Here is a 47,211-nt window from a genome sequence, read left to right on the forward strand (position 1 = left end):
CGGTGCTGTTGAGTCTGGTCTTGACCCGCAAGGAGGATCAAATGCGCTCCCTGTAGGAGCCGCCGCAGTCTGCGATTTTTTATCGATAACGAAGATCAAGATCAAAAGATCGCAGCCTTCGGCAGCTCCTACAGATTGCCCACGATCCCTTGCCTGTCTTATCTTCCGGTGTTGCGGTGGTATCGGCCTGCCCTCAACTGGTAGCCTGTACGTCCCTGCCTGCATGTCTCTGATGGATCATCGGCGCGCGAAGACGCCTTGATGATCACTGCCCCCTTTTTAATCAGACAACGGTGACTCTTTTGACCAGCAGCACCCCCGCATTTGCCCGCGATATCGACGGCAAAGCCATTTCTGCCCAGGTTCTCGACGAGGTCCGGGAAGAGGTTCTGGCCCTGGCCGGCCAGCAGATCTATCCCGCCCTGGCGGTCCTGTTGGTCGGTGACGACCCGGCCAGCCACGTTTATGTGCGCAACAAACTGCTGCGGGCCAAGGAAGTCGGCATCCGCTCCCTTGAATACCGCCTGCCGGAAACCGCCAGCCAGGCCCAGGTGCTGGAACTGATTGCGCAACTCAACGCCGATGCCTCGGTGACCGGCATCCTGGTGCAACTGCCCTTGCCGGACTCTATCGATGAGCAGGCAGTGATTCATGCCATCGACCCGATCAAGGACGTCGACGGTTTTCATCGGGAAAACGTCGGTGGGCTGGTGCAAGGCATGGAGGTCCTGACCCCGTGCACGCCCAGTGGCTGCATGCGCCTGCTGCACGAGACCTGCGGTGATGACTTGAGCGGCTTGCACGCGGTGGTCATCGGCCGTTCGAACATTGTCGGCAAACCGATGGCGACCTTGCTGTTGCAGGCCAACTGTTCGGTCAGCGTGGTGCATTCGCGTAGCGTCGATGCCCCGGCGTTGTGCCGGCTGGCGGATATCGTGGTCGCGGCGGTGGGTCGGCCTGAGTTGATCGACGCCAGTTGGCTCAAACCCGGCGCGGTGGTGATCGACGTCGGCATCAACCGCATCGCCAGCGAATCCGGCGATCGTCTGGTGGGCGATGTCGACTATGCCAGCGCCCGCACCGTCGCCCGTGCGATCACCCCGGTGCCCGGTGGCGTCGGGCCGATGACCATTGCCTATCTGCTGAAAAACACCCTGATCGCCAGCCAGTTGCAACGCGCCGCCCAGGCCCGCGGGCAGCAACCTGTGGACGACCTTGCGTTGAACTGAGCACAACGCACGGAAAAACCTGTGGGAACGGGCTTGCCCGCGATGAGGGCGAGTCAGTCGATATCAATGTTGACTGATACACCGCTATCGCGGGCAAGCCCGCTCCCACAGGGATTGTGCTTGGCCGTTACTTCCCGGCGTGCAGCACCTGCGCTTGCGGCATCGCCGAAGAGTGATGGTTGAGAATCTTCCACTGCCCGCCAACCTGCTCATAAACGAAGGTGTAGCGGGCCTGCACCTGACGGATTTTGCCATCGGCTTCAGTCAGGAAAAAAGTGTAGACGCCACTGTCCATTGCCACATTCGCGCCCAATGGACGGATCTCACGGAAGTTGATCTGGCCCACCGGTTTGAGCGCCATGAAGTGATCGAAGTAGTCCTTGATCTGTGCCGGCGTGGTGCGCACCTTGTTGGAAACCGTCGGCTGCAGCACGGCGTTCGGCGCGTACAGGTCGACCACGCTCTGAACATTGCCGCTCTTCAATGCGCTATTCCATTGATCAAACAGCGCGGCGATTTCACGATCCTTCACGTTACCGGGCTGTTCGGCCACGCTGCTGTAGACGTAAGGCACTGCCTCCAACGCCTGGGCCAACGGGGTGGTCAGGGCGAACAACAGGGCGATGGTTGAGGTCTTGAATTTCATTGCGCGATTCCAATGGTGGTCGATGGCCACACTGTGCCGCTCGGAACGTCGCCCGCCATCGGCCAACCGGAGTCATTTGCCTATGCCATTCGGCAGATAGCGCCCTGCCCCGTCAACAAGGTTTAATGACGCCCCAGCCCGAACGGGCGTGCCTGCGCCGGAATATGCCCATGCCAAACCCTGATCATGACCCCGGTAGCGCCTTGGCCATTCGGACCCAGTATCGGCAATCGCAAAGTCGCGCCGCGCGACTGCGGTTGCTGGTGGATACCGGCCAGGAACTGACGCAACTGGCCCCCGCAGCCATGCGTCAACGGGTGCTGCAACGGGCCTGTGCCTTCCTCGCGATGGACCACGCGTTACTGCTGGAATGGGACGTGGATGCGCAGGTCAGGACCACCGCCAGTCACGGCAGCCGTGATCGTTTATGCAGCCTCGAACACCTCGCCGATACCGCGATGCGCACCCCGCAATGGCAGGAACAGCCGAGCGCGGTTCTGCCCAATGTGCTGCGGGTGCCTCTGCGCGGCGGCGATGGCGCGGCCTTCGGTGCGTTGGTACTGGCCAACAGCGTCAGCATCAGTGCACCGGACACCGAGGACCTCGAATCCCTGCAATTGCTCGCCACCCTGCTGGCCGCGCACCTGGAAAACCAGCGGTTGCTGGATGCACTGGTGGCCCGCGAGCGCACCATGTCCGATCTGGTCCACAGGCTGTTCAGGGCACAGGAAGACGAACGCAAACGCATGGCTTACGACCTGCACGACGGCCTGGCGCAAACCCTCGCCGGGCTGCATCAGCGCCTGCAAGGTTTTGCCGGCCGCTGCCCGCCACTGCCCGACGAACTCAGCGCAGACTTACAGACGATTCTTGCACTGGCCCAGCACTGTGTCGGTGAAGGCCGGCAACTGATCAGCGGCCTGCGCCCGACGGTACTCGACGACTTTGGCTTGCTGAAGGCGGTCGACAAAGAAGCGGATCGCCTGCGTGACGCCGGGATCAAAGTGAACTGGAGCATGCGTTGCGAAGCACGTTTGCCCAGCCAGGTGGAGATCGCCCTGTTCCGGATCGCCCAGGAAGGCATCAACAATATTCTCAAACATGCGCAGGCCAGCCACGTCATCCTGGCGCTGGAACTGCACGAAGGACTGGCCTCGCTACGGCTGGACGACAACGGCAAAGGCTTTGCCATGGAGCAACGACTCGACACCTGCGGCGCCCGGCACTTGGGGCTCGCGGCGATGAAGGAACGCGCAAGCCTGCTGGGCGGCGATTTCACTTGCGTCAGCCATGTGCATGGCGGGACGCAACTGCGCGCCACCGTACCTTCCGACCTCAATGGAACAGCTCAATGACTGAAGTTTTACGTCTGGTTCTGGCGGACGACCATGAGGTCACCCGAACCGGTTTCGTCGCGCTGCTGGCCGGCCATCCGCAATTCGAAGTGGTCGGCCAGGCCCGCGATGGCCAGGAAGCGGTGGACGCGTGCGAACGGCTGTTGCCCGACATCGTCATCCTCGACATTCGCATGCCCGTGCTCAATGGGTTGGGCGCGGCGCGAATTCTTCAGCAGCGCCTGCCGGCCCTGAAAGTGGTGATCTTCACCATGGACGACAGCCCGGATCACCTGGAAGCGGCGATGAATGCCGGTGCCGTGGGTTACCTGCTCAAAGACGCCAGCCGCAATGAAGTGATTGACGCCCTGCAACGCGTCGCCGCGGGCGAGGAAGCCCTCAATAGCGCGGTCAGCGCCCGCCTGCTGCGGCGCATGACCGAACGCAATGCCAGTGGCGCCGCGCCTGCCGAAACTTTGACCGCCCGCGAACGCCAGGTCCTCGGGTTGGTAGCCAGCGGCTTCAGCAATCGTGAAATCGGCGAAGAACTCGGTATCACCACGGGAACGGCCAAAGCCCACGTGGAACGGGTCATCGGCAAACTCGGCGCCGCCGACCGAACCCAGGCGGCCGTTCGTGGCATGGCCCTGGGGCTGGTGACCCAGTCATGAAGGTTTCAAATGCTCGACGCTGGGCCGATCTGCCGTTACGTGGCAAAGCCCTCGTGGTGATTTCCCTTCCATTGGTAATCCTGTTGCTCTCGCTGGTGCTGATTTACATCACCGAGCGTCAGACCGCACGCGCGGAAGAGGATGTACGTCGCGTGCTGCTGGTGCAAGGCGACATTCAGGCCGTGCACACCCTGCTCGCCGAGGCCGCCGCCAGCGTGCGCGGCTATCTGCTGACCCGCCGCGAGGATTTCCTGCCGGGTTATCGGCAAGCCAAGCCCTTGATCGAATCAGCCCTGCGACGGCTCGACAGCAATGTTCGCGATGAGCGGGTGCGCAAACATCTGGAGGCGATCACCCCGCTGATCGAGACCAAGGTCGAGGGTCTGGTTGAACTGCTTGACGATCGCAGCGCCACACCCGAGTCGATTACCACCATCCTGATCAACAACAAGCACATCCTCGACGAATTGCGTGAACGCATCAGCGCCATGCGCACCCTCGAGGATACGTTGCTGGCTGAGCGCACCGCGGCCGCGGCCTCCACTCGACAACGTTTGTTGTTCTCCACCCTGCTGGCCGCGGCCTGCGGGTTGTTTGGCGCCATTGTCGCGGTGCTGTTCCTGTCCAAGGGCATCGTCGCCCGGGTCAAACAGGTCCAGGGCAACGCACAACGACTGGCACTCGGTCAGCCGTTACTGCCGCAACCGCCGGAGAACGATGAGATTGGTCAATTGGGCACGCGCCTGGTCGAAGCCGGGCTGTTGCTGGCCGAACGTGAACGGGCGTTGCGCGACAACGAAGAGCGCCTGCGGCTGATCATCGACGGCGTGAAGGACTACGGTATTTTTGCCCTCGACACACAGGGCTTCGTCACCAGTTGGAATGCCGGCGCCGAACGGATCAAGGGCTACACCGAACAGGAAATCGTCGGCCAGCATTTTTCGGTGTTTTATCTGTCGCAAGAATGCCCGCAGCATCCCGACATGGCGCTGCGCGAGGCCACTCGCGACGGTCATTACATGGAAGAGGCCTGGCGTTGCCGCAAGGATGGCAGCCGCTTCTGGGCCAGCGTGGTGATTACCGCGCAATACGACAGCAGTGGCGCCTTGCGCGGATTTTCCAAGATCACCCGCGACATCACCGATCGCCGTGTGGCCGAGATAGCCCTGAGCACCGCACGAGAAGAAGCCGAACGCGCCAGCCGCGCCAAAAGCGAGTTCCTGTCGCGCATGAGCCACGAACTGCGTACTCCGCTCAACTCCATTCTCGGCTTCGCACAACTGTTGGACATGGATTCGCCCAAGGGCCAGCGAGCGCAAATTGGTCACATCCTGCGGGCCGGACAACACCTGCTGACCCTGATCAACGAGGTGCTGGACATCGCCAAGATCGAAGCCGGGCGCCTGCCGCTGAATGTTGAAGCCGTGCCCTTGGCGGTGGTGCTGCAAGAAGCCCTGACGCTGGTTTCCCCCATGGCTTGCGACGCCGGCATCCAATTGGTCGATTTGCCGATGCTGGCCGCCGACAGCGGGATCGTCGCCGATCGGCAACGCCTGGTTCAGGTGCTGCTCAACCTGCTGTCCAACGCGATCAAATACAACCGGCCCCAAGGCCAGGTGCACATCGAAGTCAGGGTTATTCAACAGCGAATTGCCGTGTCAGTCTGCGATACCGGCAAGGGCATTGCGGCCGATCGACTGGAGCAACTGTTCAAGCCATTCGAGCGTCTGGAGACCGATCCGAACGTGGAAGGCACCGGCCTGGGCCTGGCTTTGAGCAAGAGTCTGCTGGAAATGATGAACGGCAGCCTGACCGTCAAAAGCCAATCTGGCGAAGGTGCAAGTTTCACCCTGGAACTGCCCTTCGTACGCTTGCAGCCAGTCACCGAACCACCGGTTGCACGAGTCAGTCACCCAACGGTCACAGCCGCCCTCGCCGCTCCCGATTACCAGGGCAAAGTCCTGTGCATCGAAGACAATCTCTCAAGCCTGGCCCTGATCGAAACCCTGCTGCAACGACGGCCGCACATCCAGTTGCTCTCAAGCATGCAGGGGCAAATGGGTCTGGACCTGGCCCGTCAACATGCGCCGCAGCTGATTTTGCTCGACGTGGCGCTGCCGGATCTGGATGGTTTCAATGTGCTGCAACGCTTGCGTCAGTCATCCGTCACCCGTGCCATTCCCGTGCTGATGATCACCGCCGATGCCAGCGACCTCACGCATCTGGCCTTGCTGGAAGCGGGAGCGACGGCGGTGCTGACCAAGCCGATTCACATCCCTTCATTCCTCGCCCATCTTGACCAGCATTTACCGGAGCCCGTGTGAACACCGACCTGCGCATTCTGATCATCGACGACCAGCGGCCCAACCTCGACTTGATGGAGCAGTTGCTTGTCCGCGAAGGGCTGACCAATGTACTGAGCAGCACCCAGCCGCTGCGAACCCTGGACCTGTTCAACAGCTTCGAGCCGGACCTGGTAATTCTCGACCTGCACATGCCGGAGTTCGACGGCTTTGCCGTACTGGAACAACTCAACCGGCGCATCCCGACCGGCGAATACCTGCCAATCCTCGTGCTCACCGCCGACGCCACCCGCGATACCCGCCTGCGCGCGCTGGCCCTGGGCGCCAAAGACTTCATCAGCAAGCCACTGGACGCCCTGGAAACCATGCTGCGTGTCTGGAACCTGCTTGAAACCCGCGCGCTGTATAAAGCCTTGCGTACTTTGGTCCCGGCGGATCAGATCGAGTTGCTGCGTCAGTTAAAGCCGCACCCAGTTAGCTGATTGAAGGGGCGGAATCACTGACGCTTTGCTACTGAACGTCAGGTCTCGGGGCTGGCTCGGTATTTTGGCGACCGGCTGCAGAAAGCCCAGCAAGGCCTGCTGGGTGTCAGTCCAGGCCGTCGGGTGTTCCATATCGAGGAAGTGCCCGGCGTTCTTGATGGTCTGAAATTGAGCCTGAGGGCTATGCGCCGCAAAAAGACGGGCGTCTTCCACCGAGGTGTACTCATCCCGTTCGCCGTTGATAAACAGCAGTGGAACTTCGATGGCATCGGCACAGGAGACGTAGCAATGAGTGTCCTGAGTCAGCACCTCGTTGACGTGAAAGTGCATCTGCCGGTATTCGTGTTCGTCCAGGCTGCTGACATGGCGTTCGTTGAAACGTTTGAACAGCGACGGCAGATGCTTGCCGATCGTGCTGTTGATCAAGCGCGCGACATTGCGCCGATCACAGGCCTGGAGGAAGTGCCGGCCACTCTCCAGATAGTCGCGCATCGGCGTATTGATTCGCGCCGCGAATGAACTGATCACCGCTTTTTCGATTCGTCGTGGGTGCTGAGCCAGCGCCAGCAAAGTCGCCGCGCCGCCCCAGGAAAATGACAGCACATGCTGCGCCCGAAAGTGCTCGATCAACTCCAGCAATATTTCGGCTTCGGCTTCCTTGCGGATCGGCTGGTCATGCAGGTTGTGTTGTTTCGATTGACCGGCGTAGGGCTGATCGTAGAGGACTACATTGAAGCGTGGCCGCAGGTAGCGCACGGTCTGGGCAAAAGAGGCGGTCGTTGCCAGCGAGCCGTTGACCAGAATAATGGTCTTGTCGGCGGTGGCGTTGAGGTAATGCTCGGTGTAAACCCTGTACTTCTTACCAATCTGGACGATCGCAGTTTTCAACGTCATTTCATTCTATTCCTTGAACAAATTGGATCAGGCACACAGCTTGATTGACCGTCCGGCTTCCTCCGGGCAAGCCTGACAGCACAAACCAGCGACAACGGTACAAGGGCGCTGAGATGAACGCCATGACCAACAAGTCACAAACCGACCAGTGGCTCAGTCAAGCAGGGATTCTTCCGTTTGCAAGTATGCATATTCGAAATTGACTGCCCTGACGCACTGCTGAGATCCGCCTATGATTGTTCATTGCCCCGTCTTTTCATATCAGGGCCTTGCGCTTCCCGCCCCTCCCATCCAACGAGGAGTTGAAAGATGTCGCTGACGCTTTATTACCATCCCCTGGCGTCGTTCTGTCACAAAGTACTCATCGCGCTCTACGAAAACGGCACCGAATTCGAGAGAAGAATCATCGATCTCGGTGACCCTGCCGACAGCGCAGAACTTCAGGCATTGTGGCCAATCGGAAAGTTCCCAATAATTTTTGACGCTGTTCACCGGCGAAATCTGCCGGAGTCCAGCATCATCATCGAGTACGTGGATAGACGATTTCCAGGCACGCACCATCTGGTTCCAGACGATTGGGAGACCGCGCTGGAAGTCCGATTATGGGATCGCTTTTTCGACCATTATGTACAAGTGCCGATGCAACAGATTGTCAGTGATCGGCTACACGCGACCAACGGCGATGTGACCAAAGAGCGATCCATGCTGAAAACGGCCTACGACATGCTTGAACGCCGGATGGCATCCAGAATCTGGGTGGCCAGCCCGGCCTTCAGCATGGCCGATTGCGCCGCTGCCCCGGCACTTTTCTATGCTAGGACGCTCGTGCCATTCCCCGATGACTACGACCACTTGCGTGCCTATTTCGAGAGGTTGGTACAGAGACCATCATTTCAGCGCGTGATCGATGAAGCCCGGCCCTGGTTTTCGTTCTACCCGTTTGCGGAGGCCCTCGAACAACGGTTTCGCCAGGCGACGCATGATCCGCGTCCATAGGCCTCGCGCCTGATACCAGTCGGTACGGAGCGCGAAGGACAGTCACCGATTTGTTCGGGAATGCGCGATCAAAAACGCGGTTTGATCGTCTTCCACTCCGGCTTGTAACGCTGCATCTGTTTCACGTCATCGCGCTGACGAATGCCGCAGCTCAGGTATTGATCATGCAGCTTGCCCAGTTGATCGTGATCCAGCTCAAGACCCAACCCAGGCGCACGGGTGATTTTCACGCAGCCATCGACGATGGATAGCTTGCCGCCCTTGATCACCTCTTCGTCCGGTTCCTGCCAGGGGTAATGAGTGTCGCAGGCGTAATCGAGATTGGGCACTGAAGCGGCGACATGTGCCATGGCCATCAGGCTGATGCCCAGGTGCGAATTGGAGTGCATAGACACGCCAAGGCCGAAGGTGTCGCACATTTTCGCCAACGCCTGGGTGTCCCGCAGACCACCCCAGTAATGATGGTCGGCGAGCACGATCTGCACGCTGTTCAGGGCCACACTGCGGCGAAACTCATCAAAATCCGTGACCACCATATTGGTCGCCAGCGGCAGACCGGTACGTTTGTGCAATTCGGCCATGCCGTCGAGGCCCGGTGTCGGGTCTTCGTAATATTGCAGGTCATCACCCAGCAGCTCTGCCATGCGGATCGAAGTTTCCAGCGACCAGTTGCCGTTCGGATCGATGCGCAACGGGTAACCGGGGAAGGCCTTTTTCAGCGCCTTGATGCACGACACTTCGTGCTCCGGCGGCAGTGCCCCAGCCTTGAGTTTGATGCTCTTGAAACCGTAGGCCTCGATCATGCGGCGGGCCTGGGCGACGATCTGCTCTTCGTTCAGCGCCTCGCCCCAGCTGTCCGGTTTGTACGGTGAATCGATGTGTTGCGCGTACTTGAAGAACAGATAGGCGCTAAACGGCACCTCATCACGAATCGCCCCGCCCAGCAGGTCCACCAACGGCACGTTCAGGGAATGCGCCTGTAGATCGAGAAACGCCACTTCGAACGCCGAATACGCGTTGCTTACCGCTTTGCTGGCGTGAGAGCCAGGCGCCAGTTCCGCACCGGCGATGCCCTGGGTTTTGTTTGCCGCCACGGTGGCCTGCACGATGGCGCGCAACTGGTTGAGGTTGAACGGGTCGAGACCGATCAGCTGACTTTGCAATTGCTGTTGAATCGCCAGCGCCGGGGCGTCGCCGTAGCTTTCGCCCAAACCGATGTAGCCATTGTCGCTCTCGATCTCGATGATCGAGCGCAGCGCGAAGGGTTCGTGAATACCGCTGGCATTGAGCAGCGGCGGATCGCGAAAGGCGATGGGGGTGACGGTAACGCGTTTGATTTTCAAGAGGCAGCTCCCTTTGGCTCGGTATTCAAGGCTTGATGACTGACAGAATTTTTTGCGGCGGTGGCGTCGACCGTTTTACCGGTGAGCGAGCTGCGCGTGTCGCCACGCGGTGCAGTGCGGGCAAAAAAGATCACCACGGCCGCCACCAGAGAAGTGGCCGCCAGGCCGTACAAACCGCCTTCGATGGAACCGGTGGTCTGCTCCAGGAAACCGAACGCGGTCGGCGCGACGAAACCGCCGAGATTACCGATGGAGTTGATCAGCGCGATCACCGCCGCGGCAATGCGCGCATCCAGATAGCCTTGGGGAATTGGCCAGAACAAAGCCGAAGCCGCCTTGAAACCAATGGCCGCAAAACAGATGGCGACGAAGGCAAAGATCGGCCCGCCGGTGGTTGACATGAACATGCCGAACGCGGCAATCACCAATGTCACGGCCACCCAGGCCTGTTGGTATTTCCATTTACTGGCCATGGCGGCGAAGCCATACATCGCCAGAATGGAGATGATCCACGGGATTGAGTTGAACAGGCCGACCTGGAAGTCGCCGAGGTTGCCCATCTTCTTGATCATGCTGGGCAGCCAGAACGTGGCGCCATAAATCGTCAGGGCGATGGAAAAATAGATAAAGCAGAACAGCGCGACCTGCCGATCGGCGAGCAATTTGAACATCGACGGTTTAACTGTCTGCACGGCTTCGCGAGCCTGCTGTTCCAGATCAATGGCGCTCACCAGTGCATCCCTTTCTTCGGCGCTCAGCCATTTCGCCTCGCGTGGATGGGATTGCAGCCAGAACCAGACAAACCCACAGAGCACGATGGAAGCAAAGCCTTCAATCAGGAACATCCACTGCCAGCCATGCAGGCTGAGACCGCTGACGTGCAGCAGCGCGCCGGATAGCGGCCCGGAAATCACCGAGGCAATGGCTGAACCGCTGAGAAAGATCGCCATGGCTTTGCCCCGCTCGGTCGACGGTAGCCATTGGGTGAAGTAATAAATGATGCCTGGGAAAAAACCCGCTTCGGCGGCGCCGAGAATGAAGCGCAGCACATAAAAGCTGGTTTCGCCGCGCACGAAGGCCATGGCCATCGCCGCCGCGCCCCAGGTGAACATGATACGCGTCAGCCAGGCGCGGGCACCGTAGCGTTGCAGCAGCATATTGGAAGGCACTTCGAAGATCGCGTAACCGATGAAAAACAGCCCGGCACCCAAGCCATAGGCCGCGGCGCCAATGCCCAGGTCGGTTTCAAGGTGGCTGCGCACGAAGCCGATGTTGACCCGGTCGATGTAGTTGACGATGAACATCACCACGAACAGCGGCAGTACGTGACGCTTGACCTTGGCCGCTGCTCGGGCGAGGACGGTCGGGTCCGGCGGACTCTTATGGGTATTCAAGGGGCGACTCCCGTTCATTGTTTTTTTAAGGGAGAACCGATCATGGACGTGCCTATTGATCCCGTCTAATCTAACTTGGCACTCGATTGATACCTGGATTAGATCAATGTTCGAACTGACGCAACTGCGCTGTTTCACCACCGTGGCCACCGAACTGAACTTCCGCCGGGCGGCCGAACGGTTGAACATGACCCAACCACCTTTGAGTCGCCAGATTCAACTGTTGGAACATCACCTGGGCGTCGAGTTGTTCACCCGCAGCACGCGCAGCGTCGCCTTGACCGCCGCCGGCCGCGCCTTTTTTATCGAGGCACAGAACCTGCTGGAGCGCGCTCAGCAAGCCGCCGTAACCGCTCGGCGCTTCGCCGAAGGGGACATCGGTACGGTCAATATCAGCTTCGTCGGTAGCGCGGTTTACGAGTTCCTGCCCAAGGTCATCGCGGAAGCGCGGCTCAAACAGCCTCAAGTCAAAATCGATCTGTCGGAGATGAACACCTACCAGCAACACGAAGCCCTTCGCGCCCGCCGTATCGATCTGGGCATCGTTCGCGCACCGTTGCTTGAGCCAGGCTATGCCACCGAATGCCTGGTGCGTGAACCTTTCGTATTGGCCGTCCCCCACAACCATCGGCTGGCCAGCGCCAACACCGTGTCCGTCAAAGATCTGGACGCTCAACCCTTCCTGATGTATTCCCATGCGGCGTACCCGCCGTTCAACGAACTGCTGACCGGCATGCTCCGCTCGGCCCGCGTCGCCCCGGAATATGTGCAGTGGCTCGGCTCGTCCCTGACCATCCTGGCCCTGGTCAACGCCGGAATGGGCCTGGCCCTGGTACCTCGCTGCGCCACCAGTGTTGTGTTCAAGAACGTGGTGTTTCGCGATATCGATCTGGGCGAAGGCGTACAGAGTGAACTGCATTTGATCTGGCGTGAGAACAACGACAACCCGGCGTTTGCGATGTTGCTGGAGGGAATTCGTAAGGCTGTGAGGGATGGCTGGGGGTTGTGAGGAACCCCGGAGCTGCCGCAGTTACCCGGCGCTCGTCGCGATGACACTTTCATTTCATGATCGCTCCTCTTGTATGATGCCCCGCTTTCAAGCGTGAGCCACAGGCCAAGACTCGCCAAACCCGGGCCCGCAGTCGTCGAGGATTTTTCATGAATAGGCTTTACCGGACCTCCCGCCAGGGAGTGGCCGCCCCGCGGTTCGCGCTCAATCCCCTGAACCTGGGCCTGGGCCTGCTGCTGAGCAGCGCCGTGCCTTCGGCCTGGGCTGCCGCGACCGAACTGCCGGCGGTGACCGTCACCGGCGACGATACTTCCGGTTATCAGGCCGACAGCGCGTCGGTCGGTGGTTTCGAGGCGGCATCGTTGCTCGATACGCCAGCCTCTATTTCGGTGGTCAACGAGGCGATGATCAAGGATCAGCAGGCCCGCCTGCTCAGCGAAGTACTGCGCAACGACGCCTCGGTGGGTGAAAGCTACGCGCCGGTCGGCTACTACGAAAACTTCGTTGTGCGTGGCTTCTCCCTCAACTCCGCCAGCAGCTACAAGATCAACGGCCGCACCATCACTGGCGAGCAGAATGTCGGGCTGGAGAACAAACAGCAGGTGGAGTTGCTCAAGGGCCTTTCCGGTCTGCAAAGCGGTGTCAGCGAGCCCGGCGGATTGGTCAACTACGTGACCAAGCGGCCTGGCGACGTGCGTTCGGTCACCGTCTCCACCGACGATCGCGGCAGTGGTTACCTGGCGACCGACGTCGGTGGATGGTTCGGCAGCGAGCAGCAGTTCGGCCTGCGCGCCAACCTGGCCCACGAAGACCTGCATTCCTACGTCGAACACACCAATGGCCAGCGCGATTTCGCCTCGCTGGCCTTCGACTGGAACATCAGCCCCAATGCGCTGCTGCAACTGGACGCCGAGTACCAGACCAAGGAACAGCGCTCGGCACCGGGTTATCAATTGCTCGGTGGTTCCAGCCTGCCGCACCACGCCTCGCCGAAGAAGCTGCTGGCTCACCAGAGCGGTTCGAAGCCGGTCACCACCGATGCGCTGAACCTCAACGGCAATTTCGAATACCGCTTCAGCGACCAGTGGAAAGGCAGCCTTAGCGCCTCGCGCAGCCGGGTGGTGATCGATGACTACAGTTCGTTCGCCTGGGGCTGCTACGGCTCCGCCAGTTGCGCCAGCGCGGCAGTGCCGAACTACTTCAGCCCCGAGGGCGACTACGACATTTACGATTTCCGCAGTCCCGACGATACCCGCCGCAACGATGAAGTGCAGGCAGCCCTCAGCGGCCACTTCGAAACCGGAGGCCTGGGCCACGAACTCAGCGTCGGGACTAGCGCGTTCCGCCGCGTGGTGGACAAACGCGATGCCATCAATCAGATGATAGGCAGCGCCAACATCAACAGCGAACCGGCTGATTTTGCCCCTTACGATGGCCCGCTCAACGATTCCTACCGACGCCTGGACAGCCGCCAGTACGGGCTGTTCTTCAATGACCGGATCAGTTTCAACGAGCAATGGCAGGCGGTGCTTGGCGGGCGCGAAGTGCGCCTGGATGAAGAGACCTTCGACAGCCAGGGCGAGACTACCCGGCATACCCAACGCTATGAATTCCTGCCCCAGGCCGCGCTGATCTACAAGCCGGTGCAAAACCTGTCGCTGTACACCCGCTATAGCAAGGGCCTGTCCCTGGGCGGCGAAGCAGCGTGGTTTACCACCAATGCCTATGAAATCCTCGCGCCCACCGTATCGCGACAAATCGAGGCAGGGATCAAATACGACTGGCAGCGCATCAGCCTGGCCGCGGCGCTGTTCCAGATCCGCCAGGCTTATCAGTACTCGCGACCGAATGACGACGGTACGTTCACGTTCACCCAACAGGGCGAACAGAAAAACACCGGGCTTGAGCTCTCGGCCAATGGCTGGGCCAGCCAGCGCCTGCAGATTTCTGCCAGTGTCGCGGCGATCCGCGCGCGGGTCACCGACAGCGGCACGCCAGCTTATGAAGGTCACCAGGCAATCAACGTTCCGACCCTGCGCGCCAATCTCTACGGCGACTATGCTCTGCCCTGGTTTGACGGCCTGGCGCTGCTCGGCGGAGTGCAGTACAGCGCCAGCAAGTACGCCAACCGCCAGGGTGAAGTGCAGACCGGTGCCTATGCCATTTTCAACATCGGCAGCCGCTACAGCACTCGCATCGACGGATACGACACTGTTTTCCGCCTGACCGTGGACAACCTGTTCGACAAACGCTACTGGCGCGACGCCGGTGAATACATGGGCGATGGCTACCTGTTCCAGGGCGCCCCACTCACCGCCCGGCTGAGCGCCTCGATCAACTTCTAGCGTCGGGCCAACTCATGCCGGATGCATTGCTCGTAATACGTTTGCTTGATAGCAGCAGGCTTGAGACGCGAGGGACTGTTATAGGTTTGTTCGGTAATCCCCATGGCCGTCATGCGCATCCACGGCCGGGGGAATTTTCGCGATTGCAGTTTCTTGCGTGCCCCGTAAAGCGTGAAACCGGAAAGCTTCGCCGCTTGCGCGTCTGCGGCGATGTCCGAGCCCCAGCTGCAGACGAAACGACTGTTCTTGCTCAGGTCCTTTGCCTGAGCCTCAAGCGAAAGCATCAGGGCAAACGTCACAGCCATCCATACCAAAGTCCGCATATCGCCAATGCCTAACCTTCTGAAAAGAAAGCAAGTTTGACAACGAAACGGAAATCGGTGGGCCAGCAGTTCGCCTCATTCTCATCTGTTTTTTGGTCTCGATCGGCATAGCAGAATCTCCTTGACGGTGTCCGAAACTTTTTTGAGCTTTAACTGAGCCTTGCAGTCTCTAGTTTGAGAGCGTCGTGGTTATCGACAGGTCATTTGCGGCGAGCGCGCGGTCAGCCGGTGGAGGCTATCGATGTCAGATCTTGAGCATGTCATTCAGCCCTTTGATGCCAGGTTGGTGATGATCGGTTCTGGCTGTATCGGAAAAGGCGTACTCCCGTTGCTGTTGCGCCATCTTGAACTTGAACCGCAGCGACTGTTGATCCTCAGTCCCGATGAAGATGGACGTTTACTCGCACAGGAATTTGGCGTCGCTCACCAAGCCGAGCAACTGGATCAGAACAATTACGAAGCGGTGCTGGACCCTCTGTTGAGCGCTGGCGATTTCCTGCTCAACCTCTCGGTGGGGGTTTCGAGCCTGTCGCTGATCCAGTTCGCCCAGCGTAAAGGCGTGCTGTATCTGGACACCTGTATCGAGCCGTGGGAAGGCGGTTATACCGACCCTGACAAATCCCTGTCCGAAAGATCCAACTATGCATTGAGGGAAGCGGCACTTCGGCTTCGGGGCGAAAGTGCGCAGGGTCTGTCCACCGCCATGTTGACCCACGGTGCCAATCCGGGGCTGGCGTCCCACCTGGTCAAACAGGCACTGGTTAACCTCGCTGAGGATTTGGGTGACACAACGCCCCTGCCCGCTACTCGCGAAGAATGGGCGCAACTGGCCAGCCGACTGAATATCCGCTGCATCCACATTGCCGAACGCGATTCGCAGTATTCATCGCAACACAAAATTGCCGATGAGTTCGTCAACACCTGGTCCGTGGACGGTTTCATCAGTGAAGGCAGCCAACCGGCGGAGCTGGGTTGGGGCAGCCATGAGAAAGCGCTGCCCGAGGATGGCTATTACCACGCCTTCGGGTGCCAGGCCGGGATCTATCTGCAACGCCCCGGCGCCTCCACGCCGGTTCGAACCTGGACGCCCTCGACGGGGCCAACCCATGGGCTGCTCGTGACTCACAACGAAGCCCTGTCGATTGCCGACTACCTGACCCTTGGCCAGGGAAGGCAGCCGACTTACCGGCCGACCGTCCACTACGCTTATCGACCCTGTGACGATGCCTTGCTCTCGGTGCATGAACTCGCCGAGCGCAACTGGAAACCCCAGAGCGACCAGCGTCTGCTCGATGACGAAATCATCGACGGTAGTGACGAACTCGGCGTGCTGCTGATGGGGCATGCCAGAAACAGTTATTGGTATGGCTCGCGCTTATCGATCCAGCAAGCCCGGACACTCTGCCCCCATAACAGCGCCACCAGCCTGCAAGTGACGGCGGGAGTGCTGGCCGGCGTGATCTGGGCCATTCGCAATCCTCAACGTGGCATTGTCGAACCGGATGAATTGCCCTTCAGGGAAATTCTGCAGATCTGCATGCCGTACCTGGGTAAGGTAGAAGGCATTTATTCCGACTGGACGCCGCTTACCGGACGTCACTCACTGATGCCCGAGCAGACCGATGAATCCGATCCGTGGCAATTCGTGAACGTCAGGATCACCTGAAAGCCTGACGTGGTTTGCTCCACACCAGGCAACGGCTCAAATACCGGAACCGTTCTGAAATGAGTCGCCCGAACCGGACTCTCGTTGCCAGGCCCGGTGCAGAAGATCGATGACCTCTTCGTCAGATGTCTGCGAAAAATCCGTGTACCAATGCCCGATCGAGATCATCCAGTCGGGGATGAGCGGGCAAATCAGTTCGTCCACTTCATCACGCAGCGCCTCTGCCGTCTCAAGCGGTGCCACCGGCACGGCAACGACGATGCGCGATGGCGCCTGCAGGCGCACGGCCTGTATCGCGGCCATCATCGTGGCACCTGTCGCCAGGCCGTCATCAATCAGAATCACCACCTGATCCTTGAGCGCCACAGGTGCACGTGATGCCCGGTATAGCTGTTCGCGACGCAACAACTCCTGCGTTTCCTTTGCAACCACGGCATCGAGCGTGCGTTGATCAATACCGTTAGCCCGCAGCGCATCTTCGTTGACGATTTGTATTCCGCCACTGGCAATTGCGCCCATGGCGAACTCCTGGTGGGACGGTACTCCCAGCTTGCGCACCAGCATCAGCTCCAGACGAACCTCCAGGGCCGTGGCGACTTCATAGGCCACCGGAACGCCGCCACGGGGTAAGGCGAGAACGATGACATCGGCTCTTTTAGCGTATTTGAGCAACGGCTCCACCAGGCCTCGGCCGGCATCAACCCGGTCATGCAAGATGGTTTGCAATGAAGGACTAGTCATTTGAAAACCTCCCTGGGGCGGGATCCCCAAAAACGGGCGTTCGTTTGACGGCGGCCATCATTCCGATCGGGGCGCCCGCCCCTAGACCGCCAGAATGCTGCAAGGCACCTGGTACAGGATATGTTCCGTCGTGCTGCCAAGCAGCCGCTCCAGGCCACGGTATTGAGCCCTGCCCATCACGATCACATCCACTTGATGCACGTGGGTGAATTCGCTCAGTACCGAGACAGGGTGCCCCATGATGAAATGTCGACACTCAGGGGGGACACCGAACCGTGCGGCCAGCTTGAGAAAAGTTTTTTCCAGGTCGTTGCGCAACTCCCTGGTCAGCTCCGAGAGCGTCAGATCGCCGCCCAGATCCGCCAGAAAAGCTGCCGAAATGTCACACGCGTACAGCAGATGCAACTCGGCATTGCACTGCAGCGCCAAGCCGCAAGCCTGCAAGATGATCCGGTCATTGAGTTCACTGTTCGAAGGCTCGGTGTCTGACACGTCAACCGCGGCCACCACCTTCTGCGGCAAGGCATGGCATTCACCCCCCACCAGATAAACCGGGACCGGACAATGGCGCAACAAACGCCAATCCAGCGGCGTGAAGAACGCGCGCTTGAGCACCGGCTCATGCTGCACTTGCTTGATCAACAGATCGGGCTGCACTTGCGTGACATGGTCAAGAATGTCCTGACGCATGTTGTCGGCCCAGGCGACTTCGGTTGTCACCTCGATCCCCCGGCCTCGCATCTTTTCCGCTTGTTCATCGAGCCAGTCGCGGTGCTCCTGCAGGTAGGTCGCCCGAGCCATTTTGCGGTCGCCTTCTTCGAGCAGCGACAAAATATCCAATGAGGGGATCAGGCCGGCAATGTGCAAGCTCGCCCCGCTGGCCTTGGCCAGGGCAGCGCCATGGTTTATCGCAGGAGAATGGCGCAGCAGCGGGTTGATGATCAGTAATAACCGTTGATACTGGCTCATGGGCAGACTCCAGACAGGTTGATCCTCGACGCCGGCTCGAGAATCCAGCATCAGGCCCAGACTCCTCCCTTAAAGCCTCTTAAGCGTTGATTTATATCAACTCCCTTGAATGAGGCATTGAAAGGGCCACTTGAGAAGAATAGTTCACAACGCTGCTGTGCATCTCATGCCAGACTCATCCGCGATGGCCGTTCGCCTGAAAGTCGGCAATCTGCTGCCACATCGCGATCGGGTTGGAATACATGGGGAAATGCCCGCACTGCGCAATCGGCGCCAGCCGCACGCCTTGGGCCTGGATATGCGGCAGATAGGACAATGAAGCGTTCTGCTCGCCGTACATGAACATGCGCGGGCATGGCAGGCCGAGGAACTTGCCCATCAAGTCGGCGTTGTCGGAAAGATCGACCATCGACTCGAAGATCCCGCGTACCGCTCCGGCACGAACCTTGTGCCGCAAGCTTGCGGAATAAAGCGCACTGGCATAAGCCGGCGCGTGCCGGGCGCGTTCGATGAAGGCGGCGAAAAACACCTCGGGATCGTCCGCCGGGTAATCGACGATCTGCCGGCTGAGGAAACAGTCCTCCGGGGCGATGTTGCCCTCGATGTCGACGAAGCTGAGTACCCGGTCCGGGCATTGATGAGCCAGCACCAGTGCGGTCAGTCCGCCCATGGAATGGCCGACCAGATGAAAACGTTCGATACCGAAATGCCCCAGCACCTGCAACGCGGTCTTCAGCAGGAAGGGGATGGAAATCCGCGAAAGATCGCCGCACTGGCTTTCCCCGCAACCCGGTGCGTCATAAGCGACGAAAGGATGACCGGCGAAGGCGGCCTGCTGCACGATGTCGGCGTAGTCTTCCTTGGTCGAGCCAAACCCATGCAGGAACACAATCGGCGCCAGGACACCGTCGCGGTGAAGGGTGGCTATGTTCAGCCGGACGCCCTCCACCGTCAGAGGAATGTGCGCTTGAGTGAAGGTTTCAGGTTTGGACACGTGATGGATTCCTTGAGCGAAAAGGTGACCGGGCCGCGAATGCTGTTCACTGTGGCGAGCGAGCTTGCTCGTGCCGGGCTGCGTAGCGGCCCCAAAAATCAGACAACCATTGCCGATTATTGTGAGTGCTGCGCACTCAAGCGGGAGCAAGCTCCCTCGCCACAGGTTTTGCACCGGCAGGCCGTCAATCTCGCGGGGATCGGGCCTTCTGTAAATTCCTCATTCGGGAATACCGTCATAGGTCAAACCTATCAAACCCGCTTGGTGAGCCGAGCAAGCACCTCCTCCACCAGCGGATTGGGCCGATCAGCATTCCAGGCCACCGCAGTGGTCACCACATTGAGCGGTTGGCTCAGCGGTCGCAACACCACATTATCGGGGGCCAGTTTCTTCAGCGAAGCCGGCACCAAAGCGATGCCTTGCCCACAACTGACGAACGCGATTTGCGACGCGACGGAGCGCACTTCATGCAGCACGCGCGGGGAAAAACCGCTGGCGCGGCAGGTTGCGATCAGATTATCGAAGTACACCGGGCTGACCTGTCGGGAAAACATCACCAGGGGCTCGGTGGCCAGGCTCGACAGGCTGATGCGCTTGCGCGAAGCCAATGGGTGATCGCTGGGCAGGGCCACGACCAGGCGATCCTCAGTCAGCGGCAGCGACTTGATCGAGGCCCCCAGATCACCGTCCAGACGGGCGAAGGCCAGGTCGATGTCCCCGGCTTCCAGCGCAGGCACGGCTTCGACGCTGTCGATCTCCCGCACGGACACGGTAAGGTGCGGATAATCGACCTTCATCTGCTCGATCAACCCGGGCAACACATCGAACATCGCCGTGGATATCGCGCCGACGGTCAACATCCCCGACTGCCCCGCCACTGCCTCCTCCACGGCCAGTTCCAGGCGCTCCAGTTGCTCGGCGAACTTGCGCACCGCCGGCAGGATCGCGGCGCCTACCGGGGTCAGTTTCGCTCCCCGCCGCGAGCGGTCGAACAGCTTGACCTTGAGCGCCTGCTCCAGCACCTGAATCTGCTCGCTTAACGGTGGCTGGGACATTCCCAGGCGTTTGGCGGCGCGGCCGAAATTCTGTTCTTCGGCAACGGCCAGGAACAACCAGAGGTGACGAATCAAGCGGAAATTGATCATGGTTAATCCATAGGTTTAACGTATGTAATGCTTCTGTGATTAGTAATATACCTATCAAATAGCCTCGCCGACACTGGGCGCCTCCGTCACCACTGGGGCTTTCCCATGATCAATAAAAGTTTGCTGGATCGCTTGGCGGCGCTGGATACCAACACGGTCTCCGATGCGCTCGACTTCCTCGGCCTGCCGGGCGCCACCGTGGGGCTACGCCCGCTGTGGAACTGCCCGAAGATCGTCGGCCGCGCCAGTACCGTCTTGCTGGCGCCCAAATCCGACACCCTACCGACCGTGCACCTGATTACCCCGGTGGTTGAACAGATCAACAGCGACGATCGCGTGCTGGTGATCGCCGGCGGTATCGAAGGGATTTCCTGCTGGGGCGACATCCTCGCCAACGCGGCGGCCGGCAAGCACGTACGCGGCACGGTGATCGACGGTTTCAGCCGCGACATCGACGGCAGCGAAGCGATTGGTTACCCGGTTTATGGCCGTGGGGTCACCATGATCAGTGCGCGCAACCGGGTGGTGCAGATCGATGCCGCGGTGACGATCAAGGTCGCTGGTGTCGACGTCAGCGAGGATGACTATGTCATTGCCGATACCTGCGGAACCGTATTCGTCCCCCAAACCCATATCGAAAAGGTCATCGATCTCGGCGAGCGCATTGCACGCCGTCAGGATGGCATGGTCGAGGCCGTGCGCAGCGGCCGCTCGGTGGCCGAGGTGATGCACGACACCCAGTTCGAAGCGATTCGCGTGGAGCACGCCTGATGAATCTTGAAGATCAAACCCTGGTCGCCTTGTTTGAAGGCCTCGACACTCCTGGCGTCTCCGATGCCCTGGATAAGCTCGGCCTGCCCGGACAATGCCTCGGCGTGGCGCCGCTGGACAATTACCGCAAGGTCATCGTCGGGCCGGCGTTCACCGTGCAGTACGTCTCGGCCAGCGTCCCGCCGGGCACGGTGGGTGATTTCATCGAAGACGTCGCGCCCGGCGACGTGGTGGTGATCGACAACGGCGGCCGTACCGACTGCACCGTTTGGGGCGACATCATGACCCAGTACGCCGGCACTCGACAGATCGCCGCCACGGTCATCGACGGGGTGTGCCGTGATGTGAACAAGGCGCTGGGTGATGGCTACCCGATCTTCAGCAAAGGCCGCTTCATGCGCACCGGCAAAGACCGCGTGCAAGTGCAGTCGGTCAACCAGCCGGTGTCCATCGGCACGGCACGGGTCTGCTCCCGTGACATCGTGGTCGCCGATGCCAACGGCGTGGTGATCGTGCCTCGCGCCCGTGCCGCTGAAGTAGCGGCATGTGCCCGCCAGATCGAATCGGTCGAAGCCGACATTCGCGCCCTGATCACTCAAGGCAAAACCCTTAAAGAAGCCAGGGCCGCCCTGGGTTACCACAACCTGCAGAGGAAAGTCTGATGACCACGCTCCCCTTCCCCCCGGATTTTCGCGCGCGGGCAAAAGTACTGGGCACCTCGACGCTGTATGAAGCGTCCCATCTGCCCTGCGCGGTCGACAGTGCGATCCGCCCGGTCTGGGACGGCGCCTTTATCGCCGCCCCCGCCTACCCGCTGGAATGTTCGCCGGGCGATAACCTGGCGCTGCATCTGGCGATGGAACGCGTGCCCCGTGGCAGCGTACTGGTCGTGGGTACGGGTGGCTTCATCGCCGGTTACTGGGGCGAGGTGCTCACCGTGGCGGCCGAAGCGGCGGGCGTGGTCGGTTTGGTAATCGATGGCGGCGTACGCGATATCGCCGCCTTGAAGAAACGCCAGTTCCCGGTATTTGCCCGTGGCATCTCGGTCAAAGGCACGGTCAAGGCCAGCGCCCCCTCAGTGGGACAACCGTTCAATTTCAATGGTGCTTTCGTGGCACAGGGCGACCTGGTGGTGGCTGACGACGACGGCGTGATCATCATTCCCAAGGCCGATGCCGCACGTACCCTCGCCGAAGGCGAAGCGCGCGCGAACAAGGAAGCGCAGATGATGCAGGCGCTGACCGAAGGCCGCTCGACCCTGGAACTGATGAACCTGACTGAATGGAGAACCCGGGCATGAGCATCGACATTCAGCGCCTCAACCAGCGCCTGGCCAGCGCACAGCCCTCGGCGACTTATCGGATCATGGATCGCGTGGCGGAACGCCGGGCACAAGGGGCGAAGATCATTTCGCTGTGTGCCGGCGAACCGGATTTCGATACCCCCAAACATGTGCGTGAAGCGGCCATTCACGCCATCGAGCATGGCCACACCCGCTACACCCAGGTGGCCGGTGTGCGCTCGTTGCGTGAAGCGGTGGCCGCCAAGTTCCGACGCGAAAATGGTCTGGACGTGAGCTGGCAAGACACGCTGGTTTGCAACGGTGGCAAACAGGTGATCTACAACGCCCTGGCCGCGACCCTCAACGAGGGCGACCAGGTCATCGTGCCGGCGCCGTACTGGGTCAGTTACCCGGAAATGGTGCAACTGTGCGGCGGTGAAGCGCGGATCGTCACCTGCGACGCCGATACCGGTTTCAAGCTGACGCCTGCGGCACTGGCCGCCGCGATCACCCCGCAGACCCGATGGTTGATTCTCAACTCGCCGTCCAACCCGACCGGCGCGGTGTACAGCGAGACGGAACTTCGTGCCCTGGCGGCGGTGTTGCTGGATCATCCCCACGTGCTGATTCTGGCCGATGACATCTATGAACACCTGATCTTCGACGATCAAGCGTTCTACACCCTGGCCCAGGTGGAGCCACGACTGGCGCCGCGAACCCTGACCATGAACGGTGTCTCCAAGGCCTACGCCATGACCGGCTGGCGCATCGGTTTTGCCACCGGGCCGCGCTGGTTGCTGGAGGCTATGGAAAAACTGCAGGGCCAGCAGACCTCGGGCGCGAGCTCGGTTTCGCAGCAAGCCGCACTCGCCGCGCTGGAGGGGCCGAAAGACTTCATCCGCGAAAGCCGCGCCGCTTTCCAGGCTCGTCGCGATTTAATGGTGACGCTGCTGAACGACACGCCGGGACTGGAATGCGTGAGCCCGGCGGGTGCGTTCTATGCGTTCGCCTCTTGTGCGAGGCTGATCGGCCGCACCTCACCCGCCGGTCGAGTGCTGCACACCGACGAAGATGTCGCCCATGCGCTGCTCGACGAAGCGGACGTGGCGGTGGTGCATGGCAGTGCGTTCGGCCTTGGCCCCTACATTCGTATTGCCTATGCGCTGGACGACGCGTCATTGCGCCAGGCCTGCGAGGCGATTCGGGCGTTCTGTACAGCGTTGCGTTAAGGATTACGTGAGCCAGGTCAGTTAAACGCAATCCCTGTGGGAGCGGGCTTGCCCGCGATGAGGGAGTGTCAGTCGACATTAATGTTGCCTGATACTCCGCCTTCGCGGGCAAGCCCGCTCCCACAGGTACTGCGTTTAACTGACGGGCGTTGGTCGATCGCCGGTTTTGTTTGTGACTCAGGAATGGGGCACCCAGTCCCAAGAACAAACAACTCCAACATGGCCCAAACAGCATGCATCCGCAAAGACTGATCCTGCACAACGAGTTGCACGCGCGCCCGTCTCTGTATTTCGATGAGCCCGCCCATGTGTTTCATCTGGCGTTTCTGGCGAATGACGGGCAGTGCGACACCCTGCTGAGTCGCTGCTGCCCCGGCCCGGTCGACCCGGAAGCGGCTCAGGGCATCACCGAGTTGGAGGGCCATGCCTTGAAGTGGGAACGGCACGCCGAGTTCCTGACGCTGACGCTGGTGGTGCCCTCCTCCAGTCAGGAGCCATGCTGGAGCCCGCCACCCAGGGCCTTGATGGACCGGGTCGAGCCTTTCATGCAGCACGTGATCAACGCTGTGCAGATTGTGGTGCGCACCGATACGTCTTTTTCCGGCGATCTGTCCGTTTATGGATTCAAGGATCCCAGCGGCTCTTGCATCGGCGGTGGCGATGCGACGGTCTGGAGCGATTTTCGCCTGAGCGAGGATGGCACCAACCGTTTTCTGTTCGTGAACAAACGCCTGAATGCCTATCGCCTGGGACGGATGATCCGCCGTCTGCTGGAAATCGAAACCTACCGAATGATGGCTTCGCTTTCACTCATCACCGCGAAAGCCTTGAGCACTCAGCTCAACGTCTTCGACAAGACCCTGGTCAACCTTTCGGAACGTAACGCCGGCCCCGATACCGGAAATGCGAAAGCGTTGCTGACCGATATTGCCAACCTGTCGGCGCAAGTGGTCAGCAGCAGCGCAAAAACCCGACACCGCTTCAGCGCCACCCAAGCCTATGCACAGCTGGTTTTCGAACGCCTGGGCGAACTGCGCGAAAGTCATGTGGGTGATTGCCAGCGACTGGGTATCTTCATCGAAAGACGCTTTAAACCCACGGTCAGATACTGCGCCGTCACCGAACAACGCCTGGAGCAACTGGCCGAAAGCGTGGCCAACCTCGGGGACTTGTTGCAGGCCCGTGTGCAGGTCGAAATGGAAGAGCAGAACTCGGAAATCCTGAAGAGCCTGAACGCCCGCGCCGATACTCAAATCAAAATCCAGCGCGCCGTCGAAGGCTTGTCGATTATCGCCATCACCTATTACTTGTTGAGCCTGTTCAAGCTGTTCTACTCGGGGCTGCACGTCATGGGAGCGGACATTTCCGCGAGAGACGCCCTGCTGGCCATGACTCCGCTCGCGCTCTGCGTCCTGCTGTTTATTTTGATCAGGATCAGGAAGGCCAAAGAGCACTGATACTGCGCAACAACTCGTCCGCTAGCCGTAGATTCGCTACTATGTTTGCCCCGCTTTCCTTGTCTGCGGATATCTCATTCTGGAGCCCGAATGCCTAGTCAAAAGGACATCGCCGCCGAAAGCGGCGCACCGATGATCCCTGAACAGCGCCGTGAATTGATGCTGCGCCAGTTGCGCAAGCATCAGGTGCTGAGCGTTCATCAGTTGATGGAAATGTTCGACTGTTCGCACATGACCATCCGCCGCGATATCGCGCTGCTGGAACAGGAAGGCCGTGCTTACTCGGTAACCGGTGGCGTGCGAATCGCCAGCCAGCTCCATAGCGAGCCCAGCCATCAGTTCAAAGCGGTGGTCGAGTTGCCGCAGAAGCAGGCGATGGCCAAGCTGGCCGCGCGGCTGCTGCATGCCGATATGACGATTTATCTGGATGCGGGGACGAGCACGCTGGAGATCGTCCCGTATATCAAGGCGCTGTCGGGCATGACTGTGGTAACCAACGATTTCGGGATTGTCCAGGCGCTGATCGATGCGCCCCATGTCACGGTGATTCACACCGGCGGGCAACTGGATCACTCCAATCAATCGTGCGTGGGCGGTCTGGCGGTGGCCACGTTGCGGCAGATCGTCACCGATATCGCGTTCATCTCCACCAGTTCCTGGGATTTGCGTCGCGGCCTCACCACGCCTTCGGCGCTGAAGGTGGAGGTCAAGCAGGTCGCGATGCAATCGGCCTCGCAAGTGGTGCTGGTGGCCAGCAGTTCGAAGTACGGCACGTTCAGCATGTACAGGATCGCCGGGCTCGAGCAGTTCGACATCATCCTCAGCGACGACGCGCTGACCCCTGCCGCGGCCGATAGCATCCGCAAGCAGGGTGTGGAACTGCTGTTGCCCGGCGATAACAACGTGTAAGGCGTTAGCGCGCCTTCCAGTCCCGCAGCCATTGCAAGCCGGCCGATGTGTTACCACGCGGCCGGTACTCGCACCCTACCCAGCCGTCATAACCCAACTGGTCGATCAGCTCGAACAGGTAGGGATAGTTGACTTCGCCCAGGTCCGGCTCATGTCGATCCGGCACACCGGCGATCTGGATATGGCCGATGCCGTCGAAATCCCGACGCAGTTTAGTGGCCAGGTCCCCTTCGACGATCTGGCAGTGGTAGCAGTCGAACTGAACCTTCAGGTTAGTGGCGCCCACTTCCTTGCAGATGGCCTGGGCCTGATCCTGGCGGTTGAGAAAAAAGCCCGGCATGTCCCGCGTATTGATCGGTTCCAGCAACACCGTGATGTCAGCCTTGGCGGCCTGCGCGGTGGCGTAAGCCAGGTTCTCCAGATACACGCCGTGATGCCGTGGGCGATCTGTTTCCGACGGCAGCAAGCCAGCCATCACATGGATGCGTGAGTTGCCCAGCACCGCGGCGTACTCCAGCGCGCGATCGAAACCGCTACGAAATTCACTCTCCCGCCCGGGCAACGACACCGTGCCGCGCTCGCCCGCCGCCCAATCGCCGGGCGGTGCGTTGAACAGGGCCTGCACCAGGCCGTTATCGTTCAAACGCTGTTTGAGGTCCTGGGCGCTGTAGTCGTAGGGAAACAGGTATTCCACGGCTTCGAAACCATCGGCGGCAGCGGCGGCGAAGCGGTCCAGAAACTCATGTTCCGGATAGAGCATGCTGAGGTTGGCGGCAAAACGAGGCATGGTAGCTCCTATCTATGTTTTTGTAGGAGCCAGGCTTGCCGGCGAAGGCGATCTCAAGGACGCTTTCGCCGGCAAGCCGTGCTCCTACAGGTGTCGATCGCGTCGACAATTTTCGTTAGACAAACGGCCAGATCAACAAGGTAATACCGAAACCCAACGTACCGAGCAAGGTGGTCAACACCGTCCAGGTGCGCAAGCCATCGGCCACGTTCAGCCCGGACAGTTTGGTGAAGATCCAGTAACCGGCATCATTGATGTGGGACATGGCCAACCCGCCACCGCCCATGGCCAGGCACAACAGGGCCATGTGGTTCGCCGTGAGATCGAGGGTCACGATCAGCGGGCTGATAATGCCGGCGGTGGTCACCAGCGCCACCGTGGTCGACCCCTGAACCGCACGCAACAGCATGGTCAGCAGAAAGCCCAGCGCGAGTACCGGCAGACCGGTGGTGCGCAGCATATCGGAGACCACCGCGCCGATTCCGGTATCGACCAACACCTTGCCGAACACACCGCCAGCACCGGCAATCAGGATCACCATGGCCACGCCAGGCAAGGCCGAACCGATCACGTCGGACACCTGAGTACGACTCCAGCCCCGACGCGAACCCAGCAACCAGGCACACAGCAAGGTATCGATCAGCAGCGCCACCAGCGGCGCGCCTAGCACAGTCATGATGCCGCGCAGAACCGAGTCGGCAGGCAGCAACGAGGTCGACAGCGTCCCCAGCAGAATCAGAATGATCGGCAACACAATCAGGCTGACGATCAGGCCAAAACCCGGTGGCGGTGCCGGCGGCAACTTGGAGACGATGCTGCTGGTAGCCTCTTCCAGGCCCATGTGCGACGCGGCCACAGCTGCTCGTTCAGGGCTCTTGTCGTTGCCATTGGACCAGGCAGCCAGATCCTCGTTGGTGACATGGGGGCCATAGACCTCGGCACGAATATCGTCAGTCATCGGGTACACCCGACGGGTCATGCGCCCGGCCACGCGGTAGCCGACATAGCAAAGGAATGCCGTGATTGGCAGACCAAACATCAGCACGCGGCCGAGGTCGGCACCCAACTGGCTGGCAGCCGCCACCGCACCCGGATGGGGTGGCAGGAAGGCGTGTACGGTCAGCAACGCAGCGCACATCGGCAGCGCGAACACCAACAGCGGCTTACGCGCACTGCGAGCGACACCATAGGCCAGCGGCATCAGGATGATCACGCCAACCTCGAAGAACACCGGCACCCCGACCATGAACCCGGCAATCGTCAGCGCCAGCGGCGTGCGACGGTTGCCGAACCGGGTAATCAACGTTTTGGCCAGCGCCTCGGCACCGCCGGAGAGTTCAATGATTCGCCCGATCATCGCGCCCAGGGCAATGATGATCGCGATATGGCCCAGGGTCTTGCCCATGCCGCCTTCAATGGTGGCGACCAGATCAGCCGGTTTCACCCCGGCCACCAGCGCCACCAGAATGCTCACCAGCATCAAGGCCACGAAGGGCTGAAACTTGTACTTGAGCACCAGAAACAACAACAGAGCGATCCCTAGCCCCGCGGTAACCATCAAGATTAACGGGCTCATTTCACAAGCCCTCCACATCGGCTGAACGAATGGGTTGTTCTGAAAATGTCGCAGTGAAGGTGAGTCATGCCTGGATGTCCTCTTGTTATTGTATTTTTCAGGCAAGCCGGGGTCGTTGGGAGTCGCTGTGCGTCTCCCGATCAGGGCCTGCCTTATCGATCTATCGTGTTAAAAAATTGGGGCTCTACCAGTGCGCGCCGAAGGTTACTCGCAGCTCGTCCAGTGCTGCCTGATCGAGCGGCTCGGGCTTGGGATTGCTCATCAGCCATAGCCGCGCGGTTTCCTCGAGTTCTTCCAGGGCGTAGCTGGCCCTGGACACTGAACTTTCCCAAACTACCGGCCCCAGCCGTTCGAGCATCACGCCGCGAACGCTGTTGGCCAATTGTGCGACCTGTTCGGCTACCTTCGGCGAGCCGGGCCGCTGGTAACCAATCAACGGGATATGCCCGACTTTCATCACCTGATACGGCGTCAGTGGCGGCAGAATGTCGTTCGGCTGCCAGACACCTGCCAGCGTCAATGCCACAAGATGGGTGGAATGGGTATGCACCACGCCACCGACACTCGGGTTGCGGTCGTAGACCTGGCGATGCAACGCCAATGTCTTTGAGGGCTTGTCACCGGAGACCCATTCACCGGCCAGATTGACCTTGGCGATAGTCGCCGGGTCGAGCCGGCCGAGGCAGACATCGGTCGGTGTGATCAACCAGCCGTCGTCCAGACGCGCGCTGATGTTGCCAGCGCTACCGACGGTGTAACCGCGCTCATAAAGGCTGCGGCCAACCTGACAGATTTCTTCGCGCAGGGCGTTTTCGTCGCTCATTGAGCACCCCCGGCCAGTTGCTTCAAGGCTTTGTTGAAGAAATCCCGACCACCGAAGTTGCCCGATTTGAGCGCCAGGGCCAGAGGCTCATCGGTGCTGCTGACCGTCGCCGGCACACCCGGATCGATCTGCGCGCCGATCTGCAGCAGCTGCACACCCAGCGCCTGAACCACAGCGCCCGAGGTTTCACCGCCAGCGATCACGAAGCGTCGTACGCCGCTCTGGCGCAGGCCCTGAGCGATCTCACCCAACGCATTCTCCACCAAGGTACCGGCCCGTTCGACGCCGAGTTGCTGTTGCACCGCCTTCACTTCGTCCGGGGTGCTGGTGGCGTAGATCAATACGGTCTGTTCGTTATCACGGGCGAAGGCCAAAGCCTGGGCAACCACCGGCTCTCCGGCAGCCAGGGCCAACGGATCAATCCGCAGCGCCGGCCGACCGGCTTCGAGCCAGGCCGCCACTTGCCCATTGGTCGCGATCGAAGCGCTGCCGGCCAACACCACTTCACCGCCCGATACTGCCAGGAGTTTCGAGGCATCGAGGTCACGCAGTTTGCCGGCGCGACGGAAGTTTTCCGGCAAGCCCAACGCAAGCCCCGAACCGCCGGTCAGCAACGGCAAGTCGGCGCAGGCGGTGCCGAGGGTGTACAGATCGCTATCCGACAAGGCATCGGCAATCGCCATGCCGACACCTTGAGCCCGCAGTTCTGCGATGCGCTCACGCACCTGCTCGGCCCCTTGAGCAATGGTGTCGTAGCGCAACAAGCCGACGTTCAGACCGGTCTGCGATTGCAACACCCGAACCAGGTTGGCATCGGTCATCGGCGTCAGTGGGTGGTGCTGCATGCCCGACTCGTTGAGCAGTTGATCCTGCACAAACAGGTGGCCGCGAAAGATCGTCCGGCCATTTTCCGGAAACGCCGGGCACGCCAAGGTGAAATCGCTACCCAACGCCGCCAGCAGCGCTTCGCTGACCTGGCCGATGTTCCCGGCAGCGGTGGAGTCGAACGTCGAGCAATATTTGAAAAAGATCTGTTCGCAGCCTTGCTCGCGCAGCCAGGCCAGCGCCGCGAGGGACTGTTCGACCGCTTCGGCGACGGGAATGGTGCGCGACTTCAGGGCGATGACAATCGCATCGGCATCAAGCCCGGCAGCCACTTCGCTGCTCGGAATGCCGATGCTTTGCACGGTGCGCATACCGCCGCGTACCAGCATGTTGGCAAGGTCCGTGGCGCCGGTGAAATCGTCGGCGATGCAACCCAGCAAAGGGCGTGCGGTGGTGGTGTTCATTGGGCGTTCCTCAAACCGGCTCAGTCTTGGCAGTCGGCAACTCGATGCCGGGGAAAATCTTGATCACCGCCGAGTCATCCTCACGACCGAAACCGGCACTGGAAGCCTGCATGAACATCTGGTGGGCGGTGGCCGACAACGGCAGCGGGAATTTGCTGGCTCGCGCGGTATCCAGCACCAGGCCCAGGTCCTTGACGAAAATATCCACCGCGGACAACGGTGTGTAATCGGCCTTGAGAATGTGCGGCACGCGGTTTTCGAACATCCAGGAATTACCGGCACTGTGGGTGATCACTTCGTACAGCGCATCGGCATCGACCCCTTCACGCAGGCCCAATGCCATGGCTTCGGCAGAGGCCGCGATGTGCACCCCGGCGAGCAACTGGTTGATGATCTTGACCTTCGAGCCCAGGCCATGAGTGTCACCCAGGCGATAGACCTTGCCGGCCATGCCCGCGAGGACCGCTTCGGCCTTGGCATAAGCATCGGCCGGGCCAGAGGTCATCATGGTCATTTCACCGGCAGCCGCCTTGGCCGCGCCACCGGAAATCGGCGCATCCAGGTACAGCAAACCTTGCGCGGTCAGGCGCTGGCCCAGATCGACAGCGTAGGTCGGCGCTACAGTGGCGCAACCGATCACCAGGCTGCCAGGGCGCAACGCAGCAACAGCACCACCTTCGCCAAACAACACGGTTTCGGTCTGCTCGGCATTCACCACCACGGTAATGATCACGTCGCATTCTGCAGCCATGTGCGCGGGCGAAGAACACGCCACACCGCCCTCGCCAGCAAACTGTTCAGTCACCGCCGCACGCACATCACAGGCATGCACATTGAAGCCGCTGCGCAACAGTGAGCGGGCAATGCCCAGGCCCATCGCGCCCAGACCGACAACACCGACATTCTTGTTATTCATGGGGTACTCCTTAGTGACCGGCTTATGAGGGAAAACAGCGGCCTATTCCACGCCGGCAAGGCGCAGACGGCGGGCCGCGTTGTAGATATGGGCACGGGCGGCATGCCCGGCGGCGAGCGGATCGCGCAGCCGAATGGCCGCCACGATCGCCTGGTGTTCTTCATGCACCTGACGGGAGAAATCCGCCCTGCCCGCCTCGTTGGTGCGGGTGATGCGGGTAGCGGCCTCCAGGTACTGACTGACGAATTCCAGAGTCTTGAGAAAGTAGGGATTGCCCGTGGCTTGAGCGATGGCACGGTGAAAAGCCACGTCGGCGCGCACACCGTCCTGCCCTTCATCCACCTCTTCATCGATGCGTGCCAGCGCCTCGTCAATCTGCACCAGATCGGCCTCGCTGCGATTGAGCGCCGCCTCGCTGGCGATTTCCGCCTCAATGGCACGTCGCAGCGCCAACAGGTGAAAGACACTGCCGGGCAGATTGGCTTCGGCGTAATCGATACGCAGCGGGCGGATGTTGGCGTTGGCGGTGACGAAGATGCCGCGCCCTTGTTGAGGCTGCAGCACGCCTTCGTTCTTGAGACGGGAAATGGCTTCACGGACCACGGTGCGACTGACACCGAAGGCTTCCGAGAGCATGGCTTCACTGGGCAGTTTGCTGCCGGTGGCGAACACACCGCTGTCAATCTTGTCCAGCAGCTGCTGAGCGACGCTGTCACTCAGCACGTGAGTCGGGACCTTGTCGAACATCGGAGCCATCCTGTTTTTGTCTTGTTATCAGGTTGTCATACAGGTTGAGCAGATAATCCCCCAATGAACGGATTATGTGAAGTCTTTTTTTAAAATAACATTTTTTAACATGCGAACTAAAGGAAGGGGTAACCACTGCTCAGTGGGATCCAACTGGCAGGAGTGTTTGTTATCGAGGAATGAGTCGGTGGGCGTTTTGAGTAATGCCCTGTGGCGAGGGGGCTTGCCCCCGTTGGGCTGCGAAGCAGTCCTGAAAATCGCTGGTGTAGCAAAGATTTTGTGAGCGCTACGCACTCAAACGGGGGCAAGCCCCCTCGCCACAGTTCATCCCCAATCGATCGTCATTGACCGAGGGCTGCGAGTGCAGGCGGGGTGAGCCAACGTCGCTGGAAAGGCGAATGATCAGGGCCACCCTTTCTCGAAGTTGAAGGCGAACGTTCATGACGTCGCCTCCGACTGGTGCAGGTTGTTCGTGTGGTGCTCTATAAAAGTGTGCCCTGAAGCGCTCTCTACAAGGTGTATGAAAATCCTGCCTGCAGGGTTCTCGGCGCGCCCGGATAGGCGTAAACGTTGCCAAAGGCGCCTTCATCGTAGTGGCTGTCGAACACATTCTTCAGGTCAAGGTTAAGCCGCAGGTGCTCGTTGACTTTGTAAAAGCTGAGCAGGTCGAACACCTTGTAGCTATCCATGGAGAAGGCATTGGCCGCGGTCTGGCCGGCGCGCTCGTCGACATACTTGGCGCCCAGTCCCAGGCCCAGTCCTTTGAGGCCACCGTCCTGAAACTCGTAGACGTTCAGCAAGCTGAAACTGTTGCGCGGAATGTTCACCAAACGGGTGCCCGACTTCAGCACGTTGTCCTGGGTGACTTCGGCATCCACGTAGGCGTAGCCACCGATCATGCGCCATTCCGGGGTGAGGTTGCCGGCCACGTTCAGATCAAAGCCACGGCTACGCACTTCACCCGCCGCAACACTGAAGGTCGAGTCCACCGGGTCTGTCGTCAGGACGTTGCGTTTTTCGATCTGATACACCGCGGCATCCACGCTTAGCTGACGATCAAGGGCCTGCCATTTAACGCCCACCTCGTAGGATTTGCCTTCTTCAGGTTTGAAGCCGCCGCCCGTTCGACTGGCACCGTTGTTGGGCTTGAAGGAGCGCGCCGTGTCGGCATAGATCGCCACGGTCGGGGTCAGATCGTAGATCAGCCCCAGGCGCGGAGTGACGGCGTTGTCGCTGTTGGTCCAGCTCGTGCCGTTGACAAGGTAACTGTCGTAATCCTGTTCGAAACGTTCGAAACGCACGCCAGCCAAAGCTTTCAACCCCTCGGCCAGGGTCACCTGGTCTTGCACGAAAGCCGCATAAGTCTTGAGGTTTTCCTGATCGTGGGTGGTGGTGCGAGTCAACGCCGGACGCGGCTGGCCGTAGACCGGTTTGAAAATATCGATGGGGTAGGCACTCACCGCGCCACTGGAGCGACGGATGATCGACTTGTAATCGTAATCCTCATACTCGATGCCCGTGAGCAACGTGTGATCGAATCCACCGGTGGAAAAATGCCCGGTCAGGTTCAACTGCACATCAAGGTCACGCCACTCCAGCTTGCGGTAGTTGAAATTGCGCCCCAGCGTTCGGCCGTCGGCAGCGACACCGTTGGCTTCGATGGCATTGCCCTGCAGGCTGCCGTCGAGAAATTGCGTGCCGCCGCCCAACGTCCAGTTGTCGTTCAGGAAATGCTCGAAACGCAGTTGCGCCATGTTGTTGTCGTTGTGCAGCTTGCCGATATCCTTTTCACCAAAGAAAGTATCCCGCGACGCGACACCGATCTGATTGCGATAGCGGGTCACGCCCCGATCGAGCGGCGCGTTATTGCGCATGAAATCGCCTTCGAAGGTGATACGGGTAGTGTCGTTGACCTGCCAGCCGAGGACCGGCGCCACACCGTATCGCTCGTTTTCGACGTGGTCACGGAAGGTATCGCCACCCTCGCCTATCACGTTCAGCCGGTAGGCCAGTCGCCCTTCATCGTCCAGCGGCCCTGAGGCATCCATCGTTGCGCGACGCATGCCCTGATCATTGAGCTGACTGCCCAGGGTGATAGTGGGCTCGGCCAGAGGTTGTTTGGACACCACATTGAAGGTGCCGCCCGGATCGCCACGGCCATAGAGCGTGGTGGCTGGCCCGCGCAGGACCTCCAGACGCTCGATGGTATTGGCATCGGGCATGTTCGGATAACCGCGGTTGATCGGGAAACCATTGCGGTAGAACTCACCGGTGGTAAAGCCACGCACGGTGAAAGTGGTCAGGCCCTGGCCACCGAAATTGTTCGCACGGCCCACGCCACCAGCGTAATCGAGAGCGTCTTGCAGGCGGGTGGCGCCGAGGTCTTCCACGACATCCCGGGTGACCACGCTGATCGATTGGGGGGTTTCATGAATCGGAGTGTCGGTACGCGTCGCACTGGCCGAACGAGTCGCCCGATACCCTTGAACCGGGCCCTGGGCCTGCTCTTCGAATGTGCCGTTGATATCGATCGCTTGTAACTCTATTGACGCAGGATCAGTCGGTGCCTGGTCAGCCCAGGTGGTCTGGGAAATGGCTTGGATCACACACAGAGAAACGAGAGTTCGACGCATCGACATACAACCTGAGTAAGATGCCGGGCACATCAGGAACCCGGCGAAGAAAGAGTGAGGCGTCCCCCCCGCTCCGACCGGTACAAAACCAGCGAAACGGGGGCGTCTCAATGCAAAAGGATCAGAACGTCACACTGGCGCTCAGGCGTGCCGTGCGCGGCTCGCCGACATTGACCGCCAGTTGGGTGCCGGTAGAGGACGGGTAGTACTGTTTGTCGAACAGGTTGTCGACGTTGAATTGCAGCGAAGTCTTGTAGCCGAACATCGGCGCTTCCCAACGCACGAAGGCATCGGCCACGGTGTAACTGCTCAGCCAGAAATCGTTGGCGTTGTTGGCCGCGCGCTCGCCGACGTAACGTGCGCCAGCGCCGGTATGCCAGGCCCCGAATTCCGTGGGAACGTTCAGGTGATGGGTGAGGTACAGGCTCGCGGTGTGCTTGGGCGCATCGGCAAGGCGATGACCTTCGTCATCCGGATCGTCGAGGATTTCCGTGTGGGTGTAGGCGTAGGTGCCTATCAGGTCCCAGCGCTCGGCCACACGCCCGGTGATGTCCAGTTCCAGGCCCTGTGAACCGACCTTGCCCGCCGCCTCCGAAAGGCTGACGCCACCGATCGACTGGCTCGTCACGACGTTTTTCTTGACGATGTCGAACAGCGCAAGGTTGATGTTCAGCCCCGGCAGCGGGTCGTACTTCGCACCGACCTCGTAGCTGCGGCCCTCCTCCGGATCGAAGGTGTGGCCGGCATCGTCGACTTCGGTATTGGGCTTGAACGAACGGCTGTAGTTGCCATACAGCGACAAGGTATCGGTGGCTTTGTAGACCAGGCCCAAAAATGGCACGAAGGCGTCGCCATTATCGTCGCGGTTGACGGTGTAGCTGCTGCCTCGGCCCTGATCGCTGTACTGATCGTAATGCTGCTGACGACCGCCGAGGACCAGGATCCAGCGGTCATCGAGGTGCCAGTTATCCTTGAAGTACACGGAGCTTGAGGTCAGCTGATTGCTCAAATCGCTGTCTTTCGCGCTGACAAGGCTCGGCTCGGCCAGACGACCATAAACCGGCGACGTGATGTTGAAGCCCGATTGCACAGTATTGCGATAGGTTTTGCCACGGAATTGGTCGGACGCTTCAGTATCCGCGCCGATCAGCAGGTCATGGCGTTGGCCGAACAGCTCCTGCTGGCCGATGAAATCCCAACTGGCGTAGCGGGTTTCATCGTCGTAATGAGCACCGTTGGCTGCACGTCGCAGATTGTTGCCGGTCAACGAATTCGGCTGGGCAATCGAGAGGCTGTAGCGGTCGTTGTTCCAGCCGTAGGTGACGCGGGTTTTCCAATCGTCACTGAGCTGATACTCGAAACGCGCGGTGGCCACTTCACGGATACCGACGCTTTTCGCCCAGCGTTCATCGAGACGCTTGTCGTAGTCGATGTCAGCCGGATGACCGTTGGTGAACACGGTGCCGCGGTCGAAGGGGCTGGAATAATCGTTGTATTCGTAGCTCAGGGTCAGGCTGGCGCGGTCACCGGTCCAGCTCAGCGATGGCGCGACCAGGGTGCTCTCGTTCACACCGTAATTGCGCCAGTAATCTTCATGGCCGCGTTCGGCAATCAGGCGATAGGCCAGGCCCGTGTCTCCCAAAGGCCCGGTGGTGTCTACGGCCAGGGTGCCGCCGCCTTCGCTATAGGCCGAGCCACTGAGCGTTGTGCTCTGGGTGTATTCAGGCTTCTTGCTGATCACGTTGATCAATCCGCCGGGCTCCAGCGCGCCGTACAGCATTGAAGCAGGCCCTTTGAGCACTTCCACACGATCCGTGGTGGCGCTGAAGTTGTGGCCCATATTGGAACGCACGCCATCGCGCAGGATCGAGCCGTCGTCGTTGGTGCCAAAACCACGCTTGACCAGGGAGTCCCGCGAGTTGCCCAAGGTATTGCTCTGGCTGACACCACTGACAAACTTCATGGCGTCGTCCAGCGAGCGCACCTGATAGTCAGCCAGGGTCTGTTGGGTGACCACATTGACCGATTGCGCCTCTTCCTTGATCGGCACATTGCTTTTGCTTGCCGTGCTGGCGTGAGAAGTGGTGTAGCTCGTGTCTTGGCTGACGCGGCTCGCCTGAATATCAGTGGTCGGCAGTTCGAGGGGTGCCTGTGCCCACAGAGGACTGGCGAACATAACGCAGGAGAGCGTCGGCAACGCGCGTTTCATGAAGATCTTGCGGCGGGCAAAGGGGTGGGGCTGGCTCAAGACGTCGCACTCGATGAGTTAGTAGTAACGATTCTCATTGTATTGTGCGATCTATTTTCAGTAAATACCCTTGACGGCCATCTGCCCGCTCTTGATCCGCCACATCGAGAGGTTTTTGTGTGTTGTCTGCAGGTGTCCACCTCCAGCAAGGAAAGTCTGTGCATGTCAAAAAACAACCTGTCAAAACAATAGGTTGAAGCTCACTAATAGATTATTGGACAGAAGGCTATATTTTTGACTAGTGACATTTGACAGGCCGTCTGGAGTGGTCGATACCTAACTGGGTCGACGTATAACAAACGATGTAATTGTATTAATAGATGTACGTCACCCCCTGTGTTTAAGTTAACGATCGAAAGTGCTTGTTTTTCAAAGGACCGAGAGTTCGGACCCTGCGGTAGCTTTGGCCATCGCAAAGAACATCCTCCTCTGATGACACAGCGATATCACTGATAGCGTTAAGTAACGTTTACACTTTTCGATCCAGAACTCTGCTCTAGCGCAGTCCGACAAAGAGAACCTCCTGCACTAAGCGGCGCTCGCGCCAGATTATTGACCCGATCTTACTATCGTTACTTGTGCATGACATGCTTCATTATTGATACACCTGTTCCAGTGATTTAACACTTTCGCAATTCCACCTACTCTAAGCGTTCATTGGAGGGGCAGTGGCATTGCGGATTCACGAACGGGCATGCCTCACCCTATTCCGGAGCTTGCCACAATGCTGACGAGTACCCAAGGTTCCAACTGGTATCTTTTGCAGTGCAAGCCGCGTCAGGATGAACGTGCGCAAATCAATTTATTGCGACAAAATTACGTTATATTTTGCCCGCAAATTATTAGCGAGCGCCTGATTCATGGCAAACCCCATCAATCGCTTGAACCTCTCTTCCCGGGGTATCTTTTCATTCATCTGAGCCGTGACGACAAATGGGCGCCCCTGCGTTCTACCCGCGGTGTCAGCCGCATCGTCGACTTCAATCACGGCCCGGCAATAGTCCCGGACGATGTCATCGAGCATCTGCGTGCCCGGTGTTTGAAACCACCCGTAATGCACGCCTCTCAACCGTTCAAACCTGGGGATACGCTGCAAATAACCCGAGGACCACTGTCGACACTGGAAGGTATTTTCCTGAGCATGTTAGGTGATGAACGAGTCATGATTCTTCTTCACTTTTTGAATAGAGAGCATCAGGTTCGCGTGCCATTAACTGACATTGCGCGACCTCGGCCTTGCCTATAAATAAATCATTGTTGCTTCTAACTTGCGCATGTCGCAACACACTGCGCAACTTAAATTAAAGCCTGCTACTACCAGCACTACTACGAACTATTAAACTCCACCCCAACTGAACTTAAAAACCCCTGCCCGACCAATGAATTATTGATTGCTACCGGCATTACACAGCCCCATTTACCCACTGTTTTTCCGGTCTATAGTCATTGAACTCACCCCTTGGAGCAATGATATGACTCTCAAGACCCGCGGCCCTTTCGCACTGTTCATGATCTATTTGTGTCCCGGAACGGCCTGGAGTCTTGATCCCCAGTCCATTGATATTTATGGGTTCGACTTCACCCCTACTCTGCTGTTTTCAGAAAGTTATGATGACAATTTCCGCGAACTGGAGCGGGCGCAGTCTTCGATGGTGACAAAAGTGGCGCCCACTTTCGAACTCAAGGCTGAAGACCGCAACAGTGCTACCCGACTCATCTGGCAGCCTACCCGGTACATTTATCATGACGACTCGGATGCCTCGAATACGGCGCAACGCTTGCGCCTCAATAGCATCATGGAATTCACCGACCGCCATCGACTGAAACTTGATGCGGAAGCACGTAAATATGAGCGTACAACGTCGACCGCTGTCGATGGCATCAATGACAAGATTCGCAGTAACCGCGTCAACGGTCTCTATACCTACGGCGCCAGGAGCGCTGCCAATCAGATTGATCTGGGCGCCAGTTACGCCCAACTTCGTTACGACAACTCAGGTGGCATCAACGACGACAAAGAGCGCGATACCACTGGCCTGACCACCACGTGGTACCACCGCATCGGTAGCAATACACGTGGATTACTGGAATACGACCACACCGTCTTTGATTACGAGTCCAACAGCCGTCTCAATAGCACATCCGATGCGGTCCTCGCCGGTGCCGAATGGGATTTCACCGCACGCACCACCGGCAAAGTCCGTGTTGGTTATGAGCGCAAGAACTTCGATGACAGCGATGTCGATGACCTCAGTAACCCGACCTGGCAAGTGGATCTGCGCTGGAAACCACGCACCTATTCGACCTTCTCCTTTGTTGCCCGCCAGGCCATGGCCGAGGGCGATGACGGTGCTGATGCCGTCAAGACCACCACGGCTCTGGTCGGCTGGCGTCATGGCTGGACCGAACGCATCACCACAGTGGCCGAAGTCGGACTTGGCCGTTACGAGTACGAAGGGCAGGACCGCACCGACGACCTTCGTGACTACAACCTCGCCGTGGAATACGCAATGCGCCGCTGGCTGGATATCGAGCTGCGCTATCGCTACCGCAACGATGACTCCGATACCGACAATCAGAGTTTTGAACGCAACATCTTCTTGCTCAGCTTCAACGTAAGTCTCTAAGAGGTTTTCCCCATGAACTCGCGAATGCTTGGCTTGTTGTTCGTGCCGTGGCTGTTGCCCGTGACTTTTGCAGCAGACACCGGCGCCCAGTACAAACTGGCAGCCGGCGATGTATTGCGTATCACTGTGTTCGGTGAGCGGGACCTGAGCTTCGAAAAAATCCGCCTCAACGATGCCGGAATGTTTTCCTATCCGTTTCTGGGTGACATTGCCGCCAAGGGACTCACGCCCCAGCAGGTAGAAAAACTCATCGTCGACGGGCTCAAGCAAGGTTATCTGGTCGACCCCAAGGTCAGCCTCAACCTGATCGCCTACCGCTCGTTCTACATCAATGGAGAGGTCCAGAAACCCGGCAGCTATCCGTTCGAACCCGGGCTGACGCTGGAGAAAGCCATCGCCCTGGGCGGCGGCCTGACCGAGCGAGCCTCGATCAAGCGGGTGACCATTGTGCGCGGCGATGGCTCCCCACCGCTGACCGACAAGATCACGCGCAGCACTGCCATCGGGCCCGGTGACACCATCTCCATTGCACAAGGCTTTTTCTAATCATGGACAATAGCCCTAGCCTCTATGTCGAACGTCCGCTCCAGGCGCATGTGCCGCAGCATCAGCAGTACAGCGAGGAAAAGGACACCATTGACCTGCTCAAATACTGGAGGGTGATCTGGCGTGCCCATTGGAAAATCGGCTGGTTGATAGTGCTTGGCTGTGTGTTGGCGATGGTTACGCTGTCGTTCATTCCCTCGCAGTACATCGGCAGCACCACGTTGCTGATCAAAGAGAAAACGCCACCGTTGTTGGCCTTCCAGCAAGTCACGGATTCGAGCTCCGGTACCGTCGATTATTTGCAAACACAATTGGCGCTCCTGCAATCGCGCGATCTCGCTGAGCGCGCAGTCAGAAAGCTGAACCTGACCACGCACCCGGTCACTGATCCACGCCAGCAACCGCAGCCATGGTTTGCGCCGCGCAAATGGTTGGCAACGCTTGAGCTTGGCCAGTGGCTGCCAGTACTGGGCCGTTTGGCACCGATGCAAGTTGTGCCCTCCGAGGCCGAGGTCTTCAATCAGGTCACACAGAACCTCATGCGGCAGACCCGCGTCAAATTCGTCGGCAAGAGTCAGTTGATCAAAATAGAAGTGGAACTGCCCGACCCTGGTTTGGCGGCCGCTACTGCCAATGCGATTGCCCAAGGCTTCATCGACAGCCAGCTCGATAACAGCCTGAAGTCCTCGCTGACCAATACCAGCTGGATGAACTCACGCCTGATCGAGTTGCGCAATAACCTGCGCAGTGCCGAAGACAAACTTCAGGCTTACCGGGAAGCACAAGGCCTGGTCGACGTCGGTGGTGTCGCCACCATCAGCGCCAATGAACTGGAATTGACCGGCAATCGCATGATCGATGCCCGTCGTAATCTGGCAGAAGCCGAGAGCCAGTTCCGCCAGGTACAGGCCCTGAGCAATGGCAACCTGAGCAAGCTGTCCAGTGTGCCGGCTGTCTTGAGTAACCCTTTGGTGCAGAAATTTCAGGCGCAACAGGCCAAGGCCCAAGCCAAGGTCGAGGAGCTGTCCGGGCGCTACGGTCCAAAACATCCGACCCTTGCTGCTGCCCGTGCCGAGTTGCGGACGGCTACCGACAGTTTGCGCTTGCAGGTTCAGCAGGTGGTTGCCGGTATCGAGCGTGAATATCAGCTATCACAAGCCAATGAACACTCACTGCGCAAATCGTTCAACAGCAACAAGGCGCAGCTACAGGATATTTCGCGCAAGGAGTTTCAACTGCGTGAGTTCCAGCGTGAAGTCGACAGCAGCCGCGCGCTGTATGAGACCTTTATCACCCGCTTGAAAGAAACCGCGGCCACCTCAGACATGGACTCCACCAAGGCACGCATCGTCGACCCTGCAATTGCTCCTCTGGAACCCAGCAAGCCGCGTAAAACACTGATTCTGGCGATTGTCGCCGTCGTGGCTGCGCTGATCGGGGTAGCGCTGGCATTGCTGTCCGAAACCCTGAACAAAACCTTCAAGAGCGACGAAGCCATTGAAAGTACGCTTGACGTTCCCCTGCTCAGCGTCGTGCCGCTGGTCATGAGGAAAAGCCGCCGGCAACTCGCGCGACTGTTCGATGACAACGACCATCCGCGCTTTTGCGAGACCATTCGCAACCTGCGCACCTGGTTGATGCTGCACGGCGGCGACATGCCGTCACAGGTGGTACTTGTTGCCTCGACCATGGCCGAAGAAGGCAAAAGCACCATCGCCAACAACCTGGCCTACTCACTTGCCAAGCTGGAGCGTGTCCTGTTGATCGATGCCGATATGCGCAGACCCAGCCTTTCGCTCAACTTCGATTTTCCGACAGACAGCCCGGGATTGGCCAACGTGCTGGCGGGCACTGCGCGGCTGGAGGACTGTATCCGTTCTGTCGGCAACCTCGACATGCTGCCGGCCGGAAAACTGTCGCCGCCACCGCTGGATCTGCTGGGTTCGTCGCGCCTGGCCCCCATGCTTGAGGCGCTGAAGTCGCGGTATCAACGCATCATCATCGATTCCCCGCCGGCACAAATGGTCAGCGATGCACTGTTGCTGGCCAAGCATTCGGACGCGGTGATCTACGTAATCAAGGCCCAAAGCACGCCTGTCAGCGAGGTACAAAAGTGCCTTGCGAACCTGCAGCAGTGCCATGCGCCGGTGTTCGGTGTGGTGCTTAACCAGGTTGACCTGAGCAAGGCCCGCAAACAAGGCTACAGCCATTCCGATACGTTCCAGAACTATGACTACCTGCCCAGGTAGAACCTTGCGTCTGTCTCACCCGTAGTCCCTTTCAAACATCTACCAAAAGTGGCTTTACCCAGTCGAGCTATACCAGCGTGCTGGAACGAGGGCGTGCAATTTGCCGCCGATGTCCAACCCATGCCCGGAGGTTACGCCGATGACATCGCTCTACGCCGCTCAAATGACGCGCCGCCGAGGTCTGACCTTCTGGGGCCAATGGCTGTGCGCGCTCAGTCTGGTCAACCTGCTGCTGATGTTGCTGGTGCATTGGCGCGTCGGCAGCCTGACCAGTGAATACCGTGTGCTGATGATTCTCACCGTGCTCGGTTCGGTGCCGATCTACAGCGTGATGCAGGTTTACCACAAGCGCCATGAGTGGTTGTCAGGGCTCGCTCGGCTGCTGGCGGCCTGGATGATCTTGCTGGCCGTGCTGATCAGCATTGCCTTCGTCACCCAGACCAGCGTGATTTTCTCGCGTCAGGTGATCATCGTCTGGGCCGTATTGGGTTACCTGATCCAGGCGGCGAGCTTTTTGCCCCTGCATTACCTGGCCCGCCTGCATTCGCACAAGCTCTGCAACGAGCGCCGCGCAGTGATCATCGGGACGTGTCCGACCGCACATACGCTGGCGAGAAAACTGTCCAGGCGCAATCGCGTACCGCTGCTGGGTTTTATCGCAACCGCCGACCACACCGGCCCGGCCCCGAGCATTCTGCCGCTTCTGGGGCGTATCGACGAGGTTCGCGAAATCATCACCCGCCTGCACGTACGCCGCGTCTATATCGTTTTGCCGATGGCACACGCCGCCATCATCGAGGCGCTGTACATCGATCTTCTGGACGTGAATGTCGACGTGGTCTGGATCCCGGATTTCGGCAGCATGGTGTTGCTCAATCATTCGATCTCGGAAATAGAGCGAATGCCCGCCATCTACCTCAATGAAAGCCTGATCAGTTCGCACCCCGGCAGCCTGCTCTGCAAAGAACTGTTTGAACGTAGCCTGGCCGCCGTGTCCATTATTGTGCTCAGCCCTTTGCTGCTGATCGTGGCGGCCGCCGTGAAGCTTTCTTCGCCCGGCCCGGTGCTGTTCAAACAAAATCGATACGGCTGCAACGCTGAGGTGATCAAAGTCTGGAAGTTCCGGACGATGCGTGTGCACGACGACAACGAAGTGCGTCAGGCCACCCGCGATGATGACCGCATCACTCCGCTTGGGCGCTTTTTGCGCCGTAGTTCCATCGATGAACTACCACAACTGTTCAACGTGCTCTTCGGCGAAATGGCCCTGGTCGGCCCGCGACCGCACGCCGTCACGCACAACATTTATTACACCGGCAAAGTCCGCGCCTACATGGCCCGTCATCGCCTCAAGCCGGGCATCACCGGATTGGCCCAGATCACCGGGCATCGAGGTGAAACCCAGACGCTGGAAAAAATGCAGCAGCGCGTCGCCCAGGACCTCAACTACATCAACCAATGGTCGCTGTGGCTGGACATCAAGATTCTGGTCAAGACGCCTTTTACGTTGTTCTCAAAAGACATCTATTAATAGGGTCGGTTGCCCCTGGGACTCCGCCAATGAAAGACCTGGAATTAATCGGGCATTACGCACCCAGTCTGCTGGACGCCAACCAGGCATTTTCCTTCATCAATTTTGCGTCCGTCGGCAGTCTGCTCGACCGGCCCCCGACTTCCATCGCCTATTTTTGCGACGGCATGCTGATGTCGACCTTCATGTCGCGCATCACCGGGCGCACGATCGGCCGGGTCAGCTTCGACTTCACGTCCATCGCCGATCCTGTGTTCAGCTATGCCGAGAAACACGGCAAGCGCCTCTATTTTGTCGGTGCCCTTCAAGCCGAACTGGACCTGTTCCTCAATAAGATCAAGGCTCGCTACCCCGCCCTGATTATCGCCGGTCATCACAATGGCTATTTCGATGCAGCACAGGCCACGTGCATCCTGGCAGACATCTGCCGCAGTGAAGCGAACATCCTGATCGTAGGCCTGGGCGCCGGGCTTCAGGAACAGTTCGAGCAGGATGCCCTGCGTGCCGGCTTCAACGGTGTGGCATTCACCTGTGGCGGTTTCATTCGCCAAGAAGCCACGGCGACGCACAATTATTACCCTGTACTGATCAACCGCCTGCATCTGCGCGCGCTCTATCGGATGTACCGCGAACCGCACACCATCAAACGCTACCTGATCGATTACCCGACCAATTTTGTTCATCTGTTGGTGATGATCATCCGGCGAAAAGTGACCATCAATATCACTTATCCCTGAACATCCAGTACCGAGCCACGACCATGCATATCCTGTTCACCCTCAAGGACTTCAAGCCCGATGGTGGCCTCGAGCGTGTCCAGCAACGCCTGGCCAGGCAGTTTCTGAAAGATGGTCAGCGTGTCAGTTATTTCGTTATGAATGGCGACACGCCAGACGATGAAGGAACGGCCACGCTCAATGGCGGCGGCAATGGAATCGTCGGCCTGCTCAAGTCCATCGTATTGCTGCGCCGGATTATTCGTCGCGAACAAGTGACCCACCTCATTGCCGCCAAAGAACAAGCCAACCTCTGCACCTGGTTTGCGACCTTGGGTAGCCCATGCAAGGTCATCTATAGCCGTCATGCAGCACTGGATTGCGGTGAACAAAAAATCAGCCCCGCCACCCTGCGCCTGCTCTATGCGTTGTACCTCTGCGGCAACGGCCAGGTAGTGACGGTTTCCAACGGCTTGCGCCAGTCCCTCTCTGACCTGGTGCCCTGGGGTCGCGAACGCATTCGTTATTGCCCCAATGCAGTGGTCACTGAGCAACTGCTCAGTGCCGCACAGACGCCCATGTCCACCGGTTTGCCGGCGCAGTTCTGGCTGGCAGTGGGACGGCTGATAGAACCGAAAGGTTTCCACCTGCTGCTCGATGCCTATGCCCTGGCCTTGCGCCGTGCTGCGCTGCCGGACCTGGTGATCATCGGCGATGGCCCGCAACTCGCCGCGCTGACCTCACAGGCCTGCCGCCTGGGCATCGAGGACCGTGTGCATTTCACCGGTTTCCTGAACAATCCCTACCCTTTTATCAGACAGGCAAGACTGCTGATCCTGAGTTCATTTCATGAGGGCTTGCCGACCGTGCTGATCGAAGCCTTGGCGCTGGGCACCCCTGTGTTGGCCTGCGACTGTGAAACCGGACCCCGGGAACTGCTTGATAATGGCCGCCTTGGCGATCTGGTCAAGGTCAATGATGTACCGGCGCTGGCCGAAGGGATGCTGCGCAGCCTGATTTCGCAAAGCCAGGCGACGCCACGCGGGGAAATGGTCGCTGAAGCCGTCCGGCAGTACACCAGTCAACATGCCGCGCAAGCGTATTACCAGGTTTGGAATCAATGAAAAGGCTGCTGATTATTCTGCAGGACTTGAGTGGCGGCGGCGCCGAAAAAATGATGGCGCGGCTCGCCTGTGCGCTGACTGACGCAGGCAATGACGTGACCTTGTTGATGCTCACCGGCACGGGTGTGAACTCGGTGCGCCTCGACCCCCGAGTCAAACAGGTGCAGTTGCACAGTGCGCGCAGCTCCAGAGCAGTGCCGGCGCTGGCACGCTTTCTTCGCCACAATCGCTTTGACGCACAACTGGCCGCCCTTACCCATGTCAATGTCGTAGCCATCGCCGCGGCTGCGCTGTCAGGTACGCTGGCGCGCCTGCATGTCAGCGAACGCAACGCGTTTTCCCATGACAAACATGTCAATCCCGCGTTAATGGTGCGTATCGCCTATCTGTTGGCACCACTGCTGTATCGGCTCATTCCCAATCCGGTGATTTGCGTCTCGCGCGGTGTTGCTCAGGACCTGGTCGACACCACCATCACGCGCCCGCAGGATGTCACCATCGCTGACAACCCGGTACTCGACAACGATTTTCGCGACAAGGCGCCGGGACGTCCAAACCACCGCTGGCTGTCGAAAAAAACCACCCCGGTAATTGTCGCCGTAGGTCGCCTGGCACGGCAAAAAGGCTTTGACGTATTGCTCGATGCCTTTGCCCGATTAGCCGATCCCAGTGTTCGATTGATCATTTTCGGCGAAGGCGCACTCAGAGCCGAGTTGCGCGAGCAGGCCGTCGCCCTGGGCGTGGCCGACCGCTTCGATCTGCCGGGCTATACCAACGATCCATTGGCGGAGGTGGCAGCGGCCGATTGCTTTGTGCTGTCGTCGCGTTTCGAGGGCAGTCCCAACGCGCTGGTCGAGGCCCTGTCCACGGGCACCCCGGTGGTATCGACCCACTGCCCCTATGGCCCGCAAGAGATTCTCGACAATGGCGCGATCGCCCCGCTGGTGGCGGTCGACGACCCTGATGCACTGGCACGGGCGATCACCGTGGAACTGACGTTGCCGCGTGATGCAAACCGTCAGGCACGCATCGATGCCGCTGCCCGTTTTGTGAGTGCCTGCGCGGCGAAGACCTATCTCGATGCAATGCTAGGGGGCGTTTTGAACTAGTTCCCCGCCGGGGCTGGTGCTGTGCAGGGTAAGGCCGATTTTGAGGGGTACATATCCGTTGCTGCGGTCATGGCGGCTATTGGTTCCGCTCTTACAGCGGGTCACTTTGGAAAAGCGCCAAAGTAACCAAAGCGCTTCTGCCCCTGTCGTTCGGTGCC

Annotated in this window: 41 protein-coding genes (1 of these 41 running past the window's edge); 24 read left to right on the forward strand and 17 right to left on the reverse strand. The window is 59.4% G+C overall.

From position 1 onward, the window contains the following. A protein-coding gene (locus tag AC1RQB_RS10605) for a TerC family protein (protein WP_063343770.1) crosses the window boundary here: on the forward strand, nt 1-56 show its end. 916 nt of this gene lie to the left of the window's left edge; 56 of the gene's 972 nt are visible here — the last part of the coding sequence; its start codon lies off the left edge, out of view; its stop codon occupies nt 54-56. 246 nt (nt 57-302) lie between these two features. Next, nucleotides 303-1,229: a bifunctional 5,10-methylenetetrahydrofolate dehydrogenase/5,10-methenyltetrahydrofolate cyclohydrolase gene (locus AC1RQB_RS10610; protein WP_177319510.1), complete on the forward strand. Its 927-nt coding sequence runs from the start codon at nt 303-305 to the stop codon at nt 1,227-1,229. 127 nt (nt 1,230-1,356) lie between these two features. Here the strand turns inward: AC1RQB_RS10610 and AC1RQB_RS10615 are convergent, their stop codons facing one another. Next, nucleotides 1,357-1,875: an SgcJ/EcaC family oxidoreductase gene (locus AC1RQB_RS10615; protein ID WP_063343771.1), complete on the reverse strand. Its 519-nt coding sequence runs from the start codon at nt 1,873-1,875 to the stop codon at nt 1,357-1,359. Nucleotides 1,876-2,045: 170 nt separating this feature from the next. Here AC1RQB_RS10615 and AC1RQB_RS10620 point away from each other — a divergent pair, with 170 nt between their 5' ends. From AC1RQB_RS10620 to AC1RQB_RS10635, 4 genes are read left to right on the forward strand one after another with little or no spacing between them, the layout of a single operon-like run. Beyond that, nucleotides 2,046-3,230 (forward strand): sensor histidine kinase, encoded by a 1,185-nt coding sequence (locus AC1RQB_RS10620; protein ID WP_063343772.1) that lies wholly within the window; start codon nt 2,046-2,048, stop codon nt 3,228-3,230. Continuing rightward, the gene (locus AC1RQB_RS10625) at nt 3,227-3,880 is read left to right on the forward strand and encodes a response regulator (protein WP_063343773.1); all 654 of its coding nucleotides are present in this window, start codon (nt 3,227-3,229) and stop codon (nt 3,878-3,880) included. Before AC1RQB_RS10620 ends, AC1RQB_RS10625 begins: the two co-directional genes overlap by 4 nt. Continuing rightward, nucleotides 3,877-6,204: an ATP-binding protein gene (locus tag AC1RQB_RS10630; protein WP_063343774.1), complete on the forward strand. Its 2,328-nt coding sequence runs from the start codon at nt 3,877-3,879 to the stop codon at nt 6,202-6,204. The genes AC1RQB_RS10625 and AC1RQB_RS10630 overlap by 4 nt, the downstream gene beginning before the upstream one ends. Further along, entirely contained in the window at nt 6,201-6,665 is a 465-nt protein-coding gene (locus AC1RQB_RS10635) for a response regulator (protein WP_007901111.1), read from the forward strand. The genes AC1RQB_RS10630 and AC1RQB_RS10635 overlap by 4 nt, the downstream gene beginning before the upstream one ends. Here AC1RQB_RS10635 and AC1RQB_RS10640 read toward each other — a convergent pair. Continuing rightward, nucleotides 6,642-7,559: an alpha/beta fold hydrolase gene (locus AC1RQB_RS10640; RefSeq protein ID WP_063343775.1), complete on the reverse strand. Its 918-nt coding sequence runs from the start codon at nt 7,557-7,559 to the stop codon at nt 6,642-6,644. The genes AC1RQB_RS10635 and AC1RQB_RS10640 overlap by 24 nt on opposite strands. A gap of 309 nt (nt 7,560-7,868) precedes the next feature. Between AC1RQB_RS10640 and AC1RQB_RS10645 the strand changes: the two genes are divergently transcribed. After that, a complete protein-coding gene (locus tag AC1RQB_RS10645) occupies nt 7,869-8,555 on the forward strand; it encodes a glutathione S-transferase family protein (protein ID WP_063343776.1) in 687 nt (228 codons plus the stop codon). 68 nt (nt 8,556-8,623) lie between these two features. On the opposite strand, the gene AC1RQB_RS10650 is transcribed toward AC1RQB_RS10645, so the two are convergent. Together AC1RQB_RS10650 and AC1RQB_RS10655 are read right to left on the reverse strand one after the other, a co-directional pair. After that, complete coding sequence (locus AC1RQB_RS10650; RefSeq protein WP_063343777.1) at nt 8,624-9,898, reverse strand: glucarate dehydratase family protein; 1,275 nt, start codon at nt 9,896-9,898, stop codon at nt 8,624-8,626. Continuing rightward, nucleotides 9,895-11,292, reverse strand: a complete 1,398-nt coding sequence (locus AC1RQB_RS10655; protein WP_063343778.1) for an MFS transporter — start codon at nt 11,290-11,292, stop codon at nt 9,895-9,897. The genes AC1RQB_RS10650 and AC1RQB_RS10655 overlap by 4 nt, the downstream gene beginning before the upstream one ends. Before the next feature lie 106 nt (nt 11,293-11,398). Here AC1RQB_RS10655 and AC1RQB_RS10660 point away from each other — a divergent pair, with 106 nt between their 5' ends. Beyond that, complete coding sequence (locus AC1RQB_RS10660; protein WP_063343779.1) at nt 11,399-12,301, forward strand: LysR family transcriptional regulator; 903 nt, start codon at nt 11,399-11,401, stop codon at nt 12,299-12,301. Nucleotides 12,302-12,450: 149 nt separating this feature from the next. Further along, nucleotides 12,451-14,646 carry a TonB-dependent siderophore receptor gene (locus AC1RQB_RS10665; protein ID WP_063343780.1) on the forward strand — a complete coding sequence of 732 codons (2,196 nt, stop codon included), beginning with the start codon at nt 12,451-12,453 and terminating at the stop codon, nt 14,644-14,646. Here the strand turns inward: AC1RQB_RS10665 and AC1RQB_RS10670 are convergent. Then, nucleotides 14,643-14,969, reverse strand: a complete 327-nt coding sequence (locus AC1RQB_RS10670; protein ID WP_008076480.1) for a hypothetical protein — start codon at nt 14,967-14,969, stop codon at nt 14,643-14,645. The genes AC1RQB_RS10665 and AC1RQB_RS10670 overlap by 4 nt on opposite strands. Before the next feature lie 241 nt (nt 14,970-15,210). On the opposite strand from AC1RQB_RS10670, the gene AC1RQB_RS10675 reads away from it, so the two are divergent. Further along, on the forward strand, nt 15,211-16,635 hold the full coding sequence (locus AC1RQB_RS10675) for a homospermidine synthase (protein ID WP_063343781.1): 1,425 nt from the start codon (nt 15,211-15,213) through the stop codon (nt 16,633-16,635). Nucleotides 16,636-16,671: 36 nt separating this feature from the next. On the opposite strand, the gene AC1RQB_RS10680 is transcribed toward AC1RQB_RS10675, so the two are convergent. The 4 genes from AC1RQB_RS10680 to AC1RQB_RS10695 form a co-directional block, all read right to left on the reverse strand. Then, nucleotides 16,672-17,376 (reverse strand): phosphoribosyltransferase, encoded by a 705-nt coding sequence (locus AC1RQB_RS10680; RefSeq protein ID WP_008076482.1) that lies wholly within the window; start codon nt 17,374-17,376, stop codon nt 16,672-16,674. An 81-nt stretch (nt 17,377-17,457) separates the two neighbouring features. Continuing rightward, nucleotides 17,458-18,345 carry a universal stress protein gene (locus AC1RQB_RS10685; RefSeq protein ID WP_063343782.1) on the reverse strand — a complete coding sequence of 296 codons (888 nt, stop codon included), beginning with the start codon at nt 18,343-18,345 and terminating at the stop codon, nt 17,458-17,460. A gap of 175 nt (nt 18,346-18,520) precedes the next feature. Continuing rightward, nucleotides 18,521-19,339 carry an alpha/beta fold hydrolase gene (locus tag AC1RQB_RS10690; RefSeq protein ID WP_063343783.1) on the reverse strand — a complete coding sequence of 273 codons (819 nt, stop codon included), beginning with the start codon at nt 19,337-19,339 and terminating at the stop codon, nt 18,521-18,523. A 251-nt stretch (nt 19,340-19,590) separates the two neighbouring features. Continuing rightward, a complete protein-coding gene (locus AC1RQB_RS10695) occupies nt 19,591-20,484 on the reverse strand; it encodes a LysR family transcriptional regulator (protein ID WP_063343784.1) in 894 nt (297 codons plus the stop codon). A gap of 105 nt (nt 20,485-20,589) precedes the next feature. Between AC1RQB_RS10695 and AC1RQB_RS10700 the strand changes: the two genes are divergently transcribed. The 6 genes from AC1RQB_RS10700 (at nt 20,590) to AC1RQB_RS10725 (ending at nt 26,132) form a co-directional block, all read left to right on the forward strand. Then, a complete protein-coding gene (locus tag AC1RQB_RS10700) occupies nt 20,590-21,255 on the forward strand; it encodes an RraA family protein (RefSeq protein ID WP_063343785.1) in 666 nt (221 codons plus the stop codon). Beyond that, nucleotides 21,255-21,917, forward strand: a complete 663-nt coding sequence (locus tag AC1RQB_RS10705) for an RraA family protein (RefSeq protein ID WP_063343786.1) — start codon at nt 21,255-21,257, stop codon at nt 21,915-21,917. Before AC1RQB_RS10700 ends, AC1RQB_RS10705 begins: the two co-directional genes overlap by 1 nt. Further along, nucleotides 21,917-22,555, forward strand: a complete 639-nt coding sequence (locus AC1RQB_RS10710) for an RraA family protein (protein ID WP_207267305.1) — start codon at nt 21,917-21,919, stop codon at nt 22,553-22,555. The genes AC1RQB_RS10705 and AC1RQB_RS10710 overlap by 1 nt, the downstream gene beginning before the upstream one ends. Next, the gene (locus AC1RQB_RS10715) at nt 22,552-23,766 is read left to right on the forward strand and encodes a pyridoxal phosphate-dependent aminotransferase (protein WP_063343787.1); all 1,215 of its coding nucleotides are present in this window, start codon (nt 22,552-22,554) and stop codon (nt 23,764-23,766) included. Before AC1RQB_RS10710 ends, AC1RQB_RS10715 begins: the two co-directional genes overlap by 4 nt. 233 nt (nt 23,767-23,999) lie before the next feature. Then, the gene (locus AC1RQB_RS10720) at nt 24,000-25,223 is read left to right on the forward strand and encodes a DUF3422 domain-containing protein (RefSeq protein WP_008074807.1); all 1,224 of its coding nucleotides are present in this window, start codon (nt 24,000-24,002) and stop codon (nt 25,221-25,223) included. 90 nt (nt 25,224-25,313) lie between these two features. Then, nucleotides 25,314-26,132 (forward strand): DeoR/GlpR family DNA-binding transcription regulator, encoded by an 819-nt coding sequence (locus tag AC1RQB_RS10725; protein ID WP_063343788.1) that lies wholly within the window; start codon nt 25,314-25,316, stop codon nt 26,130-26,132. A gap of 4 nt (nt 26,133-26,136) precedes the next feature. On the opposite strand, the gene otnI is transcribed toward AC1RQB_RS10725, so the two are convergent. From otnI to AC1RQB_RS10765, 8 genes are all read right to left on the reverse strand, one after another. Continuing rightward, nucleotides 26,137-26,919 (reverse strand): 2-oxo-tetronate isomerase, encoded by a 783-nt coding sequence (otnI, locus tag AC1RQB_RS10730; protein WP_063343789.1) that lies wholly within the window; start codon nt 26,917-26,919, stop codon nt 26,137-26,139. A 115-nt stretch (nt 26,920-27,034) separates the two neighbouring features. Further along, nucleotides 27,035-28,495 carry a GntT/GntP/DsdX family permease gene (locus tag AC1RQB_RS10735; RefSeq protein ID WP_063343790.1) on the reverse strand — a complete coding sequence of 487 codons (1,461 nt, stop codon included), beginning with the start codon at nt 28,493-28,495 and terminating at the stop codon, nt 27,035-27,037. 184 nt (nt 28,496-28,679) lie between these two features. Next, nucleotides 28,680-29,318: a 3-oxo-tetronate 4-phosphate decarboxylase gene (otnC, locus tag AC1RQB_RS10740; RefSeq protein ID WP_063343791.1), complete on the reverse strand. Its 639-nt coding sequence runs from the start codon at nt 29,316-29,318 to the stop codon at nt 28,680-28,682. Beyond that, the gene (gene otnK, locus AC1RQB_RS10745) at nt 29,315-30,607 is read right to left on the reverse strand and encodes a 3-oxo-tetronate kinase (RefSeq protein WP_063343792.1); all 1,293 of its coding nucleotides are present in this window, start codon (nt 30,605-30,607) and stop codon (nt 29,315-29,317) included. The genes otnC and otnK overlap by 4 nt, the downstream gene beginning before the upstream one ends. Nucleotides 30,608-30,617: 10 nt before the next feature. Further along, nucleotides 30,618-31,523: an L-threonate dehydrogenase gene (ltnD, locus tag AC1RQB_RS10750; protein ID WP_063343793.1), complete on the reverse strand. Its 906-nt coding sequence runs from the start codon at nt 31,521-31,523 to the stop codon at nt 30,618-30,620. Nucleotides 31,524-31,565: 42 nt separating this feature from the next. After that, complete coding sequence (locus tag AC1RQB_RS10755) at nt 31,566-32,270, reverse strand: FadR/GntR family transcriptional regulator (protein ID WP_063343794.1); 705 nt, start codon at nt 32,268-32,270, stop codon at nt 31,566-31,568. A gap of 509 nt (nt 32,271-32,779) precedes the next feature. Next, the gene (locus AC1RQB_RS10760) at nt 32,780-34,903 is read right to left on the reverse strand and encodes a TonB-dependent siderophore receptor (RefSeq protein ID WP_063343795.1); all 2,124 of its coding nucleotides are present in this window, start codon (nt 34,901-34,903) and stop codon (nt 32,780-32,782) included. 121 nt (nt 34,904-35,024) lie between these two features. After that, the gene (locus AC1RQB_RS10765) at nt 35,025-37,151 is read right to left on the reverse strand and encodes a TonB-dependent siderophore receptor (RefSeq protein WP_198537221.1); all 2,127 of its coding nucleotides are present in this window, start codon (nt 37,149-37,151) and stop codon (nt 35,025-35,027) included. A 724-nt stretch (nt 37,152-37,875) separates the two neighbouring features. Here AC1RQB_RS10765 and rfaH point away from each other — a divergent pair. The 8 genes from rfaH (at nt 37,876) to AC1RQB_RS10805 (ending at nt 47,053) form a co-directional block, all read left to right on the forward strand. Continuing rightward, entirely contained in the window at nt 37,876-38,397 is a 522-nt protein-coding gene (gene rfaH, locus AC1RQB_RS10770; protein WP_081235340.1) for a transcription/translation regulatory transformer protein RfaH, read from the forward strand. Between the two features lie 226 nt (nt 38,398-38,623). Further along, a complete protein-coding gene (locus AC1RQB_RS10775) occupies nt 38,624-39,778 on the forward strand; it encodes an outer membrane beta-barrel protein (protein WP_063343798.1) in 1,155 nt (384 codons plus the stop codon). Nucleotides 39,779-39,790: 12 nt separating this feature from the next. Next, nucleotides 39,791-40,324 carry a polysaccharide biosynthesis/export family protein gene (locus AC1RQB_RS10780; RefSeq protein ID WP_008074817.1) on the forward strand — a complete coding sequence of 178 codons (534 nt, stop codon included), beginning with the start codon at nt 39,791-39,793 and terminating at the stop codon, nt 40,322-40,324. Between the two features lie 2 nt (nt 40,325-40,326). Next, nucleotides 40,327-42,573: a GumC family protein gene (locus tag AC1RQB_RS10785; protein WP_063343799.1), complete on the forward strand. Its 2,247-nt coding sequence runs from the start codon at nt 40,327-40,329 to the stop codon at nt 42,571-42,573. 139 nt (nt 42,574-42,712) lie between these two features. Further along, complete coding sequence (locus AC1RQB_RS10790; protein WP_063343800.1) at nt 42,713-44,104, forward strand: undecaprenyl-phosphate glucose phosphotransferase; 1,392 nt, start codon at nt 42,713-42,715, stop codon at nt 44,102-44,104. 29 nt (nt 44,105-44,133) lie between these two features. Then, the gene (locus AC1RQB_RS10795) at nt 44,134-44,841 is read left to right on the forward strand and encodes a WecB/TagA/CpsF family glycosyltransferase (protein WP_008074822.1); all 708 of its coding nucleotides are present in this window, start codon (nt 44,134-44,136) and stop codon (nt 44,839-44,841) included. Nucleotides 44,842-44,864: 23 nt separating this feature from the next. Further along, complete coding sequence (locus AC1RQB_RS10800) at nt 44,865-45,944, forward strand: glycosyltransferase (protein WP_063343801.1); 1,080 nt, start codon at nt 44,865-44,867, stop codon at nt 45,942-45,944. Then, entirely contained in the window at nt 45,941-47,053 is a 1,113-nt protein-coding gene (locus AC1RQB_RS10805) for a glycosyltransferase (RefSeq protein WP_063343802.1), read from the forward strand. Before AC1RQB_RS10800 ends, AC1RQB_RS10805 begins: the two co-directional genes overlap by 4 nt. Nucleotides 47,054-47,211 lie beyond the last annotated feature (158 nt).

The sequence above is a fragment of the Pseudomonas sp. GW822-FHT02E03 genome, assembly GCF_058802325.1.

Excerpts from the sequence above, each read along its gene's own strand:
- AC1RQB_RS10615 (WP_063343771.1), bottom strand. The coding sequence starts at position 1,875 with ATGAAATTCAAGACCTCAACCATCGCCCTGTTGTTCGCCCTGACCACC.
- AC1RQB_RS10620 (WP_063343772.1), top strand. The coding sequence starts at position 2,046 with ATGCCAAACCCTGATCATGACCCCGGTAGCGCCTTGGCCATTCGGACC.
- AC1RQB_RS10625 (WP_063343773.1), top strand. The coding sequence starts at position 3,227 with ATGACTGAAGTTTTACGTCTGGTTCTGGCGGACGACCATGAGGTCACC.
- AC1RQB_RS10630 (WP_063343774.1), top strand. The coding sequence starts at position 3,877 with ATGAAGGTTTCAAATGCTCGACGCTGGGCCGATCTGCCGTTACGTGGC.
- AC1RQB_RS10640 (WP_063343775.1), bottom strand. The coding sequence starts at position 7,559 with ATGACGTTGAAAACTGCGATCGTCCAGATTGGTAAGAAGTACAGGGTT.
- AC1RQB_RS10645 (WP_063343776.1), top strand. The coding sequence starts at position 7,869 with ATGTCGCTGACGCTTTATTACCATCCCCTGGCGTCGTTCTGTCACAAA.
- AC1RQB_RS10660 (WP_063343779.1), top strand. The coding sequence starts at position 11,399 with ATGTTCGAACTGACGCAACTGCGCTGTTTCACCACCGTGGCCACCGAA.
- AC1RQB_RS10665 (WP_063343780.1), top strand. The coding sequence starts at position 12,451 with ATGAATAGGCTTTACCGGACCTCCCGCCAGGGAGTGGCCGCCCCGCGG.
- AC1RQB_RS10670 (WP_008076480.1), bottom strand. The coding sequence starts at position 14,969 with ATGCGGACTTTGGTATGGATGGCTGTGACGTTTGCCCTGATGCTTTCG.
- AC1RQB_RS10675 (WP_063343781.1), top strand. The coding sequence starts at position 15,211 with ATGTCAGATCTTGAGCATGTCATTCAGCCCTTTGATGCCAGGTTGGTG.
- AC1RQB_RS10680 (WP_008076482.1), bottom strand. The coding sequence starts at position 17,376 with ATGACTAGTCCTTCATTGCAAACCATCTTGCATGACCGGGTTGATGCC.
- AC1RQB_RS10685 (WP_063343782.1), bottom strand. The coding sequence starts at position 18,345 with ATGAGCCAGTATCAACGGTTATTACTGATCATCAACCCGCTGCTGCGC.
- AC1RQB_RS10695 (WP_063343784.1), bottom strand. The coding sequence starts at position 20,484 with ATGATCAATTTCCGCTTGATTCGTCACCTCTGGTTGTTCCTGGCCGTT.
- AC1RQB_RS10700 (WP_063343785.1), top strand. The coding sequence starts at position 20,590 with ATGATCAATAAAAGTTTGCTGGATCGCTTGGCGGCGCTGGATACCAAC.
- AC1RQB_RS10705 (WP_063343786.1), top strand. The coding sequence starts at position 21,255 with ATGAATCTTGAAGATCAAACCCTGGTCGCCTTGTTTGAAGGCCTCGAC.
- AC1RQB_RS10710 (WP_207267305.1), top strand. The coding sequence starts at position 21,917 with ATGACCACGCTCCCCTTCCCCCCGGATTTTCGCGCGCGGGCAAAAGTA.
- AC1RQB_RS10715 (WP_063343787.1), top strand. The coding sequence starts at position 22,552 with ATGAGCATCGACATTCAGCGCCTCAACCAGCGCCTGGCCAGCGCACAG.
- AC1RQB_RS10720 (WP_008074807.1), top strand. The coding sequence starts at position 24,000 with ATGCATCCGCAAAGACTGATCCTGCACAACGAGTTGCACGCGCGCCCG.
- AC1RQB_RS10725 (WP_063343788.1), top strand. The coding sequence starts at position 25,314 with ATGCCTAGTCAAAAGGACATCGCCGCCGAAAGCGGCGCACCGATGATC.
- otnI (WP_063343789.1), bottom strand. The coding sequence starts at position 26,919 with ATGCCTCGTTTTGCCGCCAACCTCAGCATGCTCTATCCGGAACATGAG.
- AC1RQB_RS10735 (WP_063343790.1), bottom strand. The coding sequence starts at position 28,495 with ATGAGCCCGTTAATCTTGATGGTTACCGCGGGGCTAGGGATCGCTCTG.
- otnC (WP_063343791.1), bottom strand. The coding sequence starts at position 29,318 with ATGAGCGACGAAAACGCCCTGCGCGAAGAAATCTGTCAGGTTGGCCGC.
- otnK (WP_063343792.1), bottom strand. The coding sequence starts at position 30,607 with ATGAACACCACCACCGCACGCCCTTTGCTGGGTTGCATCGCCGACGAT.
- ltnD (WP_063343793.1), bottom strand. The coding sequence starts at position 31,523 with ATGAATAACAAGAATGTCGGTGTTGTCGGTCTGGGCGCGATGGGCCTG.
- AC1RQB_RS10755 (WP_063343794.1), bottom strand. The coding sequence starts at position 32,270 with ATGTTCGACAAGGTCCCGACTCACGTGCTGAGTGACAGCGTCGCTCAG.
- AC1RQB_RS10760 (WP_063343795.1), bottom strand. The coding sequence starts at position 34,903 with ATGCGTCGAACTCTCGTTTCTCTGTGTGTGATCCAAGCCATTTCCCAG.
- rfaH (WP_081235340.1), top strand. The coding sequence starts at position 37,876 with ATGCTGACGAGTACCCAAGGTTCCAACTGGTATCTTTTGCAGTGCAAG.
- AC1RQB_RS10775 (WP_063343798.1), top strand. The coding sequence starts at position 38,624 with ATGACTCTCAAGACCCGCGGCCCTTTCGCACTGTTCATGATCTATTTG.
- AC1RQB_RS10780 (WP_008074817.1), top strand. The coding sequence starts at position 39,791 with ATGAACTCGCGAATGCTTGGCTTGTTGTTCGTGCCGTGGCTGTTGCCC.
- AC1RQB_RS10785 (WP_063343799.1), top strand. The coding sequence starts at position 40,327 with ATGGACAATAGCCCTAGCCTCTATGTCGAACGTCCGCTCCAGGCGCAT.
- AC1RQB_RS10790 (WP_063343800.1), top strand. The coding sequence starts at position 42,713 with ATGACATCGCTCTACGCCGCTCAAATGACGCGCCGCCGAGGTCTGACC.
- AC1RQB_RS10795 (WP_008074822.1), top strand. The coding sequence starts at position 44,134 with ATGAAAGACCTGGAATTAATCGGGCATTACGCACCCAGTCTGCTGGAC.
- AC1RQB_RS10800 (WP_063343801.1), top strand. The coding sequence starts at position 44,865 with ATGCATATCCTGTTCACCCTCAAGGACTTCAAGCCCGATGGTGGCCTC.
- AC1RQB_RS10805 (WP_063343802.1), top strand. The coding sequence starts at position 45,941 with ATGAAAAGGCTGCTGATTATTCTGCAGGACTTGAGTGGCGGCGGCGCC.